Annotated in this window: 61 protein-coding genes and 1 tRNA gene (1 of these 62 cut by a window edge); 24 read left to right on the top strand and 38 right to left on the bottom strand. The window is 60.6% G+C overall.

The genetic code is table 11. From position 1 onward, the window contains the following. Positions 1-286 precede the first annotated feature (286 nt). Positions 287-562 (bottom strand): hypothetical protein, encoded by a 276-nt coding sequence (locus C5750_RS10650; RefSeq protein ID WP_105733901.1) that lies wholly within the window; start codon positions 560-562, stop codon positions 287-289. Between the two features lie 79 nt (positions 563-641). On the opposite strand from C5750_RS10650, the gene C5750_RS10655 reads away from it, so the two are divergent. Continuing rightward, complete coding sequence (locus C5750_RS10655; protein ID WP_105733902.1) at positions 642-974, top strand: helix-turn-helix domain-containing protein; 333 nt, start codon at positions 642-644, stop codon at positions 972-974. Between the two features lie 29 nt (positions 975-1,003). Here the strand turns inward: C5750_RS10655 and C5750_RS26545 are convergent, their stop codons facing one another. Next, positions 1,004-1,168: a hypothetical protein gene (locus C5750_RS26545; protein WP_165401749.1), complete on the bottom strand. Its 165-nt coding sequence runs from the start codon at positions 1,166-1,168 to the stop codon at positions 1,004-1,006. A gap of 115 nt (positions 1,169-1,283) precedes the next feature. On the opposite strand from C5750_RS26545, the gene C5750_RS10660 reads away from it, so the two are divergent. Further along, complete coding sequence (locus tag C5750_RS10660) at positions 1,284-1,682, top strand: DUF1801 domain-containing protein (RefSeq protein WP_105733903.1); 399 nt, start codon at positions 1,284-1,286, stop codon at positions 1,680-1,682. An 8-nt stretch (positions 1,683-1,690) separates the two neighbouring features. Here C5750_RS10660 and C5750_RS10665 read toward each other — a convergent pair whose 3' ends face one another. Continuing rightward, on the bottom strand, positions 1,691-1,882 hold the full coding sequence (locus C5750_RS10665) for a hypothetical protein (RefSeq protein WP_105733904.1): 192 nt from the start codon (positions 1,880-1,882) through the stop codon (positions 1,691-1,693). Between the two features lie 6 nt (positions 1,883-1,888). Beyond that, positions 1,889-3,697 (bottom strand): translation elongation factor 4, encoded by a 1,809-nt coding sequence (gene lepA / locus C5750_RS10670; RefSeq protein WP_105733905.1) that lies wholly within the window; start codon positions 3,695-3,697, stop codon positions 1,889-1,891. 126 nt (positions 3,698-3,823) lie between these two features. On the opposite strand from lepA, the gene C5750_RS10675 reads away from it, so the two are divergent. Further along, positions 3,824-5,587, top strand: coding sequence for a phospholipase D-like domain-containing protein (locus tag C5750_RS10675; RefSeq protein ID WP_105734577.1), 1,764 nt, complete (start codon positions 3,824-3,826; stop codon positions 5,585-5,587). On the opposite strand, the gene C5750_RS10680 is transcribed toward C5750_RS10675, so the two are convergent. From C5750_RS10680 to C5750_RS10695, 3 genes are all read right to left on the bottom strand, one after another. After that, positions 5,578-6,582, bottom strand: a complete 1,005-nt coding sequence (locus C5750_RS10680; protein WP_105733906.1) for a cytochrome d ubiquinol oxidase subunit II — start codon at positions 6,580-6,582, stop codon at positions 5,578-5,580. The two genes, C5750_RS10675 and C5750_RS10680, sit on opposite strands and share 10 nt — an antisense overlap. A gap of 216 nt (positions 6,583-6,798) precedes the next feature. Then, the gene (locus tag C5750_RS10690) at positions 6,799-8,163 is read right to left on the bottom strand and encodes a cytochrome ubiquinol oxidase subunit I (RefSeq protein ID WP_105733907.1); all 1,365 of its coding nucleotides are present in this window, start codon (positions 8,161-8,163) and stop codon (positions 6,799-6,801) included. A 116-nt stretch (positions 8,164-8,279) separates the two neighbouring features. Further along, on the bottom strand, positions 8,280-9,266 hold the full coding sequence (locus tag C5750_RS10695; RefSeq protein WP_162800229.1) for a threonine ammonia-lyase: 987 nt from the start codon (positions 9,264-9,266) through the stop codon (positions 8,280-8,282). A gap of 151 nt (positions 9,267-9,417) precedes the next feature. On the opposite strand from C5750_RS10695, the gene mbfA reads away from it, so the two are divergent. Both mbfA and C5750_RS26920 read left to right on the top strand, forming a co-directional pair. Further along, positions 9,418-10,401, top strand: a complete 984-nt coding sequence (gene mbfA / locus C5750_RS10700) for an iron exporter MbfA (protein WP_105733908.1) — start codon at positions 9,418-9,420, stop codon at positions 10,399-10,401. A 249-nt stretch (positions 10,402-10,650) separates the two neighbouring features. Beyond that, positions 10,651-10,785: a hypothetical protein gene (locus C5750_RS26920; RefSeq protein ID WP_280952406.1), complete on the top strand. Its 135-nt coding sequence runs from the start codon at positions 10,651-10,653 to the stop codon at positions 10,783-10,785. On the opposite strand, the gene C5750_RS10705 is transcribed toward C5750_RS26920, so the two are convergent. The 9 genes from C5750_RS10705 to dut all read right to left on the bottom strand — a co-directional run bounded on the left by C5750_RS10705 (position 10,776) and on the right by dut (position 16,812). After that, the gene (locus C5750_RS10705; protein WP_105733909.1) at positions 10,776-11,123 is read right to left on the bottom strand and encodes an antibiotic biosynthesis monooxygenase family protein; all 348 of its coding nucleotides are present in this window, start codon (positions 11,121-11,123) and stop codon (positions 10,776-10,778) included. The genes C5750_RS26920 and C5750_RS10705 overlap by 10 nt on opposite strands. Further along, a complete protein-coding gene (locus tag C5750_RS10710; RefSeq protein ID WP_105734579.1) occupies positions 11,120-11,449 on the bottom strand; it encodes an NIPSNAP family protein in 330 nt (109 codons plus the stop codon). The genes C5750_RS10705 and C5750_RS10710 overlap by 4 nt, the downstream gene beginning before the upstream one ends. Before the next feature lie 151 nt (positions 11,450-11,600). Next, the gene (gene cysK / locus C5750_RS10715; protein WP_105733910.1) at positions 11,601-12,575 is read right to left on the bottom strand and encodes a cysteine synthase A; all 975 of its coding nucleotides are present in this window, start codon (positions 12,573-12,575) and stop codon (positions 11,601-11,603) included. 137 nt (positions 12,576-12,712) lie between these two features. Further along, entirely contained in the window at positions 12,713-13,333 is a 621-nt protein-coding gene (locus C5750_RS10720) for a LysE family translocator (protein WP_105733911.1), read from the bottom strand. Between the two features lie 94 nt (positions 13,334-13,427). Beyond that, the gene (locus tag C5750_RS10725) at positions 13,428-13,817 is read right to left on the bottom strand and encodes a TonB C-terminal domain-containing protein (RefSeq protein ID WP_105733912.1); all 390 of its coding nucleotides are present in this window, start codon (positions 13,815-13,817) and stop codon (positions 13,428-13,430) included. 12 nt (positions 13,818-13,829) lie between these two features. Further along, complete coding sequence (locus C5750_RS10730; protein WP_105733913.1) at positions 13,830-14,834, bottom strand: proline racemase family protein; 1,005 nt, start codon at positions 14,832-14,834, stop codon at positions 13,830-13,832. Then, positions 14,834-15,490 (bottom strand): HAD family hydrolase, encoded by a 657-nt coding sequence (locus tag C5750_RS10735; protein ID WP_105733914.1) that lies wholly within the window; start codon positions 15,488-15,490, stop codon positions 14,834-14,836. The genes C5750_RS10730 and C5750_RS10735 overlap by 1 nt, the downstream gene beginning before the upstream one ends. 2 nt (positions 15,491-15,492) lie before the next feature. Next, complete coding sequence (locus tag C5750_RS10740; protein WP_105733915.1) at positions 15,493-16,311, bottom strand: isocitrate lyase/PEP mutase family protein; 819 nt, start codon at positions 16,309-16,311, stop codon at positions 15,493-15,495. 15 nt (positions 16,312-16,326) lie between these two features. Then, on the bottom strand, positions 16,327-16,812 hold the full coding sequence (gene dut, locus C5750_RS10745) for a dUTP diphosphatase (RefSeq protein ID WP_105733916.1): 486 nt from the start codon (positions 16,810-16,812) through the stop codon (positions 16,327-16,329). Between the two features lie 162 nt (positions 16,813-16,974). On the opposite strand from dut, the gene C5750_RS10750 reads away from it, so the two are divergent. The 7 genes from C5750_RS10750 (at position 16,975) to C5750_RS10780 (ending at position 24,653) form a co-directional block, all read left to right on the top strand. Beyond that, the gene (locus C5750_RS10750) at positions 16,975-17,784 is read left to right on the top strand and encodes a class II glutamine amidotransferase (RefSeq protein ID WP_105733917.1); all 810 of its coding nucleotides are present in this window, start codon (positions 16,975-16,977) and stop codon (positions 17,782-17,784) included. Positions 17,785-17,873: 89 nt separating this feature from the next. Then, the gene (locus tag C5750_RS10755) at positions 17,874-19,064 is read left to right on the top strand and encodes an FkbM family methyltransferase (RefSeq protein ID WP_105733918.1); all 1,191 of its coding nucleotides are present in this window, start codon (positions 17,874-17,876) and stop codon (positions 19,062-19,064) included. 15 nt (positions 19,065-19,079) lie between these two features. Next, positions 19,080-21,509, top strand: coding sequence for a glycosyltransferase (locus tag C5750_RS10760; RefSeq protein ID WP_105733919.1), 2,430 nt, complete (start codon positions 19,080-19,082; stop codon positions 21,507-21,509). A 40-nt stretch (positions 21,510-21,549) separates the two neighbouring features. Beyond that, complete coding sequence (locus C5750_RS10765; protein ID WP_105733920.1) at positions 21,550-23,139, top strand: peptide chain release factor 3; 1,590 nt, start codon at positions 21,550-21,552, stop codon at positions 23,137-23,139. A gap of 146 nt (positions 23,140-23,285) precedes the next feature. Further along, positions 23,286-23,684 (top strand): ArsR/SmtB family transcription factor, encoded by a 399-nt coding sequence (locus C5750_RS10770; protein ID WP_105733921.1) that lies wholly within the window; start codon positions 23,286-23,288, stop codon positions 23,682-23,684. A gap of 4 nt (positions 23,685-23,688) precedes the next feature. Beyond that, the gene (locus C5750_RS10775) at positions 23,689-24,234 is read left to right on the top strand and encodes an SRPBCC family protein (protein WP_105733922.1); all 546 of its coding nucleotides are present in this window, start codon (positions 23,689-23,691) and stop codon (positions 24,232-24,234) included. A 53-nt stretch (positions 24,235-24,287) separates the two neighbouring features. Continuing rightward, positions 24,288-24,653, top strand: coding sequence for a hypothetical protein (locus C5750_RS10780; RefSeq protein ID WP_105733923.1), 366 nt, complete (start codon positions 24,288-24,290; stop codon positions 24,651-24,653). 19 nt (positions 24,654-24,672) lie between these two features. Here C5750_RS10780 and C5750_RS10785 read toward each other — a convergent pair whose 3' ends face one another. The 4 genes from C5750_RS10785 to ubiE all read right to left on the bottom strand — a co-directional run bounded on the left by C5750_RS10785 (position 24,673) and on the right by ubiE (position 29,134). Beyond that, positions 24,673-25,203 carry a GNAT family N-acetyltransferase gene (locus C5750_RS10785; protein ID WP_105733924.1) on the bottom strand — a complete coding sequence of 177 codons (531 nt, stop codon included), beginning with the start codon at positions 25,201-25,203 and terminating at the stop codon, positions 24,673-24,675. 105 nt (positions 25,204-25,308) lie between these two features. Beyond that, entirely contained in the window at positions 25,309-26,703 is a 1,395-nt protein-coding gene (gene coaBC, locus C5750_RS10790) for a bifunctional phosphopantothenoylcysteine decarboxylase/phosphopantothenate--cysteine ligase CoaBC (protein WP_245421082.1), read from the bottom strand. 68 nt (positions 26,704-26,771) lie between these two features. Beyond that, positions 26,772-28,349 carry a 2-polyprenylphenol 6-hydroxylase gene (ubiB, locus tag C5750_RS10795; protein ID WP_105733925.1) on the bottom strand — a complete coding sequence of 526 codons (1,578 nt, stop codon included), beginning with the start codon at positions 28,347-28,349 and terminating at the stop codon, positions 26,772-26,774. An 8-nt stretch (positions 28,350-28,357) separates the two neighbouring features. Continuing rightward, entirely contained in the window at positions 28,358-29,134 is a 777-nt protein-coding gene (gene ubiE / locus C5750_RS10800) for a bifunctional demethylmenaquinone methyltransferase/2-methoxy-6-polyprenyl-1,4-benzoquinol methylase UbiE (RefSeq protein ID WP_105733926.1), read from the bottom strand. 116 nt (positions 29,135-29,250) lie between these two features. On the opposite strand from ubiE, the gene C5750_RS10805 reads away from it, so the two are divergent. Next, the gene (locus C5750_RS10805) at positions 29,251-30,270 is read left to right on the top strand and encodes an adenosine deaminase (RefSeq protein ID WP_105733927.1); all 1,020 of its coding nucleotides are present in this window, start codon (positions 29,251-29,253) and stop codon (positions 30,268-30,270) included. A 30-nt stretch (positions 30,271-30,300) separates the two neighbouring features. Next, entirely contained in the window at positions 30,301-30,927 is a 627-nt protein-coding gene (gene upp / locus C5750_RS10810; RefSeq protein ID WP_105733928.1) for a uracil phosphoribosyltransferase, read from the top strand. Between the two features lie 3 nt (positions 30,928-30,930). On the opposite strand, the gene deoA is transcribed toward upp, so the two are convergent. The 7 genes from deoA to C5750_RS10845 are packed head-to-tail and all read right to left on the bottom strand — an operon-like array spanning position 30,931 to position 37,653. Beyond that, positions 30,931-32,244: a thymidine phosphorylase gene (gene deoA / locus C5750_RS10815; protein WP_105734581.1), complete on the bottom strand. Its 1,314-nt coding sequence runs from the start codon at positions 32,242-32,244 to the stop codon at positions 30,931-30,933. Between the two features lie 6 nt (positions 32,245-32,250). After that, positions 32,251-33,051 carry a purine-nucleoside phosphorylase gene (locus tag C5750_RS10820; RefSeq protein WP_105733929.1) on the bottom strand — a complete coding sequence of 267 codons (801 nt, stop codon included), beginning with the start codon at positions 33,049-33,051 and terminating at the stop codon, positions 32,251-32,253. Then, entirely contained in the window at positions 33,048-33,455 is a 408-nt protein-coding gene (locus C5750_RS10825; protein ID WP_105733930.1) for a cytidine deaminase, read from the bottom strand. Before C5750_RS10825 ends, C5750_RS10820 begins: the two co-directional genes overlap by 4 nt. A gap of 1 nt (position 33,456) precedes the next feature. After that, positions 33,457-34,428, bottom strand: coding sequence for an ABC transporter permease (locus C5750_RS10830; protein WP_105733931.1), 972 nt, complete (start codon positions 34,426-34,428; stop codon positions 33,457-33,459). Then, the gene (locus C5750_RS10835) at positions 34,428-35,573 is read right to left on the bottom strand and encodes an ABC transporter permease (protein ID WP_105733932.1); all 1,146 of its coding nucleotides are present in this window, start codon (positions 35,571-35,573) and stop codon (positions 34,428-34,430) included. Before C5750_RS10835 ends, C5750_RS10830 begins: the two co-directional genes overlap by 1 nt. Beyond that, a complete protein-coding gene (locus tag C5750_RS10840; RefSeq protein ID WP_105733933.1) occupies positions 35,570-36,124 on the bottom strand; it encodes a cysteine hydrolase family protein in 555 nt (184 codons plus the stop codon). Before C5750_RS10840 ends, C5750_RS10835 begins: the two co-directional genes overlap by 4 nt. Beyond that, positions 36,121-37,653 carry an ABC transporter ATP-binding protein gene (locus C5750_RS10845; RefSeq protein ID WP_105733934.1) on the bottom strand — a complete coding sequence of 511 codons (1,533 nt, stop codon included), beginning with the start codon at positions 37,651-37,653 and terminating at the stop codon, positions 36,121-36,123. The genes C5750_RS10840 and C5750_RS10845 overlap by 4 nt, the downstream gene beginning before the upstream one ends. A 209-nt stretch (positions 37,654-37,862) precedes the next feature. Between C5750_RS10845 and C5750_RS10850 the strand changes: the two genes are divergently transcribed. The 3 genes from C5750_RS10850 to C5750_RS10860 are packed head-to-tail and all read left to right on the top strand — an operon-like array spanning position 37,863 to position 39,716. Then, complete coding sequence (locus C5750_RS10850) at positions 37,863-39,035, top strand: iron-containing alcohol dehydrogenase (protein WP_105734582.1); 1,173 nt, start codon at positions 37,863-37,865, stop codon at positions 39,033-39,035. Between the two features lie 11 nt (positions 39,036-39,046). Continuing rightward, positions 39,047-39,256, top strand: coding sequence for a SlyX family protein (locus C5750_RS10855; protein ID WP_105733935.1), 210 nt, complete (start codon positions 39,047-39,049; stop codon positions 39,254-39,256). 4 nt (positions 39,257-39,260) lie between these two features. Beyond that, positions 39,261-39,716 (top strand): GNAT family N-acetyltransferase, encoded by a 456-nt coding sequence (locus tag C5750_RS10860; protein WP_105733936.1) that lies wholly within the window; start codon positions 39,261-39,263, stop codon positions 39,714-39,716. On the opposite strand, the gene C5750_RS10865 is transcribed toward C5750_RS10860, so the two are convergent. From C5750_RS10865 to C5750_RS10875, 3 genes are all read right to left on the bottom strand, one after another. Continuing rightward, the gene (locus tag C5750_RS10865) at positions 39,717-40,352 is read right to left on the bottom strand and encodes a LysE family translocator (protein WP_105733937.1); all 636 of its coding nucleotides are present in this window, start codon (positions 40,350-40,352) and stop codon (positions 39,717-39,719) included. Positions 40,353-40,484: 132 nt separating this feature from the next. Further along, a complete protein-coding gene (locus C5750_RS10870; protein WP_105733938.1) occupies positions 40,485-41,483 on the bottom strand; it encodes a BMP family lipoprotein in 999 nt (332 codons plus the stop codon). Between the two features lie 237 nt (positions 41,484-41,720). Beyond that, on the bottom strand, positions 41,721-42,044 hold the full coding sequence (locus C5750_RS10875) for a hypothetical protein (protein ID WP_105734583.1): 324 nt from the start codon (positions 42,042-42,044) through the stop codon (positions 41,721-41,723). 371 nt (positions 42,045-42,415) lie between these two features. Between C5750_RS10875 and C5750_RS10880 the strand changes: the two genes are divergently transcribed. Next, positions 42,416-42,506, top strand: a tRNA-Ser gene (locus tag C5750_RS10880). A gap of 25 nt (positions 42,507-42,531) precedes the next feature. Here the strand turns inward: C5750_RS10880 and C5750_RS10885 are convergent. Then, on the bottom strand, positions 42,532-43,299 hold the full coding sequence (locus C5750_RS10885; protein ID WP_105733939.1) for a sulfotransferase family protein: 768 nt from the start codon (positions 43,297-43,299) through the stop codon (positions 42,532-42,534). Between the two features lie 274 nt (positions 43,300-43,573). On the opposite strand from C5750_RS10885, the gene C5750_RS10890 reads away from it, so the two are divergent. From C5750_RS10890 to C5750_RS10905, 4 genes are all read left to right on the top strand, one after another. Beyond that, a complete protein-coding gene (locus C5750_RS10890; RefSeq protein ID WP_105733940.1) occupies positions 43,574-44,029 on the top strand; it encodes a hypothetical protein in 456 nt (151 codons plus the stop codon). Next, positions 44,007-44,939 carry a sterol desaturase family protein gene (locus C5750_RS10895; protein ID WP_105733941.1) on the top strand — a complete coding sequence of 311 codons (933 nt, stop codon included), beginning with the start codon at positions 44,007-44,009 and terminating at the stop codon, positions 44,937-44,939. Before C5750_RS10890 ends, C5750_RS10895 begins: the two co-directional genes overlap by 23 nt. Positions 44,940-44,967: 28 nt before the next feature. Further along, complete coding sequence (locus C5750_RS10900; RefSeq protein ID WP_105733942.1) at positions 44,968-45,645, top strand: lysoplasmalogenase; 678 nt, start codon at positions 44,968-44,970, stop codon at positions 45,643-45,645. Between the two features lie 203 nt (positions 45,646-45,848). Further along, the gene (locus tag C5750_RS10905; protein WP_105733943.1) at positions 45,849-47,120 is read left to right on the top strand and encodes a multidrug efflux MFS transporter; all 1,272 of its coding nucleotides are present in this window, start codon (positions 45,849-45,851) and stop codon (positions 47,118-47,120) included. An 11-nt stretch (positions 47,121-47,131) separates the two neighbouring features. On the opposite strand, the gene C5750_RS10910 is transcribed toward C5750_RS10905, so the two are convergent. The 5 genes from C5750_RS10910 to argH form a co-directional block, all read right to left on the bottom strand. Then, positions 47,132-47,608, bottom strand: coding sequence for a GNAT family N-acetyltransferase (locus tag C5750_RS10910; protein WP_342588461.1), 477 nt, complete (start codon positions 47,606-47,608; stop codon positions 47,132-47,134). A gap of 77 nt (positions 47,609-47,685) precedes the next feature. After that, positions 47,686-48,507, bottom strand: a complete 822-nt coding sequence (locus C5750_RS10915; RefSeq protein WP_199537985.1) for an ABC transporter substrate-binding protein — start codon at positions 48,505-48,507, stop codon at positions 47,686-47,688. A gap of 59 nt (positions 48,508-48,566) precedes the next feature. Then, positions 48,567-49,331, bottom strand: a complete 765-nt coding sequence (locus tag C5750_RS10920; RefSeq protein ID WP_105733945.1) for an amino acid ABC transporter ATP-binding protein — start codon at positions 49,329-49,331, stop codon at positions 48,567-48,569. A gap of 2 nt (positions 49,332-49,333) precedes the next feature. Beyond that, positions 49,334-50,242 (bottom strand): amino acid ABC transporter permease, encoded by a 909-nt coding sequence (locus C5750_RS10925; protein ID WP_425350445.1) that lies wholly within the window; start codon positions 50,240-50,242, stop codon positions 49,334-49,336. Continuing rightward, on the bottom strand, positions 50,239-51,678 hold the full coding sequence (argH, locus tag C5750_RS10930) for an argininosuccinate lyase (RefSeq protein ID WP_105734586.1): 1,440 nt from the start codon (positions 51,676-51,678) through the stop codon (positions 50,239-50,241). Before argH ends, C5750_RS10925 begins: the two co-directional genes overlap by 4 nt. 104 nt (positions 51,679-51,782) lie before the next feature. Here argH and C5750_RS10935 point away from each other — a divergent pair, with 104 nt between their 5' ends. Together C5750_RS10935 and C5750_RS10940 are read left to right on the top strand one after the other, a co-directional pair. Then, a complete protein-coding gene (locus tag C5750_RS10935; RefSeq protein ID WP_245421083.1) occupies positions 51,783-52,718 on the top strand; it encodes a LysR substrate-binding domain-containing protein in 936 nt (311 codons plus the stop codon). A 158-nt stretch (positions 52,719-52,876) separates the two neighbouring features. Then, positions 52,877-53,134, top strand: a complete 258-nt coding sequence (locus C5750_RS10940) for a DUF982 domain-containing protein (RefSeq protein ID WP_105733947.1) — start codon at positions 52,877-52,879, stop codon at positions 53,132-53,134. 55 nt (positions 53,135-53,189) lie between these two features. Here C5750_RS10940 and C5750_RS10945 read toward each other — a convergent pair whose 3' ends face one another. Then, positions 53,190-54,869, bottom strand: coding sequence for a GMC family oxidoreductase (locus C5750_RS10945; RefSeq protein ID WP_105733948.1), 1,680 nt, complete (start codon positions 54,867-54,869; stop codon positions 53,190-53,192). A gap of 191 nt (positions 54,870-55,060) precedes the next feature. After that, positions 55,061-55,807 carry the 3' portion of a 3-ketoacyl-ACP reductase gene (locus tag C5750_RS10955; protein WP_105733950.1) on the bottom strand. The gene runs 30 nt beyond the window's last position, so 747 of the gene's 777 nt are visible here — the last part of the coding sequence; its start codon lies beyond the right edge, outside the window; it ends in the stop codon at positions 55,061-55,063.

Here is a 55,807-nt window from a genome sequence, read left to right on the forward strand (position 1 = left end):
CAGCACACCCCATGCTGGGAACAGGCATTTTCCCGCGATGGCGGCGAAACCTGGGAAACCAACTGGATGATGCGGTTCACCCGGACGTGATGCTGCCATGCTGAGATTGGATCGTGTTCTCACCCCCCTCTGCCCTGCCGGGCATCTCCCCCACAAGGGGGGAGATCACATCGGCATCAACGCCATTGCATTATTTTCAATGTTGAAGATTGGCTGAAACAGCAATGACAGCTGATCTCCCCCCTTGTGGGGGAGATGTCCGGCAGGACAGAGGGGGGTGAAATCGTCACCCCCGCCGCCGCAATTCCCGCCGCACACGGCGCCAGACGCCCTGGCGCACCATGTCGCCGCGCCGCCAGGCATAGTCCTCCTCGATCCAGGCCTGATATCTGGCAAACGCGCCATGCCTGGCAACAAGTGCGTCGGCCATGTCAGTGATTTGATCCCTCGGAACCAGCCGCGGCTTGATCGATGCTTCCCATGCATGGAAAAGCAGCGTGCCCCAGATCGGGGAAAGGCAGACGATGAAAATGAACCATTCAAAACAATTGGAAAAATACATGGCAGTGCCCACATATAGACGATATTAAATCGTCACATTGTAGATCGACCTGTGGTTTTTGCCAGAACAAATTGTTCTCATGGAATCATTTGCATCGAATCTGCGCCTGCGAACCAAAGAGCTTGGCATTCATCAGGCGGATGTGGCGCGGCGCGCTGGCTTGAGTGAGAAGCGCTACAGCAATTATGTCACTGGCAGGCGGGAACCTGATCTGGCGACCGTCGTGCGTATTGCCAAAGTGCTGCAGACGACGCCGGATCGATTGCTGTCGTTCGGCGAGGAGACTGATGCCGAGCCGATTGCGCAGCAGCGCATCCGCGCGGCCATCGGGGTGCTGTCGCCGGATGACCTCGAAACCGTGGCGATCATGGTCGAGGCATTGGCGAGCAAGCGCCATGCGGGCGGGGGCTGAGGCCGGCGCCCTCCCCGCCGCAAGCAAATTCAGCGGCGGGTCATTTCCCGGGCGATGCGGGTGAAATCCGCCTGCTTGATGCCGATATCGGCGCGGTCGGCCGGGCTCATGGCGTTGAGGAGGGCCATGGCGTTGCGGAAATCCTGGTCCTTGCGGCGGCGTCCGCGCGCGGTGAAATCAAAGATGAAGCTCATTGGTGTGTAACCCGTGTCGATGTAATGTTACCCCAAGGATAAATCGACATGCCCGGATTGTGCAGTGCAATATGCGCATGGGTGGTATGCCGGCATAAAGGGAAACGCCAAGACGATGGACAAAACAGCAGCAACCAAGACTGAAAACCCCTCAGCGCTGATCGATGCGCGGATCAGCGCGCTCGGCGACTGGCGCGGCCCGATGCTGGCGCATGTGCGCGCCCTCATCAAACAGGCCGACCCCGAAGTGGTGGAAGAGGTGAAGTGGCGCGGCGTGCCGGTCTGGGAGCATGCCGGCATCATCTGCACCGGCGAGACCTATAAGAGCGCGGTGAAGCTGACCTTTCTCAAGGGCGCGGCGCTCGCCGATCCGGCAAAGCTGTTCAACTCCAGCCTGGAGGGCAATGCCCGGCGCGCCATCGATCTGCACGAGGGCGATATCATCGATGAGGAAGCTTTCACGGCGCTCATCCGCGCCGCCGTCGCGCTGAACACCGCCAAATCGCGCACATAATCAGGCGGTCAGCGCCCGACCTGTTCGGCCTGTTCGACCGTCAGCGGCTTGATTTCCGGCGGCAGCGGTTCCGGCCTGTCCGCCTGCAGGACAGGCGCCGGTGGCGCGGGCGGCCGCACCGTGGTGCAGGCGGCCGCGCAGGCCAGAATGCCAAAAAGGGCGAGCATCCGCGCCAGGGCGCGGGGAAAACCGGCTTGCATCAAGCCTCAGTTATCGCTCATCTTCAACGCCTGGATGAAGGCTTCCTGCGGGATTTCGACCTTGCCGAACTGCCGCATGCGCTTCTTGCCTTCCTTCTGCTTTTCCAGAAGCTTGCGCTTGCGCGAGACGTCGCCGCCATAGCACTTTGCCGTCACGTCCTTGCGCAGGGCCGAGATGGTTTCGCGCGCGATCACCGTGCCGCCGATGGCCGCCTGGATCGGGATCTTGAACATGTGCTTGGGGATCAGGTCCTTCAGCTTTTCGCAGAGGTCGCGCCCGCGCTTTTCCGCGGCGGCGCGGTGCACCATCATCGACAGCGCATCGACCGGCTCGCCGTTGACCAGCACCGACATCTTGACCAGATTGCCCTCGCGGTAATCCGAGAGGTGATAGTCGAAGGAAGCATAGCCCTGGCTGATCGACTTCAGCCGGTCGTAGAAATCGAACACGACTTCGTTGAGCGGCAGGTCATAGGTGACCATGGCGCGCTTGCCGACATAGTTGAGATCGATCTGGATGCCGCGGCGGTCCTGGCAGAGTTTCAGGATGGAGCCGAGATAATCATCAGGGGTGAGGATGGTCGCGCGGATCCACGGTTCCTCGATGGTGGCGATCTTCATCACCTCGGGCATGTCAGCGGGGTTGTGCAACTCCTTCTGCGTGCCGTCGGTCATGTTGAGCTTGTAGACGACGCTCGGCGCGGTGGCGATGAGATCGAGGTTGAACTCGCGCTCCAGCCGCTCCTGAATGATTTCGAGATGCAGGAGCCCAAGGAAGCCGCAGCGGAAACCAAAGCCCAGCGCCGCCGAGCTTTCCATTTCGAAGGAGAACGAGGCATCGTTGAGGCGCAGGCGGCCCATGGCGGCGCGCAGATCCTCGAAATCGGCGGCATCGACCGGGAAGAGACCGCAGAAGACCACCGGCTGCGCCGGCTTGAAGCCCGGCAGGATGGAATCGGTCGGGCGCTTGTCCTCGGTGATGGTATCGCCGACGCGGGTGTCGGCGACTTCCTTGATCGAGGCGGTGATGAAGCCGAATTCGCCCGGTCCAAGCTCGTCCACGGCCAGCATCTTCGGCGTGAACACGCCGGTGCGCTCGACCGGATATTTGGCGCCGGTGCCCATCATGCGGATGGTCTGGCCCTTTTTCAAAACGCCGTCGATGATGCGCACGAGAACGATAACGCCGAGATAGCTGTCGTACCAGCTGTCGACCAGCATGGCCTTGAGCGGCTTGGTGCGGTCGCCTTCGCGCGGCGGCGGCAGCTGGTTGACGATGGCTTCGAGCACGTCGGGAATGCCGAGGCCGGTCTTGGCGGAAATCAGCACGGCCTGGCTGGCATCGATGCCGATGACTTCCTCGACCTGTTCGCGGATGCGCTCGGGTTCGGCGGCGGGCAGGTCGACCTTGTTCAGCACCACGACGATCTCGTGATTGTTGTCGATGGCCTGATAGACATTGGCAAGGGTCTGCGCCTCGACACCCTGCGAGGCGTCGACGACAAGCAGCGAGCCTTCGCAGGCCGACAGCGACCGCGACACCTCATAGGCGAAGTCGACGTGGCCGGGCGTGTCGATCAGGTTGAGGATATACTCCTCGCCATTGTTCGCCTTGTACTTCAGCCGGACGGTCTGCGCCTTGATGGTGATGCCGCGCTCACGCTCGATATCCATCGAGTCGAGCACCTGCTCCTTCATGTCGCGCAGCTCAAGCCCGCCCGTCTGCTGGATCAGGCGGTCGGCAAGGGTGGATTTGCCATGGTCGATATGGGCGACGATGGAAAAATTACGGATGTGGTCAAGTGGAGTGCTCATGCGCGCGATTTAGCAGTGAACAGGCAAAACGCAAAGCGGGAAATGCACGGCCGGGACCGGGACCGTCACAAGATTGCATCGTCTGTGCTATATTTTGCCCCTGCGCCACGCACCGGGGATGTGATGATGGACGAATTCTTTAGTTTCAAGGAGACCGACGGCTTCCGGGTCAAACTGTGGCGGGGCGAATATATGTGCCTGCTCGGCTTCGACGTGGATGCGCCGGAGGATGATTTTGTCGGTTTCGCGGTGGAATACAAGGAGCCGAAGGGCAGCACATTTTTGAACCTGCGCAACCGCATCGCCTTCGATTACGGCGAACCGGTCAAAAAGGCGGTGACCGGCGGGGTCAAGTTCCCCACCACCGAAGCGCCGCTGCAGATGTTCCGCTGGGTGCATTTCCCCTATGAGCCGCAGGACGGCATCTACACCTACCGCATCACCAAGATGCACATGCCGCAGGACGGCAAGCTGGTGCGCGGCACCATGATCGAGCTGCCGATCCGCTATGACAGCGTCACCTATGACGGCTTTCTCGACATCGGTTTTACCCGCAACTTTGCCTCCTCGCAGGCCTTTGAGGACAAGAAAAAACGGCTGCACCTGACCAATGACATCATCCCCAGCAACGCCGATGACGGCCTCGCCTTTGCGGCCAAGAAAGCCGAAATCGCCAAGACCGGCATTTACGACTGGCTGGGTTTCGAGGCGCACCGGCTGCTGTTCGGTTTCCTCGACTGGGCGGTGAAGGACCCGACCATCGAGGTGGATGCGCTGGCCTACGACCTGAACGAGCCGGATTTTCTGGCGCAGCTGGAAAAGCTCGGCAGCCGCCTGCGGGTGATCATCGACGATTCCGGCGTGGCGGACAAGAAGAGCGGTGGCATGAAAAGCGGGCATGGCGCGCCGGACAGCGCCGAAAGCCAGGCGGCGGCGCGGCTTGTTGCCAGCGCCGGAGCGGATCATGTCAGGCGCGGGCATTTTCGCGGACTGCAGCACAACAAGGTGCTGATCGCCAAGCGCAACGGCGTGCCGGTGCGGGTGCTGGGCGGCTCGATGAATTTTTCGTTCCGCGGCTTCTACATCCAGGCCAACAACCTGTTCATTTTTGACGACGAGGCGGTGGCCGGGCTGTTCGCACAGATGTTCACGCTCGCCTTCACCGACATGGCCAATTTCCAGAAAGACCCGTTTTCGAAAGTCTGGCATTCGGTGAAACGCGACGGCCGCCCGGCGGTGCATGTCTGTTTCTCCCCGCACAAGACGTCGGACCTGTCGCTGCGGCCGGTGGGCGGCGCCATCGACCAGGCGACGTCCTCGGTGTTCTATTCCTTCGCCTTCATGAACCAGACAAAATCCGGCCCGGTGCGCGAGGCGCTGGACCGGCTGATCAAGAAGCCGCTGTTCAGCTATGGCGTTGTCGACAAGAAGAGCGGCATGGAAATTCACAAGCCAAGCGGCGAGAACGGCCTTGTCGATTTCGCCTATCTGGCCAAGAACGCGCCGGAACCGTTCAAGAGCGAATGGTCCGGCGGCAGCGGCATCAATATCCACCACAAGTTCGCCGTGGTGGATTTCGACAAGCCGACGGCCAAGGTGTTCACCGGATCGAGCAATTTCTCGCCCTCCGGCGAGACCGGCAATGGCGATCATCTCGTGATCATCGAGGATCAGCGGGTGGCGACGGCCTTTGCCATCGAGGCGCTGCGCATGTTCGACCACCTGAACTTCCGCAACCGCATGCAGGTGGAAATCGCCGCGCTGCCCAAACAGATCACCCTGAAGAAACCCAAGGCCATATCGGGTGAAAGCACCGCGTGGTTCGACAAGTTCTACGTGGCGGGAAGCCAGCGCGAGCGCGACCGGCTGACCTTTTCGCGTCAGTCATAGCGCAGGTCGTGCGCCTTGCCGCCAAACACCCGGTAGGCGAAGATGGAATAGCCGATAATGGCGGGCAGCACGACAATGACGCCGACAAGGATGATGCCAAGACTTTCCGGCGCGCTGGCGGCGGCGAAAATCGTCAGCCTCTCCGGCACCACATAGGGATAGAAGGCATAGGCAAGCCCGGCAAAGCCGAGGGTGAAAATGCCCGCCATCAGCATGAATGGCAGGGCCGAATAGCGGTCATTGGCGGCAGGCAGCCGGGCAAGCACCGCCCAGAGCGCGGCAAAGAGCGCTGCAGTAACCAGCGGCAGCAGCGTCAGCAGGATCATCTCCGGCAGCGCAAACCATCTGGCGAAAATGCGCGGGCTGGCCAAGGGCGCCGCCAGCGCAATCGCAACCATGCCAAGCGCTGTGAAAACCAGCGCCCGGCGCATCAGGAGGACGGCCTTGCGCTGCAGGGCGCCCCCGGTCTTGTAGATAATCCATGCGGCGCCGATGGCAGCGTAAGACGCGGTGAGGCAAAGACCGACCAGCAGGCCGAACAGGATACCCGCCGCCGACTGGTCGAGCCCCAGCGCATAGACGCCGAGCATATAGCCCTGCGCCAGGGAAGCGGTGATCGAACCCAGGCAGAATGCAAAATTCCAGCGCGGCTTCACAGGCAGGCCGACCTTGGCGCGAAAATCGAAGGCGACACCGCGCAGGATCAGGCTGATCAGCATGACGGTGACGGGGATATACAGCGCCGGCAGGACGATGCCATGCGCGGCGGGAAAGGCCACCAGCAGCAGGCCGCTGGCGAGGACCAGCCAGGTTTCATTGGCGTCCCAGAACGGACCGATGGCGGCGACCATGATGTCGCGCTCCGTATCGTCCGCTGCGGCAAAAAGAATGCCGACGCCGAGATCAAAGCCATCGAGGATGACATAGGCCAGGATCGACAGGCCCATCAGCCCGGCAAAAATCAAGGGAAGGATGATGGCGGGATCAAAGCTCATGAATGATGCCGTATCTGATTTTGGCTATGGCTTCAGAACACCCCCCTCTGTCCTGCCGGACATCTCCCCCACAAGGGGGGAGATCAGCTGTCACAGCTGTATCGAACAGTTCTGAGACGTTGCAAAATCGGCAAGAATGTTGATGCCGATGTGATCTCCCCCCTTGTGGGGGAGATGGGCGGCAGCCCAGAGGGGGGTGAGTTGTGAAAGAATGCGTCATCCACTCCCCCGCACCGGCTGGCCCAGCGGCTGGTTCTCGACACCCGGCTCCGGCTGCCTGTCACCCTCCCGGGCGGCTCTGACCGCCAGCCGCAGGATCACGCCGGTATAGGCCAGGAGCAGCACCGCGTAGACGATGAGATAGGCCGCAAGCGATGTGGCGACCGCTCCCGCGGGCACCGGTCCGAGCGCATCCGCCGCTTTGAGCACGCCGCTGACCAGCCAGGGCTGGCGGCCGATCTCCGCCGTGTACCAGCCGGCCAGCGTTGCCACCCAGCCGGACGCCGCCATCGGCACCAGCACGAGCGCGAGCGGCCGCGTGAGCGTGCCGCGCCGCCACAGCATCCACGCGGCTGTCCAGCCGACCAGCAGCATCAGCATGCCGGTACCGGCCATGATGCGGAAGGCAAAGAACAGCGGCAGAACCGGCGGATGATTGCCCGCGAACTGGTCGAGGCCCGGCACGGCACCGGCGGCGCTGTGCCGCAGGACCAGGCTGGCACCGTCCGGCACCGCGACCTCGACACGGTTTTCGTGTCTCGCTTCGTCGGGCAGGGCGAACAGCAGCAGCGGCACATGGGAGCGGGTTTGCCAGTTGGCTTCGATGGCGGCGATCTTCTGCGGCTGATATGCCAGCGTGTTCAGCCCATGCTGGACACCCGCGGCGATCTGCACCGGGATGAGCACCGCCGCGAGATAAACGCCGGTGCGCAGGGCTTTGCCCATGGCATCGCTGCGGTCGCCCAGCAGCCAGCGCAGGGCGGACAGGCCTGAGATCAGAAAGGATACGGTCAGCCCCGATGCCAGCAGCATATGCACGAGCCGGTAGGGCATGGACGGGTTGAAGATGATGGCGGCCCAATCGGTGGCAAAGGCCTTGCCGCCGCGCATCTCGAAACCATCGGGCGTCTGCATCCAGGAATTCAAAACGATGATCCAGAAGGCAGATACCGTCGTGCCGAAGGCGACAAGCAGGGTGGCTAGCGTGTGGACGCGGTTGGACACGCGGCGAAAACCAAACAGCATGATGCCGAGAAAGGCGGCTTCGAGAAAGAAGGCGGTGAGAATTTCATAGGCCAGCAGCGGACCGGCGATGTTGCCCACCGTTTGCATATAGCCAGGCCAGTTGGTGCCGAACTGAAAGCTCATGGTCACGCCCGACACCACGCCGAAGGCGAAGGACAGGGCGAAAATCTTGACCCAGAAATGGTAGGCCTTCATCCAGCCTTCGTCGCTGGAGCGGCGGTAGCGCAGCTTGAAATACAACAGCACCCAGCCGAGCGCGATGGTGATCGTCGGGAACAGGATATGGAACGAGATATTCGCAGCGAATTGTATTCTCGACAGAATGAACGGATCCATGACGGCGTCCTTTCGCTGCGGACATATGTCACCCGAACGGACTGCGTGAGAAGTAGACATGCTGTCGCGTGCGTGGTTCGACACGCACGATAGCCATGCAAATCGGGCCTTTGCCCTTAAGCCGCGGCGATCAGCCCGCCATAGATATCGAGGTCGACATTGCCGCCGGACAGGACCACGGCAACCGTCTTGCCTCGCAGCTCGTCCGCCCGCGCCGCCACGCCGGCAAGCCCGACGCAGCCGCCGGGCTCGACAATCACCTTGAGGTAGGTCGCCGCATCGCGCATGGCAGCAGCAACCGCTTTATCGGAAACCGCGACGCCGCCCGCCAGGTTCTGCTGGTTGATCGGAAAGGTCAGATCGCCCGGCTGCTGGGTCAGGATCGCATCGCAGATCGAGCGGTAGCCCGGCTCGTTGGCGACCTGCCTGCCAGCCGCCAGCGACCGGCGCAGATCATCGAAATGATCGGGCTCGACACCCCAGATGCGCGTGTGCGGCGAGCGCGCCTTGACGGCAACGGAAATGCCGCTGATCAGCCCGCCGCCGCCGCTCGGCACGAACAGGTCGTCGAAGACGATGCCGCGTTCCTCCGCCTCGTCGATCAGTTCGATGCCGATGGTACCCTGCCCGGCCATGATCGCGGGATCGTCATAGGGCGGGACCAGGATCATGCCGCGTCCGTTGATATACTCGGCCGCGATCTCCTCCCGGCTCTGCTTGTAACGGTCATAGAGCACCACGTCAGCGCCATAGGACCGTGTATTGGCAATTTTCAGCTGCGGTGCATCGGATGGCATGATGATGACAGCCTTGATGCCGAAAAGCTGGGCGGAACTCGCCACGCCCTGCGCATGATTGCCGGAGGAAAAGGCGACGATGCCGCGCTTGCGCTCGTCCGCCGTCATCTGGCTGATGCGGTTGTAGGCGCCGCGGAACTTGAACGAGCCGGTCCGCTGCAGGCATTCCGGCTTGAACAGGATGCGCGCGCCATACTTGTTGTTAAGCGCTTCCGACTCGATCAGCCGGGTGGCGACGAGCTGGCCTTTGAGCCGGATGGCGGCATCGACGATATCGGTATTGGCAATGGCGAACGCGTTCATCATGTCCTCGGCGGTTCAATGGGCGGGTCTGGCCATTCATAGCACCAGCGCAGCGTTTCAGCATCCAAATCATTGTCATCATTGTCGCGGGCGCCCTCTTGAAAAGCGCGGCTGCTTTCTATAGTTTAGAATTATTCTAAATTAGGACAGTGCCATGCTCAGCCGCTTCTTCGGTCCCCGCCGCCACGAACTCAACGAATTGTCGGAACAGCAGCTCCTCGCGCTCGCCATTTCATCGGAAGAAGACGATGCGCGGATCTACCTTGCCTATGCCGACGGGCTGCGGGACGATTTCCCGCAAAGCGCCAAAGTCTTCGAGGACATGGCGGAGGAGGAAAACCTGCACCGGCAGGCGCTCATCGACATGCACCGCGAGCGCTTCGGCGACCGCATTCCACTGATCCGGCGCGAACATGTGCGCGGCTATCTCGAACGCAAACCGGACTGGCTGGTACGGCCGCTCGGCATCGACAAAGTGCGCGAGATGGCGGAAAAAATGGAGGAACAGGCCTATCGCTTCTACACGGAAGCGGTGAAGCTGGTCAGCGACGCCTCGACGCGCAAACTGCTCGGGGATCTTGCCATTGCCGAGAAAACCCATGAATCGCTGGCGCACCGGCTGGGCGAGCAGCACACGCCGGATGCGGTGCAGCAGGACGAGAAGCTGACGGAAAAGCGGCAGTTCCTTCTGACCTATGTCCAGCCGGGGCTGGCGGGGCTGATGGATGGCTCCGTCTCGACACTTGCGCCGATTTTTGCAGCGGCCTTTGCAACCCAGGACACCTGGCAGACATTTCTCGTCGGCCTCTCCGCCTCGCTCGGCGCCGGCATCTCGATGGGTTTCACCGAAGCCGCCCATGATGACGGCAAACTGTCCGGGCGCGGATCGCCGTTGAAGCGCGGTCTTGCCAACGGCCTGATGACGGCGATCGGCGGCCTGGGCCATGCCCTGCCCTATCTGATCCCGGATTTCTGGACGGCCACGACGATCGCCGCACTGGTGGTTTTTGTCGAGCTTTGGGCGATTGCCTATATCCAGCACAAATATATGGAAACGCCGTTCTTCCGGGCAGCGATACAGGTGGTGCTGGGCGGCAGCCTCGTCCTGGCCACGGGCATTCTCATCGGCAATGCGTGATGGCCGGTGGCTGCGAATTTGCCCTGGCGGCGAATCAGAATTCACAAAACCCGGTGGTTAACACCGGGTTTCTTTTTGGCTTTTCAACCGGAAAATGATGCCCTGCCTCAGGTGTTAAAGCTAATTTTCCATGAATTCACCGGGCCTTAACCATCGGTATTCAGCAAGCGTTCATATTTATCGGTTAAATTTTAGCTAAATGATCGCCAACCGATTTTTTCGGGCGATCGAGATTCAGGAAATGAAGATATGACTATGCTTGTTCAGCTGCGCGATACGCTTCGCGTCGTCCGTGAATTCATTGTACCGTCCTACCGGCCGGAACGCCATTACATGCGCGGCCCCGGCCCCGCCTGTGCACAGCGCAACCACGGTCAGGCATGATGGTAAACGCGCGCGTCAGACGGAGCCTCATCACGGGCTCGCAAGCCATAGTCACGCATAACAGCCGCAATCCGCAGCCGGTAACCGGCAAAGATTTCGGCGCGGCCTGCGCTCTGGGCAGCGCGATGTTCCTCGGTCTGGCGCCAAGCCGCAACTGAGGCTTCGTCACGCCAGAACGACAGGGAGAGATAACGGTTCTCGTTGGCAAGACTGCGGAACCGTTCGACGGAAATGAAGCCGTCCATCTTTTCCAGAAGCGGGCGCAGATTCGCCGCCCGCTCGAAATAATCGCCCTCGTGGCCTTCCCTCGGCTCCACTTCGAAAATCACAGCAATCATCGGATCAGCCCTCCATTGTTTCCAGTAACCCGGCGCAGGAACGTGCGGTCCTCGCGGCGGATGAATTTCCGTTCGCGTGAAAATTCGTAATTGGCGCGGCCCAGCGGATCGTCCGTCAGTTTTGCGCGGTAGGCCTCATAGGCCGCCAGATTCTCGATGGTGTAAATCCCGTAGGCCAATGTGGCCGAGCCCTCATGCGGAGCGAAATAGCCGATCAGATCGGCACCGCAGCGCGGGATCGCCTCGTTCCAGCTGCGTGCATAGTGTTCGAATGCATCCTTCTGGTAGGGGTCGATCTCATATTGGATAATGCAGGTGATGCTCATGACGGCCGCTCCTTTGCGTGGACTGGCCTGTTTTAGAGCCGCCGGATCACCCGATGCTTCGATGACGGCCGAACTGTCATGACTGAAAACAATCAGCCCCGCCGCGCATTTGGCGCGCGGCGGGGCTGATTGCAAAACAGTATCTGTTCTATCAGGCGTCGAGGCCGTCGAAAAGTGCCGTCGACAGATAGCGTTCGGCAAAGGACGGAATGATCACGACGATATTCTTGCCCTTGTTCTCCGGACGCTTGCCGAGTTCGATGGCCGCCGTCAGCGCGGCACCGGAGGAAATGCCGACCGGCACGCCTTCGAGCTTGGCGACCAGACGGGCATAGGTAAAGGCATCCTCATTGGAAACCTGAATGACCTCGTCATAGATGTGCGTGTCGAGCACCTGCGGCGCAAAACCGGCGCCGATGCCCTGGATCTTGTGCGGGCCGGGATTGCCGCCTGATAGAACCGGCGAATCCTTCGGCTCGACCGCCACGATGCGCACATCCGGCTTGCGCTGCTTCAGGACCTGGCCGACACCGGTGATGGTGCCGCCGGTGCCGATGCCCGACACAAAGACATCGACCTTGCCGTCGGTATCGTTCCAGATTTCCTCGGCCGTCGTCTTGCGGTGAATCTCGGGATTGGCCGGATTGTCGAACTGGCCGGGAATGATGGCGTCCGGCGTGGTTTCCACCAGTTCATTGGCCTTGGCGATGGCGCCCTTCATGCCCTTGGCGCCCTCGGTCAGCACCAGTTCGGCGCCGAGCAGCTTGAGCATCTTGCGGCGCTCGACCGACATGGTTTCCGGCATGGTGAGGATGAGGCGGTAGCCCTTGGCGGCGGCGGCAAACGCCAGCGCGATACCGGTATTGCCCGAGGTCGGCTCGACGAATGTCGTCTTGCCCGGCGTCGCCTTGCCCTGGGCTTCCAGCGACTCGATCAGCGCGACACCAATGCGGTCCTTGACGCTGGCGATCGGATTGAAGAATTCGAGCTTGGCCAACAGATTGGCTTCGACGCCCTGGTCCTTTGCCAGCTTATCAAGACGGATAATCGGCGTATCGCCGATGGTATCGACAATGGAATTGTAGATACGGCCGCGGCCGGGTTTGCGCGCATCACTCGTGCTCATGGAAATGCTCCCTCAATTGCTGTGGCAGCCATCTTATGGCGCAAGCTTGAAAATTCATAGTCGATCCCATGCATAAACAGCCCGATCACGGGAATTTCATGCCAATATGCATATCGTATTAGAATAAAATTCTACGATCAGGATGCCCGGCCGGCGATGGCCAGGGCGGCGCCCGCCATGCATGCGGCGGCGGTGCGGTTCAGCCGTTTCAGCGCGCGCGGCGATTGCAGGAACCAGCGCGCCTTGGACGCAAGCGCGAGATAGGGCACCAGCACCACAAGCAGCGTCACAATCGTCACGCAGGCGAGCAGGGCATAATCGGCCGGGGTAATGGCGTGCAGATCGATCAGCGTCGGCGTCAGGGCGATGTAGAAGATCATGGTTTTGGGGTTGCCAAGGGTGACGGCAAGCCCGGAAAGCACGCTGGCAAGGGCCCCGCCGCTGCCGCGCCTGGCTTCAATCTTTTCGGCGGAGATTCCCGCGGTCCAGAAACTCCAGGCGAGATAGGTGAGATAGGCCACACCCGCCCATTTGATCAGCAGAAACAGTGTTCCGAAGGTCTGCGCCACCATGGAAAGACCGAGCACCACGGCCGTCAGATAGGTCAGATCGCCAAGGACGAGACCAAGCGACATGAACAGGGCCGAGCGAAAACCGGAGCCGAGCGCCCGCGCGATGAGGGCGGTGAGACCAGGCCCGGGAATGGCGGCGGCAATGGCAAGGGCGCCCGAATAGGCGATGAAACCGGCAAGTGTCATGATCACTCTCTGCGTGAAGTGTGTGCGGCGGGACAATACGCCGATTTTCCGCGCAGGCAATCGGGTTTGAATGTTTGTGCTTTGAAGGCCGAATTCAGTGGGCCGGATTGTAAAAACTCATGTAAATCACCTTCAAATACTCGTAGAAGTCAGGGTTTTTTACAACGGCAGAATACGGCGCACAGCGCGTAACCGCACGAACCGCACTTTCGGCTAACAGGCCAAAAGCCTTATCCTTTGATCGGCTCTGAATTTCCGGCTTGCCAATGATGGTGCCATCTTTTGCCAACCGAATTATCACTGTGACGACGGACGTATCGTCCTTGTTCATATCGGGTTTGTTCCAGCAAGCTTGCACACTGGCCCTCAGTTCTTTGACAACCGCGGCAAAACGCGAATCAACCAGCTTCCTATCCTCCGCACGAACCGGCACGGTTGCCATCAAAAGTGAAAAACACGCTGCACCTGCAATCCGTCCGACCATGGTCACTTCCCTCTAGAGAACCAGAAACCCCTGTCCGAGCGGATCATCGTCTTCCACGATGAACTCCGCCTTGCCGCTGTAATAGGCGTGGCCGGAGACGCGCGCCGTAATGGCGTCGAACGGTCCCGCCCTGGTGAGCGAGGCGACAGCCCCGGCAAAGCGCGAGCCGACAATGCTTTCGAAAATCCGCGCTTCGGTGGCATGAATCTGGCCCTTGGCGTGCATGGCAGCCAGCCGCGCGGTCACACCCGACCCCGTCGGCGAGCGGTCGAGCTGCGCATCGGCGAAAATGCAGACATTTTTTGTCGGCGCCTCCGACCAGTTGTCGAGACCGTCGGTGAGGATGGAACCATAGAGGAAGGCAAGGTCGCTGTGATCCGGGTGCGTCAGCGGCACGGCATCTTTCACCGCTTCGGTGAGCAATGTCGCCGCCTCGATGAATTTGCGGGCGGGATCGCGGCCGAATTCAAGGCCGAACTGGCCGCAATGGGCGAGCGCGTAATAGGCGCCGCCATAGGCCACGTCGAACGTCACGTCGCCATAGGGCGGCAGATGGATGGTCCGGTCCCCGGCAAACAGAAAGGCCGGGACGCTTTCGAAGGACACGCTGGCGGATTTGCCGTCCTTCACCTCGACGGAAGCGACCACCATGCCGCAGGGGCATTCGATGCGGACCGTGGTGACCGGCTCGACCTTCTCCACGAGGCCATAGTCGACGGCATAGCGGCCAAGCGCGATGATGGCGTGGCCGCACATGGTCGAATAGCCCTCATTGTGCATGAACAGCACGGCAAGATCGGCGCCCGGCAGGTTCGGCTCGACCAGCAGCGCGCCATACATGTCGAAATGACCGCGCGGCTCGAACATCAGGATTTTGCGCAAGGCGTCGAGATTGTCCCTGACATAGGCGCGCTTTTCCAGGATCGTGCCCTTCGGCAGCGCGGGATAGCCGCCGGTGATGATGCGCAGGGGCTCGCCGCCCGTATGCATGTCGATGACGCTGAGCGGCGCGGCCATCAGGCAATGCCCAGAAGCGCGGGCAGCTTGCGCATGTCGTCAAAGAGGATGCCGCCCGCCGCGGCAAGCCCTTCGTGATCGGCGTGCTCGTCGCCGCAATAGGAAAACACCCGCATGCCGGCGGCCGTTCCCGCCGTTGTTCCCGCCACGCTGTCCTCGATCACCACGGAGCGGGACGGCTCGAAACCCATCTGCTGCGCAGCGTGCAGGAACAGATCGGGAAAAGGCTTACCGCGCGCCACCATGGATGCACTGTAGAGCACATCGTGGAAATGGCCGATCAGGCCGGTTTTCCCGAGGGTCAGGTGCATTTTTTCCACATTGGCGGAAGAGGCCACGCAGTAGGAGAGTTGCGCGTCCTTCACGGCATCGATGACCGTTTCGATATGCGGGATGGCATCGACGCCGTTTTCGAAAATGACGGGAATGGCCTGATACCAGCGCTCGACAAAATCGTCGCCAAGCCTATAGCCTTGCGCCTCGACCTTCTCCTTCACCGCGCGCATCGGCATGCCGCAGAGGGTCTTGCGCGCCTCATCGAAGGTGATGGGATAGCCCGCGGCATTGAGCATCTTGATCAGGTGCCGATTGGCAAGGGCTTCGGTATCGACCAGGACCCCGTCACAGTCGAAAATCACCAGGTCGGGGCGTGTCATGATTAAATGTCCTTGTCTGCGTCCTGTGCGTAAAGCTTCTGCAGCTCCCCGAACGTCACGCCGGTTTTTGAAAATTCGAAGGTGCCCTTGTCAAGCACTTCGCGGGCCGCATCGCGGATGGCGGTGAAGGCGGCGGTGGTCAGCCGCGGCCCGAGCGAAACGCGGCGCACGCCGGCGGATTTCAGCGCGCTGACACTCAATGACGCCGGTGCCAGAACACTGACAGGCTTCGACACGGCGGCACAGATGGTGCGGATGCTCTCGAGATCCGAAATGCCAGGCGCAAAAAGCACGTCGGCACCGGCCCGCTCGAACGCCTGCAGCCGCTTGATCGTGTCATCGAGATCGGCGCGGCCATGCAGGAAATTCTCGGCACGCGCCGTGAAGACAAAATCGCTCTTCAGCGCCCGCGCGGCTTCGGCCGCCGCATAGACGCGCTCGACCGCATGGTCGAAATCATAGATCGGCTTGTCCGGATCGCCGGAAAAATCCTCGATGGAGCAACCGGCAAGACCGGCGGCCTCGGCGGCGAAGATGGTCTCGCCGGCGCTGTCGGCGCTGTCGCCCTTGCCCTTTTCCAGATCACCGGAGATGGGCAGGTCCGTTGCCGCCACGAGATCGCGGCAATGCTGCATCATGACATCGAAGGTGACGCCGCCATCGGGCAGCGCGCGCGAAAAGGCAAAACCGGCGCTGCTGGTGGCCAGCGCCTTGAAGCCAAGCGAAGCCAGGAACCGGGTCGTGCCGGGATCCCATGGATTGGGCATCAGCAGAATTTCCGGCCCCTGATGCAGCTGACGGAAAAGCTTGCCCCTGTCCATGTTGTCCTCCTGCGACTACGACGTACCCGTTGACCCGAACCCTCCGGCACCGCGTGCCGTTTCGCTGGCATGCTGCCGTTCTTCAACCTCGAGCTGAACGACCGGCGCCAGCACGACCTGCGCGATGCGCATGCCGCGCTCGACGTAGAAGTCGTCATCTCCAAGATTGATCAGGATTACTTTTACCTCACCCCGGTAGTCGGAATCAATGGTCCCCGGCGTGTTGAGGCAGGTAATTCCGTGCTTGAGGGCAAGGCCGGACCGCGGCCTCACCTGCGCTTCATAGCCCTGCGGGATCTCGAAGACGAGGCCGGTCGGCACCAGGGCCCTGCGGCCGGGCAAAAGCAGCAGCGGACGGTCCGCGGGCACGGCGGCGCGCAGGTCCATTCCGGCCGAGCCGGTGGTTTCATAGGCGGGCAAGTCAAGGTCCTGCCCATGCGGCAACCGGACAAGACCGAGAGCGGGATGCACGTGACGTGCGGAATCGGATGATTGAGACATGAGACCACCTTTTTCACCAGTCCGCCGGATTGGTCAACTCACAAGATTTGTCCCGATCATTGTTTACACACAATCTCTTTCTAGCAGTGGCGGAGCCTGACGATTCCCAAGCGCGGCGCGACGCGCTATTGTCAGTCGCATCAAGAGTGAATCGGGTGAATCATGTGTCGATGGGCAGCCTATCTCGGACCTCAGCTTTATCTCGAAGATGTCATCGCCTCCCCATGCCATTCGCTGATCGCCCAGAGCCATGATGCGCATGAGGCCAAGACCCGCACCAATGGCGACGGTTTCGGCGTTGCCTGGTATGGCGAGCGGCCGGAACCCGGCCTTTACCGCGATATCCTGCCCGCCTGGTCCGACCAGAATCTGAAGAGCCTGTCGCGGCAGATCCGGTCGCACCTGTTTCTCGCCCATGTGCGCGCCTCCACCGGCGGCGCGACCAGCCGGACCAATTGCCATCCGTTCGTCTCGGGTCAGTGGAGTTTCATGCATAACGGGCAGATCGGCCATTTCGACCGGCTGCGGCGCGGGCTGGAAGCCAAGCTCGACGATGCGCTCTATGTGCAGAAGCTGGGATCGACGGATTCGGAGCTGATTTTCCTGCTGATGCTGCAATACGGCCTCGACAAGGACCCGGCACAATCGCTGGTGGAGACGGTCAACGTCATCACCGCCGAGGCGGAGCGCGCCGGCGTGCCGCCCTTCATCCGGCTGACGGCGGCGTTTTCCGACGGGTCACAGCTCTACGCGGTGCGCTACGCCACCGACCGCTTTGCCCCGACGCTCTATACGGCAACACTTTCGCCGAGCGCGGGCCTGTGCGTCGTCTCGGAGCCGCTGGACGGCGAGGCGGAAAACTGGATGCCGGTGCCGCCGAACAGTTTCGTCACGGTCAAGAACAGCAAACGCATCGCCATCGAGCCGTTCATGGCACAGGAAAAGTCCGGCCCGGTGCTGGAGAAAGCATAGCTCCGCGACCGCAGCGTTCGACTAAAGACTAATTGCGCGCAACATGCCTTCGTCGGCATAGTTCATCCATCCTAGTGACCGGAAGAATTATGCTCGATCTGACATCACCTGACGCAAACATTATGCAGCATACGCGTGCTGTTCACACACGGCATGGCGAAATGTGTGTCCTGACACAGGATGACCCGATCGGCAGATCATTGGTTCAGTACGGCGAATGGGCAGAAGCCGAAATTGAATTCCTGCTGCATTTCATTGCGCCGGGAAATGTGGTCATTGACGCGGGAGCCAACATCGGGACCCACACAATACCGTTTGCCAAAGCGGCCGGTCCTGCAGGACATGTGATAGCGATCGAACCGCAGAACGCGATCGTAACCATACTCGACCACAATCTGCAGATTTCTGGATGTACAAATGTTACGACGCATCGTGCAGGGGCCGGTGAACATGCAGGCGAGATGTTCATTCCCCGTCTGAATTATCAGGGAAGGGCAAATTTTGGCGGCATAAGCCTGCAGCTTCAGAAAAATCAGGCCAATGTCAGCGTCCCGCTGATTGCAATCGATGACCTATCTCTACCGGAGCTTAGCTTTGCAAAAATTGATGCTGAAGGCATGGATGCCGATGTACTTATTGGCATGCGTAACACCGTCCAACGCTTGCGCCCTGTGATCTATGTCGAATGTAATTCCGTCGATGATGGGGCCGGAATTAAATCGGCACTCGGTCAGAATGGTTACAAGTTTTTCCTCGCAAGAACAGCAGCTTACAACGCCAGGAACTTTGCAGAGTGTTCCGACAATATTTTTGGAGTGGCGTGTGAGACCGGGCTTTTGCTTTTGCCAGATGAATGCCTGAAACTTCTTCCCCCATCGACAGACAGGGTGGAAATCATTGAAGTCCAAGACCTGCAAACATTGGCAGAGGCCCTTTTGGCTACCCCACGCTACGGTGACCTGACACCCGCGGATCGAAATTGGAGAAAGCTTTTACCGGAACTCAGAAACCAGCAACAGATTGTGCAACAACAGAGTTGGGATATCAAGCGGCTGAAGTTCCGCGAAACAAGCGTCACCGAGCAACTTGAACGCGCCAGGCGGGAAGCAACTTTGCAAAGTGCTCCCGACTGGATCAGTGAAATGGCCATGTTGAGGGAAGAGATTCGAATGAAAGAAGCCGCGTTGTCTGCAGTTTACAATTCAATGTCGTGGCGGGCGTCACATCCCCTACGCGTTTTCAAGCGCTTGCTGAGCAAGCGATCTTTTCGCGCAGAATAATGCTGGGGGATATTTGTGAAATTCCTCCGAACAGATGACGGCGCTTTGGATCGTGACCTCGTTGCATCCAGCGGGCTCTTTGACGAACTTTTTTATGCTCTTCAGCTGCCCGATGCGGGTGACTGTGGCACGGACCTTGTCGAGCATTATCTCAAGGCGGGCTGGAAACAGGGTATTGATCCGTCCCCTCATTTCAGCACGATATATTATCTCGACACCAACCACGACGTAAGCGCGCTGGGGATGAACCCGCTTCTACACTACATTCTGTATGGAAAGAAGGAAGGGCGCTTACCGCGACAAATCAGGATTCCACCTGCCGGGGAAACTACCCCCCTCGCGGTCGCACCTACCCCAGACGAATGGGAAGACCTGCTCGCTTCCCTCACGGTAGACCAAGAGCCCGAGATCGATGTGATCATCCCCGTTTACCGCGGATATGACGAGACATCGCGTTGTCTCTACAGTGTCCTGTCAGCCAGACAGGCCACGGAATACCGCCTCGTTGTGGTCAATGACTGCAGCCCAGAGCAACGCATTTCCGAGCTGCTTCGGTATCTCGCAGAGAGAAATGCCATCGAATTACATGTGAATGGTAAGAACAAAGGTTTTGTGAAGACCTGCAATTATGCAATGGGCTTGCACCCCGAGTGCGATATCGTGCTGTTGAACTCCGACACAGAAGTCTTCTCCAACTGGCTTGACCGGCTGAAAGACGCGGCATTGTCCGATTCCGCCATTGGTACGGTCACACCCTTCTCCAACAACGCGGAAATCTGCAGCTATCCCAAATTCATCGCCGACAACTGGAACAAACTTGAAATTGGCGATGCTGAGCTTGATCAGCTCGCTGCGCGGGTAAACGGGGGCCAATATATCGACATCCCCACCGGTATCGGCTTTTGCATGTACGTCCGCAGAATTTGTGTTGAAACGGTAGGCCTGCTTAACGAGGAGAAATTTGACAAGGGCTATGGCGAGGAAAACGACCTCTGCCGCAGAATCACCGCAGCGGGCTGGCGCAATATAATAGCGCCTAACATTTTTGTTCGCCATTATGGCGCGACGTCCTTTGGCGCCAGCAAAGCCGCGTTGATCGCAAACGCGACAAAAACAATGGAATTGCTGCATCCCGGTTATTCGCACACGATTGCCGAATTCATTGCTACCGACCCCATACGTCCCTTTCGAGAAGCGCTGGATATTGCACGGCTGAACCAGCGCTCAGACCGAGGTACCGTTCTGTTTGTGATGCATCGCTGGGGCGGCGGCACCGAACGCCATCTGCATGAACTCGCTTCAAACCTGGAGCGGGATGGCATTCCAGTGATTTTCTGTCGAATGCATTCGTCCGACCCCAACAGAATCTGCCTTGAATATCAGTTGGCAGAGCTCATGCCCAATCTGTCGGAATTTGATGTCCGTCGCGATATGGAGTCGTTCATCCGGTATCTTCAAACACTTCAGATTGTGCATGTTCACATCCACCATCTTGCTGGCTTTCCGCGCTCTGGTCCGGACTTTTTCCGCTTGGTATGCGACGGAGCAAGACTGTCGTACGACTTTACCGTGCACGACTATATGTCTGTCTGTCCACGCATCAATTTGATTGACCATAGTGACATCTATTGCGCGGAGCCCGACGCGAAAACATGCGAAACGTGCATTCTTCGCAATGGGTCACCCTTTGGCCATCCCGTCGTTTGGGAATGGAGAGACGCCTATTTCAGATTACTGCGCGGAGCCAGGCGGATATTTGTGCCGGATATCGATGTTGCACAACGCATGAGCCGCTTCTTTCCTTCGCTAGAGTACACGCTCCGGCCCCATGAAATGGTTCGGGTGAACAACGAGCTCCCGTCTATCAACCCCATCAAAAAGCGACAAAACGCCAGAGTAGCGATATTGGGGGCTATCGGACCGCACAAAGGGTCATTGCTTCTGGAAGCGGTCGCAAAAGCATGCGTAAAACTTGGACTGTCTCTCGAGTTTGCAGTGATTGGCTACACTGATCGCGACCTCAAACTTGCCTCAATCGACAACGTCACATGCACCGGCCCTTACGAGGAGAAGGATGCCGAACTAAAACTACTGGAGGCAAATGCAGATATCATCTGGTTTCCTTCCGTATGTCCAGAGACATACTCTTACACACTTTCGACCGCCTTTCTTGCCGGAGTCTACCCGGTTGGGTTTGATTTTGGAGCGGTAGGCAGCAGGATCCGCGATCAGAACTGGGGCGAAGTCATTCCGATTGAACTGATGCTGTTTCCAGACGATCTCGCAAAAATCCTGTTGCGTATCGCACGGTCTGACAAGCCGTTGAAACCGAAAATATTCTCGGAGGTTACCTACACTAACACCATGGCAACCTATTACGGCCTTGAGCCCATCCAAACCAAGGAGAACAAGGAAGCGGTTCCCTTTGTCAGTTCTTTGCTCTAGAAGACGCGCAACCCTACGATTACGAAATTTGAGCCGCTTCATGTCTTCTGCCGACCATCCCGTTTCCAAACGCCGTACCTTTGCGATCATCGCGCACCCGGACGCCGGTAAAACCACGCTGACTGAAAAGCTGCTGCTGTTCGGCGGAGCCATCCAGCTCGCCGGCGAGGTCAAGGCCAAGAAGGACCGCATCCAGACCCGCTCCGACTGGATGAACATCGAACGGGACCGCGGCATCTCGGTCGTCACCTCGGTGATGACCTTCGAGTACAAGGACTGCATCTTCAACCTTCTGGATACGCCCGGCCACGAAGACTTCGCCGACGACACCTACCGCACGCTCACCGCCGTCGACAGCGCCGTCATGGTCATCGACGCCGCCAAGGGTATCGAGGCGCGGACGCTGAAGCTCTTCGAAGTCTGCCGCATGCGCGATATCCCGATCGTCACCTTCGTCAACAAGATGGACCGGGAAAGCCGCGACCCCTACGAAATCCTCGACGAGATCGAACAGAAGCTGGCGCTCGACACCGCGCCGATCACCTGGCCGATCGGCCGCGGCAAGAGCTTTGCCGGCACCTACAACCTTAAGGACAATACCGTGCGGCGGCGCGACGAAGAGGAAACACCGACCCCGGTCAACGGACCGGACGCGTCCGGTGCCTCCGGCCTGCTGCCCGAAAACGAACGGCAGGCATGGATCGACGAGGTAACGCTGGCGCGCGATGCCTGCAATCCCTTCGATCTGCAATCATTCCGCGAAGGCCACATGACGCCGGTGTATTTCGGCTCGGCGCTGCGCAATTATGGCGTGCGCGACCTGATCGAAGCCTTCTGCGATTTCGGACCGAGCCCGCGCGCGCAGGATGCCGATATCCGCCGCGTGGAAGCGACCGAAGACAAAATGACCGGGTTTGTCTTCAAGATCCAGGCCAATATGGACCCCAACCACCGCGACCGCATCGCCTTCCTGCGCGTCTGTTCCGGCAAGCTGTCGCGCGGCATGAAAGCCAAGCTGGTGCGCACCGGCAAGCCGATGAGCCTGTCGGCGCCGCAATTCTTCTTCGCCCGCAGCCGCCAGATCGCCGACGAGGCCTGGGCCGGCGATGTGGTGGGCATTCCCAACCATGGCACCTTGCGCATCGGCGACACGCTGACGGAAGGCGAAGACATCCTGTTCCGCGGCGTGCCGAACTTTGCCCCGGAAATCCTGCGCCGCGTACGGCTCGACGATGCGATGAAGGCGAAAAAACTGCGCGAGGCGCTGCAGCAGATGGCGGAGGAAGGCGTGGTCCAGCTGTTCCTGCCCGATGACGGTTCGCCCGCCATCGTCGGCGTGGTCGGCGCCCTGCAGATCGACGTCCTGACCGAACGCCTGAAGGTCGAGTACACCTTGCCGGTCGGCTTCGAGCCCGCGCGCTTCACCATCGCACGCTGGATCTCGGCCGATGATCCGGCGGAGCTGCAGCGCTTCATCAATGCGCACCGGGCCGATATCGCCCACGATCTCGACAATGATCCGGTGTTCCTGGCGCAGAATTCCTTCTCGCTGTCCTATGAGGCCGAGCGCTGGAAGGCCATCCGCTTTGCCGCGATCAAGGATTATCAGGTGCGCGAAAAAGCCGCCTGAACCAGATTTTTCTTTAGCCGGACTGACCGCCGTCCACGTCCCTGCAGACTGCCTGCGGGGATTGGACCGGCTTTACCCTGATCGGCCTTGTAAATTTATTTAACCAAATGGTTGACAATTGAAATTGCGCGTCTATATTAAACCTTATGGTTGAATATGATACCCCCACACTCGACGCCGTTTTCCATGCCCTCTCCGACCCGACACGGAGAGCCATGCTGCACCGCCTGTCGACCCACGAACGCACCGTCAGCGAGCTGGCGACGCCGTTCAACATGTCGCTGGCCGGCGCATCCAAGCACATCAAGGTGCTCGAGGCGGCGGGGCTGGTGCGGCGTCACGTGCAGGGCCGGACCCACATCTGTGCCCTGCAGGCAGTGCGCCTCGCCGAAGCGCAGGAATGGCTGCGCTATTACGAGCAGTTCTGGGACGAGCGGCTCGACGATCTGGAAGACATTCTGCGTGCGGAGGACCGCGCGCTTGCCGACACGGCAAAACACGGGCCCCGCAAGGTGCCCAAATCCAAACCGGATACCAAGGAGTAGAACAATGAGCCTGCATCAGGGAAACGACCAGCTTGGCATTGCCACCGCACCGCGCACCGTTCGCATCGAACGGCTGCTCCCCGGCCCGGTGGAGCGCGTATGGGCCTATCTCACCGACTCGGAAAAGCGCGGCAAATGGCTCGCCAAAGGGCCGATGGCGGGCCACGCCGGCGGGCCGGTGGAACTGACCTTCCGCCATTCCGAACTGTCCACCGCGCCCACCCCGGAAAAATACCGGAAATATGAAGGCCACCGGAATGTCGGGAAAGTCATACGGTGCGAGCCGCCGGCATACCTGTCCTTCACCTGGGAAGAGGGCAATGGCGCGGCATCGGAAGTGAGCTTCGAGTTGCAGGCGGCCGGCGGTGACACGCTGCTGACCCTCACCCACAGCCGCCTTGCCGATCACGGCGCCATGGTCAGCGTCGCCAGCGGCTGGCACACGCATCTGAGCGTGCTGATCAACGTGCTCAACGGGGCTGAAACCGCGGATTTCTGGTCAAAGCTGGAGCACCTCGAGGCAGAATATGACAGGGCGCTGCCCGCATGACATTTTTACTGCGTCAACGCGAACGCACCGCATTCACGGAAGGATGACCTCGCATGAAACCGCGCTATGAAGGCAACCATAACATCGCCATGAAAGTTCCGCCCCACCAGTATGAGGCAACGGTTGCCTTCTACCGCGACGTGATCGGCCTGAAGCCCCTCGACAATCACCCTCCGCATATCGGGTTCCATTTCGGCTCGAACCAGTTGTGGATCGACCGGGTGCCCGGCATGAGCCAGGCCGAGCTGTGGCTGGAGATTGCCGCCGACGATGCCGGTGCGGCGGCAGTTCACCTGAACGCTGCCGACGTCGTCCGCTGCGATGAGATCGAGCCGCTGCCGGAAGGCCACCGGGATTTCTGGATCACCAGTCCCTGCCAGATCGTCCATCACATATCGCAGAAGGGCGAGGGGTGGTAGGCAGCTGGTTAGTGCCCGGTCAGCGCTTGAACCTGCGCTCGAGCAGCAGGACCGTTTCCCCGGTGTAGTCAACCTCGCCAATCCGGGCAAACCCGGTCTTTTCCGCCACCCGGACGGAAGCGGCATTCTCCGGCGAGATGATGCACAGGGCCCGCTCCTGTCTGAAAAAACCGTCGCCCCATGCCGCGGCTGCCGCAAGCGCTTCACTGGCATAGCCCTTGCCGTGGATTTCCGGCGCGAGAACCCAGCCCATTTCAGGCGTGTCGCCGAAGGGCGGCTCGATGTCACGCAGGAAATTGGCAAAGCCGATATCGCCGACATAGCGGCCGGTGGCCTTGTCTTCGACCGCCCAGAACCCATAACCGTTCAGGGCCCAGAGACCGGCATATTTGAGCAGCCGGCCCCAGGACGCCTCGCGGGTCGACGGCTTGCCCGAAATGAATTCATAAACCGCCGGTTGCGTCCACAGGCTGTGCAGGGCTTCAAAATCCTCCAGCCCGTGCGCGCGCAGAATGAGGCGTTCGGTTTCAACGATAGGCGTAGCAGTCATGGGGATTCCATCTTGAACAATGACATGGCTTTTCTGAAGATTATCGCGCATCAAGTCAAACGGCTTTTAACGTAAGCATATACTTACGCTTTGGGTGGCGCCGCGTCAGACCTCGATCGTCTGCAGCGCCGCGGCGATCCGGGCTGCCAACCGCTCCGCCACCTCCTCTTTGCTCATGTCGGGCCATTCTTCGACGCCGGAACGCGTGACGATGCGCACGGCATTGCGGTCGCCGCCCATCACGCCGGTGGTGTGGCTGACATCATTGGCAACGATCCAGTCGGCGCCTTTCTTGTCGAGCTTCTTGCGCGCATTGGCGAGCAGGTCCTGGGTTTCCGCCGCGAAGCCCACAACAAGACGCGGCCGCTGTTTGCTGTGCCCGACCCCGGCAAGAATATCGGGATTTTCCACCATCTGCAGGGCTGGCGCCGCCGCGCCCGGCTGCTTCTTGATCTTCTCGCCCGCCTCATTTGCCGTACGCCAGTCGGCGACCGCCGCAACCATGACCGCCGCATCGGCGGGCAGCAGCCGCTCCACGGCATCGCGCATGTCGCGGGCGGATTCCACATGGGTGACCGACACGCCCTCGGGGTCGGCAATGGTCACCGGCCCGGAGACCAGATGCACGGTTGCACCCAGCCGCGCCAGCGCAGCGGCGATGGCATGGCCCTGTTTGCCGGAAGAACGGTTGGCGATATAGCGCACGGGATCGATGGGCTCATGCGTCGGGCCGGAGGTCATGACAATGGTCTTGCCGGCAAGCGGTTTTGGTCTCGAATCCAGCAGCGTTTCAATTGCGGCGACGATCTCCAGCGGTTCGGCCATGCGCCCGGCACCCGCCTCGCCGCTTTCGGCCATCTCGCCGCTGTTCGGCCCGACAAAGCGGATGCCGTCATTGGCAAGGGTCGTGCGGTTGCGCCGGGTTGCCGGATGCGCCCACATTTTCGGATTCATGGCCGGGGCGATCAGCACGGGCTTGTCGGTGGCCAGCAGCACCGCCGAGGCGAGATCATTGGCCAGACCGCCCGCCATTTTTGCCATCAGATCCGCCGTTGCCGGGGCAACGACAATGAGATCCGCTTCGCGGGACAGGCGGATATGCCCGACATCGTGCTCGTCCTCACGGGAGAACAGGCCGGTGAAAACCTTGTCTGCGGCCAATGCACCGACGGACAGCGGCGTGACAAACTCCTCCGCTGCCTTGGTCAGCACCGGGCGCACATGCGCGCCGCGCTCGCGCAGGCGGCGGATGAGGTCGAGACATTTATAGGCGGCAATGCCGCCGCCGATGATGAGAAGAATATGCCGTCCGCCGAGCGATCCGGCTGCCAGTCCTGATGAGGGCGCCGGGACCTGGGTGATGGAAGGGCTGGCATGCAGATCCAGCGCTGCAAGGAGAAGGCGCACTTCCTCCTCCATCGACCGGCCATGGGCAGCGGCGCGCAGCCGCAGCTTTTCCTTGGTTGCGTCATCGAGATTGCGGATGGTGATGCTGGCCATATGATTGCACTCCGAGAACAAAGACTGCATAAAATGCAATCATTGCAATCATATTAGCGCAGAAAATCTCAAAAAAGAAGCTTATAAGTGATGGCGACCAGACAAACTGCAATCACCCCGAGAGCAATACGGCCAGAGCGTGTATGCCGCGCCTCCGCCTTGCCGATGGCCTTTGCCGTCTCGTCGTCGAAGCGGAAGCCCTGCTCCGCCATCCGGTCCATCTCCTTCGACAGGCGGTCAGCGCGCGCCACCAGTTCGGGCGCCTGACGGGCGAGGTGCAGCAGGGCACCCACACCCTCGCGCGCATCGCCAAGAATTCCCTGCGGGCCGAGATTGCGGCGGATCCAGTCGCCGACGACAGGTTCGGACGCTTTCCACATGTTGAAATGCGGATCGAGCGTGCGGGAGACGCCTTCCACCACCACCATGGTCTTTTGCAGCATGACCAGTTCCGGCCGGGTCTCCATGTCGAAAAGCTCGGTGACCTCGAACAACAGGGTCAGCAGCTTGGCCATGGAAATGGTTTCGGCGGGCTGGCCATGGATGGGCTCGCCAATGGCGCGGATGGCCTGGGCAAAACTCGCCACGTCATGGTGATGCGGCACATAGCCCGCCTCGAAATGCACCTCAGCGACACGGACATAGTCGCGCGTGATGAAGCCGTAGAGGATTTCGGCGAGGAAACGCCGCTCCTTCTTGCCGAGCCGCCCGGTGATGCCGAAATCCACGGCAACAATATGCCCGCGATCATCGACGAACATGTTGCCGGGGTGCATGTCGGCATGAAAGAACCCATCCCGCAATGTGTGACGCAGGAAGGACTGGATCAGTGTTTCGGCAAGGCCGACAAGATTGTGGCCAGCGGCGCGCAGGCCATCGATATCCGACATCTTGATGCCGTCGATCCATTCGAGCGTGAGCACATCGCGCCCGGTGCGCTCCCAGTCGACAGTCGGCACGCGGAACCCCGGATCGTCCTTGGTATTCTCGCCGATTTCCGAAAGCGCGGCGGCTTCCAGCCGCAGATCCATCTCGATGCGCGTCGTCTGCGCCAGAGTGCGCGTCACTTCGATCGGACGCAGGCGGCGCGTGGCAGGCACGTAGCGCTCCTGCCACTTTGCCACGAGGAAGAAGCTTTCCAGATCATTGTTGAAGCGCTGGCGCACACCCGGACGGACAACCTTGACGGCAACCTTGCGGTCCTCGCCGCCCGTCCTGACATAGGCTGGATGGACCTGGGCGATGGATGCCGCAGCAATGGGTTCGCCGAGATTGACATAGAGATCGCCGACGGGACGGCCGAGCGATCCCTCGATGGCCTTGACCGACGCTTCCATCGGGAAGAAATCCAGCTGATCCTGCAACAGCGCCAGATCGTCGGCCACTTCAGTGCCGACGACATCGGGCCGCGTTGCCAGGAACTGGCCCAGCTTGACATAGGATGGCCCGAGCTTGTTGATGGCGCGCGACATGCGCTCGGAGCGGCGGGCCGTGCGGGCGCGCCGCCTTGCCAGTAGCCCGGCGATGCGGTGGCCGAATGCGGGAAGGCCGCTCAGGCCTTCGGCGGGCAGTGCGGAAATAACGCCTTCGCGCGTCATGATCCATCCAGCCCGGATCAGGCGAAATGTTGCGGTAAACTTACTCATTCAGAACGTCACAATTTCCAGCCGGAATGCAGGGCAGCGATACCGCCGGTAAAGTTGCGCCAGCTCACCCGCTCGAAACCTGCCGTGCGGATCATCTCGGCGAAATCCGCCTGGCGGGGGAATTTGCGGATGGATTCCACCAGATACTGGTAGGAATCCGCATCCCCCGTGACCGCCTTGCCGATTTTCGGAATCGCATTGAATGACCAGGCGTCGTAAATCTTGTCGAGAACCGGCAATTCCACCTCGGAAAATTCCAGGCAGAGGAAGCGTCCGCCCGGCTTCAGCACGCGATAGGCTTCCGCCAGGGCGCGGTCGATATGCGGTACATTGCGGATGCCGAAGGCGATGGTATAGGCGTCGAAGCTGGCATTCTCGAATGGCAGTTCCTCGGCATTGGCTTCGACAAACTCGGTATTGTCGGCAAGGCCCTTTTTCGCCGCGCGGTCGCGGCCGACACCCAGCATCGAGCCGTTGATGTCGAGCACGGTGGCATGGGCATTGCGATTGGAGGCCTCGACGATGCGGAAGGCGATATCGCCCGTACCGCCGGCGACATCGAGTGTCTTCCAGTTCGACGTCTTGGACGGCGCAAGCCAGGCAATCATCGAATCTTTCCAGACGCGGTGCAGGCCGCCGGACATCAGATCGTTCATCACATCGTAGCGCTTGGCGACGCGATGAAACACGTCGTTGACGCGTGTCTGCTTTTCTCCGTCGCCGACATCCTGAAAACCGAAGGATGTTTCCATGCCGCCATGGGCACCGGTGCGTTGCTGGCTCATTGTGCTACCTGCTGATCTCTTTTGCGGGCGGAGCATAGAAGATTGAAACGCAGAAGGCTATTGTCTGTTGCGCGATGAAGCGACGCGCTGCACATTTTGTCGAATGGAGACCGCCCATGGTGTTGAAGGCCGAACTGCATTGCCACGTCGAAGGTGCCGCCTCTCCCGCCCTCGTTGCGCGAAAAGCCGCCAAGTATGGCGCCGATGTTTCCGCCTTTATCGTTGACGGCAGATTTGTCTGGCACGATTTCACCTCCTTCCTGCGCGCCTATGATCAGGCCTCGGCGCTGTTCCGCACGCAGGAGGATTATGCTGACCTGACCGAGGATTACCTGTTGGCGCTCAGCGCGCAGGACGCGATCTATTCGGAAGTGTTCATCTCCACCGACCATGCCATCAGCGCGGGACTTTCGCCGCGCGCCTACATAGAAGGGCTGGCGGAAGGCATGCGGCGCGCCAAGGCGGCCACCGGCATCGAATCACGCATGATCGCCACGGGCCTGCGCCACAAGGGGCCGGATGCGGTCATGGAAGCGGCACGATACATCGCCGAAAACCCGCATCCGCTGGTGACCGGGTTCGGCATGGCCGGTGATGAACGCATGCACCACCCCAGGGATTTTGCCCGGGCTTTCGATGTGGCCCGCGACGCCGGCCTCGGCATCACGGTGCATGCGGGCGAACTTTCCGGCTGGGAAAGCGTGGCCAATGCGCTCGACACGATCAGGCCGTCCCGCATCGGCCATGGGGTGCGCGCCATCGAGAATCCCGATCTGGTGCGGCGGCTGGCGGAAGAGCAAATCCTTCTGGAATGCTGCCCCGGCTCCAATATTTCGCTGCAGGTCTACGCCGATTTCCCGTCCCATCCTTTTCCGGCACTGGCCAGGGCCGGGGTGCCGGTCACGCTCAATTCCGACGACCCGCCCTATTTCCACACGGACCTTGCGCGGGAGTACGATATCGCCGCCGCGTTTTTCGGCTGTGACGACGGCGCCCTGGCAGAGATCACGCGGACAGCCCTCAAGGCAGCTTATGTGGATGAAACCACCCGAAACACCCTGATTGAGCGCCTCGACGCCGACAAAACTGTGCGTGCAGGGGATGCGGACTTTGCGGGATCGGTTGCGAGCAGCTAAGGTCGGGGAAAATTCGAGTAGGAGTTCTCCATGGGCGTTACGATCGTTTCCCATCCGCTTGTCCAGCACAAGCTCACCATCATGCGCGACAAGGATACATCCACGGCGGGATTCCGGCGGCTGCTCAAGGAAATATCGCTGCTGCTGTGCTACGAGGTCACGCGCGATCTCGAACTGACCACCATCCGCATCCAGACGCCGATGATGGAAATGGATGCGCCGGTGCTCGAAGGCAAGAAGCTGGTCTTCGCCTCGATCCTGCGCGCGGGCAATGGCCTGCTTGAAGGCATGCTCGATCTGGTACCCGCTGCGCGTGTGGCGCATATCGGCCTGTACCGCGACCACGACACGCTGCAGCCGGTGGAATATTACTTCAAGGCACCCGAAGATATCGTCAACCGGCTGATCATCGTTGTCGACCCGATGCTGGCGACCGCCAATTCGGCCATCGCGGCAATCCAGAAGCTGAAGGATCGCGGCGCAACCAATATCCGCTTCCTCTGCCTGCTTGCGGCACCGGAGGGCATCGAGCGCTTCACCAAGGCCCATCCGGATGTGCCGGTGTTCACGGCGGCCATCGACAGCCACCTGAATGAAAAAGGCTATATCATGCCGGGTCTCGGCGATGCCGGTGACCGGATGTACGGCACGAAATAGGGTTCATCCGCCGATGCGGCGCAGCACGGGATTGACCGTGCGCGGCTTGCGGCCGGAAAAGCCATAGGCGGCAAGAATGGCGCGGGCAGCCGCCTCGGCATCGCCCTGGCTGCGCGCATGCACAAGGGCAATCGGATCACCCGTTTCCATCAGCGCACCGACCGGCTGCAGCGCCGTGATGCCCACCGCGTGGTCAACCGGGTCCTGCGGGCGGATGCGCCCGCCGCCCAGCGTGACAACGGCGACACCAACCGCCCGTGTGTCCACCGACGCGACATAGCCTGCCTGCGGCGTTTTCACTTCCAGCGTCACCGGGGCAACCGGCAGATAATGGCGGGCGCGGGAGACGAAATCCGCAGGGCCGCCAAGCCCGGCCACCATGCGGCCAAAGACCTCCGCGGCCTTGCCGGAATTCAGGGCTTCCCGCGCCATATCGGCGGCGGCCTTGGGACTGGCAGCAAGTTTTGCCGAAACCAGCATTTCGGCAACCAAAGCCAGCGTCACCGCTTCAAGGCGGGCATCCCGGAGATCGCCAGTCAGGAAATCCACGGCATTCAGCACCTCCACGGCGTTGCCTGCGGCAAGCGCCAGCGGCTCGTTCATGTCGGTCAGCAAAGCGGTGGTGGCCAGCCCCGCGCCGCTTGCCACCGCGACAATGCTTTCGGCCAGGGCCACGGCATCGCGGCTGCGCGCCATGAATGCGCCATTGCCCGATTTCACATCGAGCACCAGCGCGTTGAGCCCGGCCGACAGTTTTTTCGACAAGATGGACGCGGTGATCAGCGGGATCGATTCGACCGTGGCTGTGACATCGCGGATCGAATAGAAGCGCTTGTCGGCCGGTGCGAGATTGGCGGTCTGGCCGATGATGGCGCAACCGACCTCATGCACGACCTTGCGGAACAGCGCATTGTCCGGCTGGCTGCGGTAGCCGGGGATCGAATCCATCTTGTCGAGCGTGCCGCCGGTATGGCCAAGGCCGCGCCCGGAAATCATCGGCACATAGGCCCCGCACGCGGCGGCAATGGGCGCCAGCATCAACGAGACATTGTCACCGACACCGCCGGTCGAATGCTTGTCGACAGCCGGGCCCGGCAGATCGGACCAATCGAGAATATCGCCGGAATCGCGCATGGCGAGCGTCAGGGCGACCGCTTCATCGCGCTTCATGCCGTTGAAGAACACCGCCATGGCAAAGGCGGCAACCTGCCCTTCGGTGATGGCGCCCGAGCTCATGGCATTGACGAAGGCGGTGATATCCGCCGCATCCAGCGCATGTCCATCGCGTTTGCGGCGGATGATTTCCTGCGGCAGCAGCATGATCTAGCCTATCTCCCGGACCAGCGCCCGGATGATTGTCTGCAGGCGCGCACCGCCCTTCGGCGCGACATCCTTGGTTTCCTCATGCGAGAGTTCCGCTCCCGTCATGCCTGCCCCGTAATTGGTGATGACCGAACAGGCGGCAACGCGCAGGCCGAAGAAGCGGGCGAGAATGACTTCGGGCACCGTCGACATGCCAACCGCATCGGCGCCGAGCGTGCGTGCCATGCGGATCTCCGCCGGTGTTTCGAACGAGGGGCCGGAGAACCACATATAGACGCCCATCGGCAGCTTCTCGCCCACCTCGGCGGCAGCAATGACAAAGGCGTCCTTGAGCTTTCTGTCATAGGCGGCTGTCATGCCGACAAAGCGCTGATCAGAGGCTTCGCCGATCAGGGGATTGAGCCCGGAATAGTTGATGTGATCATCAATCAGCATGACACTGCCCGGCGCAAGATCGTGGCGCACCGAGCCCGCCGCATTGGTCAGGATCAGCATTTCGATGCCAAGGTCGGCCAGCGCCGCCATGACCGGGCGCATGACCGCGGCATCGCCCTTTTCATAGTAATGGGCGCGGCCCGCCAGCATCAGCACCGGCTTGCCGGAGAGATAGCCGGCGACCACTTCCCCGGCATGGCCGGAGACGCCGCTGTGCGGAAAACCCGGCAGATCGGCATAGGGAATGCGGATGGCATTGTCGACCGCATCCACGAGGGAACCCAGACCCGACCCGAGGACAAGCGCAACGCGCGGCGCCAGACCCTGCAACTTGTGGATGAGCGCTCCGGTGGCAGGCGCAATCATGCGGCACTTCCTTTTCCCAGAACTTCCGCTTCAAAGCCGTAGGGGAAAATCTCTTTCATCGTCAGCGTTTCGACAATGCCATCATTGTCGCACAGGTGCAGGCGCGTTTCAGGACCGGCGAACTCCGCCAGCCGCTGGCGGCAGCCGCCGCAGGGCGTGCATTTCGCCTTCTTTTCTGCAACCACTAGAATATCCGTGATTGTGCCACCGCCACCCATGACGAAGTGCGACAGGGTGGTGGTTTCGGCGCACCATCCCTCCGGATAGGAAATGACTTCGATGTTGCAGCCGGCATAAATCCGCCCGTCACTGGTGCGCACGGCAGCGCCCACGGGGAACTGCGAATAGGGTGCATGGGCTTTCTGCATGGCGGCAAAGGCGGCATCGAACAGGTCTGTATTCATTCTATCGCTCTTTCACATAGGCCACACCACCCGCCTTGGGCGGAATTGCCTTGCCGATGAAACCGGCCAGCAGCACGATGGTGAGAATATAGGGCAAGGCCTGCATCAGTTGCACGGGAACCTCGCCGATGAGTGGCACGGGATGCCCCTGCATGCGGATGGCAATGGCATCGAGGAAACCGAACAGCAGGCAGGCAAACATGGCATGGACCGGCCGCCACTTGGCGAAGATCAGGGCGGCGAGCGCGATATAGCCCTTGCCCGCCGTCATGTCCTTGACGAAACCCGCCCCTTGCGCGGTTGCAAGATAGGCACCGGCGATGCCGCAGAGCAAGCCGCAGCAGATCACCGCGCGGTAGCGCAGCCACGGCACGGAAATACCTGCTGTGTCGACCGCCGCCGGGTTTTCGCCGACGGCGCGCAGGCGCAGGCCGAAGCGCGTCCGGTACAGCACCCACCAGGTGAACGGCACCAGCAGGAAGGCGAGATAGACCAGCACGGAATGGCCGGAAACCAGCTCGGAATAGATCGCGCCGATGACGGGGATGCCGCTCAGTGTTTCCACGCCCGGCAGATCGATCGGGTTGAAGCGCGCGGCGTTGGGCAGCGATGGTGTGCGCCCGCCCTGCTGGAACCAGGCCTGGCCGAGAATGACGGTGGTCCCGGCGGCAATGAAGTTGATGGCGACGCCCGAAACGATCTGGTTGCCGCGATGGGTGATGGAGGCAAAGCCATGCACCAGCCCCAGCGCAACGGACACCGCGATGGCCGCAAGAAGTCCGGCATAGGCCGAGCCGGAATAGGTGGCCGCGGCGCCCGCCGCAAAGGCCCCCGCCAGCATTTTGCCCTCCAGACCGATATCGAAGATACCCGCACGCTCGGAATAGAGCCCGGCAAGACAGGCCAGCAGCAGCGGCACGGAGAGGCGGATCGTCGAATCGAGAACCTGCAGGACGACGGTGAACATATCCATTATTGGCCTCCCTCGGCGGCGACGGCCGGTGTGGACTGGCGCTTCGTGCGGGCGAGCCGCTGCAGGACGCGCAACAGGGTCGGACGGAACATGTGCTCCAGTGCGCCGGCAAACAGGATCACCAGCCCCTGGATGATGACGATCATGTCGCGGGAAATATTGGGCATGTCGAAGGCGATTTCCGCGCCGCCCTGATAGAGCATGCCGAACAGGATGGCGGCGAGAACGATGCCCGCCGGGTGCGAGCGCCCCATCAGCGCCACGGCAATGCCGACGAAACCGGCACCGGCGACAAAATCAAGCTGCACGCGGTGCTGCGCCCCCATGATCGGGTTCAGTGCCATCATGCCGGCCAGCGCACCCGATATCATCATGGTGATGACGATGATCCTGACCTCGCCGATACCGGCGTAGCGGGCGGCCTTGGGGCTGTAGCCCATGGTGCGGATTTCATAGCCGAGCTTGGTGCGCCAGATGAGCACCCAGACAAGGAAGGCGGCAACCAGCGCCAGGAGGAAGCTGATGTTGAGCGGCGCGGAGCGCATGTTCAGCCCGATCAGGCTGAGCATCCAGCCGAGGCCCGGCAATTGCCCGCCATCGCCGAAGACACGGGTTTCCGGCGCCTGCGTGCCCGACGCCTTGAGATAGCCCACCAGCAGATAGACCATGATGCTGGCGGCAATGAAGTTGAACATGATCGTGGTGATGACCACGTGCGAACCGCGCTTGGCCTGCAGCCATGCCGGAATGAGCGCCCAGAGCGCACCGACCAGACCCGAGGCAATGATGGCCAGCGGAAAGGTGATCCACCAGGGCAGGATATTGCCGAGGCCAAGGCCGATCACCGCGACGCCGAGACCGCCAATATAGGCCTGCCCCTCACCGCCGATGTTGAACAGGCCGCAATGGAACGCCACGGCGACACACAGGCCGGTGAAAATGAAGTTCGTCGCATAATACAGCGTATAGCCGACACCATCGCCGGAGCCGAAGGCGCCCTTGACCATCAGGACGGCGGCGTCGATCGGGCTTTCGCCGACAAGCAGAACGACGAGGCCCGCAACAAAAAAGGCCACGATCAGATTGATCAGCGGCAGCAGGCCATAATCAGCCCAGGCAGGCAGTTTGGCAAAGGGCTGGCTCATGGCAGGGCCTCAATGATGGCGTCGGAGGTGGAGATTTTGGCATATTCGCCATCAAGAATGGACAGCGCCAGCGCGTGAACATCTTCCGCGCTCCAGCTCTTGCCGCGATGATCGGTGCGATCGATGCTGGCGACGGCATCTTCAGGCACAATCACCTCAAAGCCGAGATTGGCCGCCATGCGGACAGTGGCATCGACGGAGTTTTCAAGAAGCACGCCCGTCACCACAAGACTGTGCACCTGCAATTCGTCCAGCACGTCCATCAGGTCCGTGCCGATGAAGGCATTGTTGGTGCGCTTGTCGACCACGGGCTCGCCGATCTGCGGCGCCACCTCGGGCTTGAAATCATTGCCCGTGGTGCCGGGGCGGTAGGGCGATGCCGGATCGGTCGAATCGTGCTTGATATGGACGACCGGCAGACGGCGCTCCCGCCATGCGCCGAGCAGGCGGGCAATCTGCGCCTCGGCCTTCGGCTGGCCGCGTCGGCCCCATTTGGCATCGTCAATGGCATTCTGCACATCGATGACGAGAAGTGCCTGGGTGGTGGTCATTCCGCCGCCTCCTGATTTTCAACACCGGCCATCAGAAGACCCAGTTCGCCTTCGCTCGCATCCGCGTCGCGCTCACCGACGATCCGTCCGGCGAACATCACCAGAATGCGGTCGGACAGGGAGCGGATTTCATCCAGCTCAACCGAAACGAGGAGCACGGCCTTGCCGGCATCGCGCATCTCGATGATCCGCTTGTGGATGAATTCAATCGCGCCGACATCGACGCCGCGCGTTGGCTGACCGATGATCAGCACGCCCGGATCACGCTCGATTTCGCGGGCCAGAACGATCTTCTGCTGGTTGCCGCCGGAAAAATTCGCCGTCTTCAGCCGCGGATCGCTCGGGCGGATATCGTATTTCTCGATCTTCTTGCGCGCATCGGCCTTGATGGCGTCGATATCGAGGAATGGCCCGTTCAGATAGAGCGGATCGTCGTGGTAGCCGAGAATGGAATTCTCATATTCCTCGAAGGCCAGGACCAGCCCCATGTGATGCCGGTCTTCGGGCACGTGGGCAAGGCCGCGATCGCGCAATTCGCCCGGATCGGCCGCACCCGTGATATCGATGACCTGTCCGTCCAGGAGCACGCGGCCGGACACCGCCGTGCGAATGCCGGCGACCGTCTCGATCAGCTGCGACTGGCCATTGCCCGCCACCCCGGCAATGCCGACGATTTCGCCGGCACGGACGGTGAAGGATGCATTATCGACCATGACCACGCCGCGGCTGTCGCGCACCGTGAGATTTTCCACCGAGAGCTTGACCTCCCCCGGCTTGGCTTCGCCTTTCTGCACGCGCAGGAGCACACGGCGTCCGACCATCAGTTCAGCCAGTTCCTCGACCGTCGTCTCCGCTGTCTTGCGCGTTGCCACGACCGCGCCCTGGCGCATGACCGAAACATTGTCGGTGACAGCCATGATCTCGCGCAGTTTGTGGGTGATGAGGACGATGGTTTTGCCCTGCGCCTTGAGCTGCTCCAGAATACGGAACAGATGGTCGGCTTCGGCGGGTGTCAGAACGCCGGTGGGCTCGTCAAGCACGAGAATATCAGCGCCGCGATACAGGGCTTTGAGAATTTCAACGCGCTGCTGCAGACCGACCGGCAGTTCCTCGATCAGTGCATCGGGATCGACATCCAGCTGGTATTCCTGTTCCAGCCGCTTCAGCTCGGCGCGGGCCTTGGCAATGCCGCGCTTCAGCAGCGGCGCGCCCTCGACGCCAAGCATGACATTTTCAAGCACGGTGAAATTTTCAACCAGCATGAAATGCTGATGCACCATGCCGATGCCCAGCCCGATGGCGGCATTGGGATCGCTGATCCTGACCGGCGCGCCATTGATGCGGATTTCGCCATTATCGGCCTGATAAAACCCGTAGAGAATGGACATGAGCGTGGACTTGCCAGCGCCATTTTCCCCGATAATGCCGTGAATAGTGCCTTTTTCGACGCGCAAATGAATGTCACGGTTGGCGTGAACTGCACCAAACCGCTTATCAATTCCAACAAGTTCAATCGCCGGTTCTGCCATGTCCCCATCCGCTGTTGATCAGCTTTTTATCGTTCCGAACTTTTGACCCTAGAGCAAAGAAAAATCAAATGGAACCGGTTCCGTTCGGTCCCCGATTGCTCTTTCACCGGATTTTTTACTTTTTAGTCAAGAATTGCATGTTTCCCGCTCCAGCGCAGGCCTCGACAAGCCCGCCCCTGCTCTGGCAATCTCCCGGCATGACCGACATCATCGCTCCCTTTGCCTTTCACACCACCCCGCGCATCGTCTTTGCGGCGGGCGCCAGCGGCGATATCGCCGCGCACCTGCGCATAACCCCCAAGGACCGCCTGCTCATCGTCACGGATGCAACCATTCTGGCCCTCGGACTGGCGCAACCGGCCATTGCGAGCCTGCAGGCCGCCGGAGCCGATATCACGGTGTTCGGCGAGGTGGAAGCCGATCCGTCGCTCGATACACTGCTCAATGCGGTGGAAGCAGCCCGGGAGAACAGTGTGAACCATGTTCTCGGCTTTGGCGGCGGCTCTTCGCTGGATGTGGCCAAGCTTGCCGCCTTGCTTGCAGGCTCGCATGAAAATCTCGACGATGCCTGGGGGGTGGGAAATGCCAGGGGGCCGCGCCTGAAATTGACGCTCGTTCCCACCACCGCGGGAACCGGCTCCGAGGTGACCCCGGTCTCCATCATCACTGTCGGCAACAATGAAAAACGCGGCGTCTCGTCCCCGCTCATCCTGCCCGATGTGGCGCTGCTTGACCCGGATCTCACCCTCGGCCTTCCGCCGCACGTGACGGCGGCGACAGGCATCGACGCCATGGTGCATGCCATCGAGGCCTATGCCTCGAAGAACGCCAACAACAATCCGCTCTCCCGGGCGCTGGCTGTCGAGGCCTTGCGGCTGCTTGGGGCCAACATCGAAACGGCGGTTTTCCAGGGCCGGGACAAGGCGGCGCGTTCGGCCATGCTGCTCGGTTCCATGCTGGCCGGACAGGCCTTTGCCAACTCCCCCGTTGCCGCCGTCCATGCCCTTGCCTACCCCATCGGCGGAACCTTCCATGTGCCGCACGGCCTGTCCAATGCCTTGGTTTTGCCCCATGTGCTGCGGTACAACGCGGCCGATTCGATGAATGGAGCCGCAACACACTATGCTGCATTGGCGCCCCATGCATTCGCCGGTATCGATGTGTCGGGAGGCGTAGAGCTTGTCTGCGGCAGGTTTATCGACCGCCTGGCCGGCCTCTCGGCCAAGCTGGGGCTGCAGACGCGGCTGCGCGATGTCGGCATTGGCGAGGGCGACCTGCCTGTGATGGCAGCCGATGCCATGAAACAGGGGCGGCTTCTCGTCAACAACCCGCGGGATGTGACCGAGGCCGATGCCCTGGCGATCTACAGAACGGCCTGGTAACGGAGAGAGAAATGACCGCTGATACGGACCGTGTCACCAGCCTTGAAATCCTGGTGACGGAACAGGAAAAAACCATTGAAGAGCTTTCCGCCCAGATCGCCGAACAATGGACGGTGATTGAAGCCATGCGCCGCAAGCTTGATGCCTTGACCGACCGTTTCCTTGTTCTGGAAGAACAAACAACACCGGACATTCCGGTGACCAAACCGCCCCACTGGTAAGCTGATGATTACTGTCGAACCCCTGGAGAATCGCCCAGAACTGGTCCCGGTCTGCGCCCGCTGGAATTTTCACGAATGGGGACAGGAAGCCGGACGGACAATGCAGGAGACCGTGGACGCGTTCATGGCGTTCCTTGCCCCGGACAGCCGGCAAAAAGCATTCGTCGCCCTGCATGCCGGTATTCCGTCCGGCCTCGTGCTGCTGATCGACAATGATCTTGAGAGCCATGCGCATCTGGCACCCTGGCTCGCCAGCCTGTATGTCGCTCCGCCTTTCCGCAGCAAAGGCATCGGCAAGCAGTTGATTGCGGCAGCGGAAAATGCCGCCCGCAACCAGGGCCATCCGGAGCTTTATCTCTACACGGACAAGCCGGACTATTATCGTGCCGCAGGCTGGGAACACCACGAGGCGCTGGCCGGCGAGAACGCGGGAATGGCGATCCTCAATCGCGTCCTCTGATCAAATCCTGTGCGTCTTGAACGCCTCGACGATCAGCTTCATGCCCAGCGCCCCCATGACGGCCCCGGCGCCGCGGTCGATCCATGCCTTGAACCCGGCATAGGTCGCGCGGGCGCGCGCCGTCGAGAACATGGTGGCGACGAATGTGTACCAGCCCGTTTCAATGATGAAGACCATGGGCGGCAGCGCCAGCAGCAGCCAGAGCGGGGCATTGGCGGGCAGCAGCGCGGCAAAAAGACTGGCATAGACGATGGCCGTCTTGGGATTGCTCAGCTGGGTCATCAGTGCAAAGGAAAACGACCGGGCCAGCGACATGTGCCCGCCGGTTCCCGGCAGGGCCAGGGGTTCGGCCGCACTGTTCCAGATGCGGATGGCGACGTAGACCAGATAGGCGCCGCCGGCGACTTTCAGGATCAGGTAAAGCCACTCGACCTGCATCAGCAGGGCCGTCAGCCCCAGAACCGCAAGGCAGCTGAAGATCGTCCCGCCGATGCCCATGCCAAGGGCGGCCGCAAGCCCGTGCAGGCGCGGCGAGGTGATGGCAATGCGGGAAACCAGGACGAAGCTCGGACCGGGGCTCATCGCGCCCAGCAGCAGAACCCCTAGAATAGAGAAGAAAACGGCGATCGCAGACATGGGAAAATCTCCAGCGCGCGTCAGTGACGCGGAGTGGCATATTCTCATGTTTCATGGATAAAACAAGCAGCCCCGGCACCCAAGACAAAGCCGCCGGTCTTGCAACCGGCGGCTCGTCAGACCGGAGAAAAATCAGCCCTTGTAGGGGCAGGCATTGTCCGTGTTGTAGTTGTGAACCTTGACCTTGCCCGAAATGATATCGGCCTTTGCCGCCTCGACAGCCTTCTTGACATCGTCGGTCAGCAACTTGGCGTTGTTTTCGTCGGCGGCATAGTCGACGCCGCCTTCCTTGACGCCGAGAACATTGACGCCGGCGGTGAACTTGCCGTCCGCGCCGTCCTTGAACGCGTTGTAGGTGGCCACATCGACGCGCTTCATCATCGAGGTCAGAACCTTGCCCGGATGCAGGCCGTTCTGGTTGGAATCGACGCCGATACCGAGCTTGTTCGCATCGGCAGCCGCCTGCAGCACACCGATACCGGTGCCGCCAGCCGCCGCGAAGATCACATCAGACCCCTGGTCCATCTGCGATTTGGCGATTTCACCACCCTTTGCAGGGTCGTTCCAGGCGGCAGGCGTGTCGCCTGTCATGTTCTGGATGACCTTGGCAGCCGGATTTGTCGCCTTCACACCGCCGACATAGCCGCAGGCGAAGTTGCGGATCAGGGGAACATCCATGCCGCCGACAAAGCTCACCGTGCCGCTCTTGGAGGCCTTGGCGGCGATAACGCCAACGAGATAGGAACCTTCATTGTCGTTGAAGACAACCGACCGCACGTTTGGCTTGTCGACCACCGCATCGATGATGACGAATTTCGTATCCGGAAACTCCGTCGAGACCTTTTCAATGGCCGCAGCGGCGGAGAAACCGGCGATCACGATCGGCGAGTTGCCATCGGTGGCAAACTTGCGCAGAGCCTGTTCGCGCTGGGCTTCATTCTGGATTTCGAACTCGCGGAATTTTACACCGGATTCCTTGGTGTATTTTTCTGCGCCATGAAACGCCGCCTCGTTGAAGGATTTGTCGAATTTGCCGCCGAGATCGAAAATCAAGGCAGGTTTATTGTCCGCGGCATAGGCCGAAACGGACATGGCTGTAGCAGCCAGCAGACCAAGAACAATACGCTTCATTTGATACCAACCCTCTGGATTTTGTTGAGCAGGACCGGCATTCTGCCGGTTCCGGCCGGTTCCGGACTGTGTTGCGGCCCATCCCGTCACAGCCGCCCCGAAAGCAATCTTGCACGGCTCACGGCAAAATTCACGCGGAATTTTGCCTCCCGGTCAAATATCGCAAAATAACCTATTTCTATCAGTATCTTATGCAGGCTTCGCCTATGGAACGGCGCATTTCCGCAGGACCAGGCCTCACCGCGCGGCAAAACGCCCGGCGCGATTCTGGCGCCGGTAGCCGAGCGTGTAGAGAAGCAGGGCCAGGACGGCGAAAACGATAAAGGTGGGCGTTGCAAGAACCCACAGCGTCAGCGGGTCCCACAGGGCGGCATAGAGATGGGCCTTGAAATAGGTCTCGACGGCGCCAAGGGACGGGGCGGAGAGGGATTGCCAGCTTTCCTGCAAGGGAGTGGTGACCAGATGTGAGGCACCCACGGACCGCGCCGCATCAAGAACCGCAGCGATGATTGCCATGGCAAGCGCAATATAGGCGAAAAGCCTCAATACAGGTCGGATCACGTCTCTCTCCAAAGTCATCGGCCGGGGCCATCCGGCGCCGGGAAAACGGTATTCTAGCGTGGAACGCTTACCGGTTGAATGCAAACTTGCCGGCATTTTGAGCCCGAACGATGAAGTTTCCCTGAAAATTCCCAGCAATTTCAGTGACAAGGGAATGAAATTATGCCAAAGCGCATTTATGTTGAAATAGGTGTTGAACAAGAGCCTGTTCTGACTATAGTGCGCGCCGCACGGGGTCGTTGTTGGCTAACCATCTTCAAGTGACTCGCGCAAACTCCAAAGACTGAGTGACCGATGGTTGACGGTGCTCCTGAGCCGGGTTTTCCGGCTGAGAATGACCAACCCGACCGGCCCCATGCCGGACGAATTGCGGAGAGGTGGCCGAGTGGTTGAAGGCGCACGCCTGGAAAGTGTGTTTACGTCAAAAGCGTAACGCGGGTTCGAATCCCGCTCTCTCCGCCAGTTCCCTTCCTTTCACACCGGCCCATCAGACATAACCGAGGGATGCCAGCAGCTGCCTTGCCGCCGGCGGGACATCGTCATCGGAAAACAGAGCGGTGTAAGCCCCCATATGCGCAAACCGGTTTTCCCCGACATAGTCGTCCTTCGACACACCGTCAGCACCGAGAACAACATGCCGCGCATGATCGGCACTCGCCAGCCGTATGCCGCAATACCGCGCGATATAGGCGCCGACTTCCGCGGGGTAGTGAAGCAAATCCTCCTGCTTTACGGCGATGTGATCGACCTCATTTTCCCAGGACCGCCACGCCTCGATGGCGCTGATCCACTGTTCGAAGCCATGGTTGACGTCATCGGCCATGCTCTTGCGCAGCATGCTCGCCACGACATCGCGGCCGTCCCTGTAGATATAGATCACCTTGGCATTGGGGAAATGCTCTTTGATTTCCCGCATGTGAAACACGTAATCGGGCCATTTGTCGCCCCATTTCCAGCGCGGCTTGCTGCCATAAACCGCGTGAAGCGCGGCGGGAAAGCCGCGCTCAGCCTCATCGCCCGAAAGCTTCATTCGATAATTCCAGTGCTGAAGCCATTCCGTGTTTTCAACTTCCAGATGCTTGTTATACAGCCAATCGGAAAGTGAAAATTCATGCTGCCATGCGCTCCAGGCGAATAGAGCCCATTCATTGGAAATAGTAATACCGTTCTCGTTCAATATTCGAACAAGCGCTGTAGTACCACTTCTCTTGCACCCACAGATTATCACTGGACTAAATTTTGAATCGTCCCCCATATACCCCTGCTTCACCACCCCAATATCATTTATAGTCTTGTATATTACTATTTCCGTCAAGAGACGGCATGCGGTGCATCGCAGGAAATACGCGATATGGCCTGTTATCACTTACTTTTGAACAGTATATCCATGGAGAATTCCAACCGGAGGATGCCGCAAACGCCGTGATTGGGTGCATGATTGTGCATTGATCTGCACTGTGGAAAGGTGCGTGCGGGAGAACAGACGGCCGTGCGATTCGACACGGGGCGGCATTGCGGGGAGGCGTGCATTGCTTGGTTTGCCAGCACTGATCGGCATGATCGTTGTCGGTATTTCAGTCGGCGTTCTCGCCGTGCACCTGGCTGGCGGCAGTGAGCGGCCGCAGCTTGCCGATGACGGCGAGACCCGATCAATCTTCCTTGTCGATTTCCCCGAGAGCCGCATCGGGCCGATTGTCTATACGCACGACCGGCGGACGGCCTTTTTCGAACTCGCCATGCACCGGACCGGCATCGTGCACGGTATCGGCAACAAGTTCCTGACCCGCTGTATTTCCGCATCCGATGTTGCAAGCGCAGAGCCGGCCGGCGATCGCGCGCTCAAAGTGCGGTGGCATGACATCACCTGGCCGCGCCAGACATTTTCATTTGCCAGCGAAACGGACCGGAGTATCGTTCGGGCCTGGCTTCAGGCTTCTGCGAATTCTGCCGAAGGGATCACCCATGAACGCGCCCATGTTCTTTGACGTCACGAAACTGGCCGTCCCGTTCTATATCATTGCCATCCTTATTGAACTTGCGGCCATTCGCTACTGGCACCGCAAGGGCGACTTCGAGACGCGCGATACATTGACCAGCCTGCTGATGGGTACGGGCAATGTCGCCGCCGGACTGCTTCTGGGTTTCGTTTCGGTGACAGCCCTGATGTGGGTCTGGCAGTTCCGCTTCTTCGATCTCGGCCTGCACTGGTGGGTGTTCATTGCGGCGTTCGTCTTCGACGACCTGCGCTATTACTGTTATCATCGCATTGCCCACCGCGTGCGCTGGGTCTGGGCGGAGCATGTCAACCATCACTCCAGCCAGCATTACAATCTTTCCACGGCCCTGCGCCAATCCTGGACCGGCCAGATAACCGGCATGTTCATCCTGCAGGTGCCGATGGTGCTGCTCGGATTCCACCCCGCCGTGATCGCCTTCGTCTACGGGTTCAATCTCGTCTACCAGTTCTGGATCCATACCGAAGCCATCGGCAAGATGTGGCGGCCGTTCGAATTCATCTTCAACACCCCGTCGCATCATCGCGTGCATCACGCCACCAACCCGCGCTATCTCGATGCCAACTTTGCCGGTACCCTGATCATCTGGGACCGCATGTTCGGGACATTCGTCGAAGAGCTGGATGAAGATGTCCCGCATTATGGAATCGTCAGGAATATCGGCACGTTCAACCCGGTGCGCGTGGCTTTCCACGAATGGGCCGGCATGCTCAAGGACGTTTTCTCGCCGGACCTGACCTTGCGCGAGCGGCTGCTCTATATGGCGGCACCGCCGGGCTGGAGCCATGACGGCAGCCGCAGAACTTCGGAAGACCTGAAAGCGGACTATGTCAGGCGGCATCCCGGGGAAGCAGGCAAGGCCGGGCTGCCCAAACTGTGACAAACCACTGAAACCTTGCGGGGATGCAATGACACCCAAAACACAACCGGCCATCCGGACAGCGCTGCACAGACTGTTCGCGATTGCGGCCGTGGCAGCCATCGCCAGCGCGCTGCTTGGCGCGGACGGGCGCTGGCTGCACTATGTCAGCAAGCCACTGGCGACGGCGCTGCTGCTCATCATCGTCGTGCAAACGGCCAACCCGGTTTCGAAGCGCTATCAATGGGCGATTGCGGCGGGTCTGGTCCTTTCGCTGTGCGGCGATATTTTCCTGATGCTGCCGCAGGACCTGTTCGTCGCCGGGCTGATCTGTTTTCTTATCACGCACTGCGCCTATATCATCGCACTGACGGGCGATGTCCGCCTTGGCGCCGTGCCCCTCACCTTTGCTGCCTGCGCCCTTGTGGCGCTGGCCATCGTCTGGGGGCTGTGGACAAGCCTGCCGTCCGAACTGACGCTTCCCGTCACGGTCTATGCGGCGGTTCTGGCCGTGATGGGCGCCCAGGCCATCAGCCGGGCACAATATCTTGCAACAGCCCCGGCCCGGCTGGCGGGGATGGGCGGCGTGCTGTTTCTGGCCAGTGACACGCTGCTGGCCTATGGGAAATTCCGCTTCGCCATTCCGCTGGGACCGCTCTGGGTGCTGGGAACCTATTATGCCGCACAATGGTTCATTGCCCGGTCGGTCTCATCATCTGAAGCGTGAGCCGCGGCCATTTCGCCCAATGCCGCGCCGGGCGCGGCGATCAACGGGAATAGGCGGCGCCCTGCGAAGCATTGCGACTTGTTGCCACTTCGAACCGGTTGAGCGATTGCTATTGACCGCCTCCAGTGAAACAGTGCGACGGAATTCGGCACTCGCACGCGTTGAGAGGCACGGCAGTCCCCCTGCCGCGATAACATGTTTCCATGAATACAATTGATCAACAGCATGGCACCGACGGCACAACCGTGACCGCTGCGCCCGCTCCGGCCATTACAGATGAAGCCGGGACCGAATCGCGCTACTGGCGCCAGAACCTTGTCGTCTGCCTCATCGGATCGTTCACGACGATCGTGGCCATGACACTGCTCCTGCCCTTCCTGCCGCTCTATGTCGAACAGCTGGGCGTGAAGGAGCACGCGGCAATCGTGCAATGGTCCGGCGTGGCCTATGGCGCCACCTTTTTCACCGCAGCCCTCGTCGCGCCGCTCTGGGGCCGGCTGGCCGATCTCTATGGCCGCAAGCTGATGCTCATTCGCGCAAGCCTCGGCATGGCCGTCGCCATGTCGCTGATCGGCATGGCGACGGATGTGTGGCAGCTCGTGGCCCTGCGCCTTGCTGCCGGGCTGCTCGGCGGCTATGCCTCCGGCTCCACCGTGCTGGTGGCGACCCAGACGCCAAAGGCGCGCACCGGCTGGGCGCTCGGCACGCTGTCATCGGGCATCATGGCGGGCAATCTGGTGGGTCCGCTGATTGGCGGCGGCCTGCCGCCCCTGATCGGCATCCGCCAGACTTTCTGGCTGGCGGGCGGCGTGATTTTCCTGACCTTTATCGCCACCAGTCTTTTCATCAAGGAGGAGCGGCGCCCGGCAAAAAGCAAGGGCGCCAAGGTGACGGGCGGCTGGTCCGCCATTCCCGACAAGCGGCCGGTCATCGCCATGCTGGCGACCGGTCTGCTGCTGATGTTGGCCAACATGTCGATCGAACCGATCATCACGGTCTATGTGGCCCAGCTGGTCAGCGACACCAGCAAGGTGACCATCGTCTCCGGCATCGTCATGTCGGCTGCAGCGCTCGGCAGCATCCTGTCGGCGTCGCGGCTGGGCAAGCTGGCTGACCGGATCGGCCATTGGAACGTCATCATCGCGGCCCTCGCCGTGTCGGCGCTGCTGCTGATACCGCAGGCCTTCGTGACCGAGGGCTGGCAGCTGATCGGACTGCGCTTTCTGATGGGGCTGGCGCTTGGCGGCCTCCTGCCCTGCATCACCAGCGTCATCCGGCACAATGTCCCGGACCGCGTCGCTGGCGGCATCCTGGGCTATTCGACCTCATCGCAATATGCGGGACAGGTGGTCGGCCCCCTGGCGGGCGGTTTTATCGGCGGGCATTTCGGCATGCGCGCCGTGTTTCTGGCGACCTGCGTGCTGCTGGCCCTTGGTTCGGCCTATTGCTGGCTGGTGCGGCCACGGCAGCCTTAGTAAATCAACGCTTACACATTACCGGCTTTTGCCGCCGCGGCGGCGAGCGCATCGCCGTCCATCCGGTAGAAAAGCTTGTCCTGCAGCGCAGACGCGTTGAAACCATTGTAAAAGGCCAGGACTTTCGGATTGTTGCGATCGGCGGTCCAGTCGACGCGCTTGTAGCCCCGTTCGAGGGCCAGCTTGGCCAGCGCCTGCATCAGCGATGTTCCGGCGCCGCTGCTGCGGTGCGCCTTCGAAACAAACAGCTCCTTGAGAAACAGGCCGGATTGCAGACCCGGTCCCGGATAGATCGACGAAAACGCGGCAAAGCCAACGAGCTCATCCGTGCCGGCAACCAGGATTTCCGTCCCGTCAGGCATGTCGCGCAATCCGCGCAGTATTTCCGCGCGCGGCGGACAGGGCACGTTGTAATGCGCCTGCATTTCCTCAAACAGGGCCGCAAGCTGCAGGTGATCCGACGGATTGGACAAACTGACTTTGATCAATCCCGCATTCCTTTCCATGCAAAGGCGGCCCTGACCGGTACCAGAACCGCCTCCTTTCGTCTCTCCAGCCTTACGCTTTATTCGCCCGCGTTGATGGTAACGGGCGTCAGCTTGTTGGCCTTCAGACCATACTTATCCAAAAGTGCATCATAGGTACCATTCGCCTGCAGTTTTTCAAGCGCCACTTTCACCGCATCGCGCAATTGCGTCTCGCTTTTCAGGACCGGAATACCAGCCAGAGACTGGCTGAATGCTTCGCCAAGCGTAACATAAGTGTCAGGTTCCAGTTTCTGGTTGTAGGGCAGGGTTTCGTTGCCCTGGGCCGCTGCCTGGAGACGCTGGCTCTTGATCTGCGTGCGGGCATCGGCTGATCCTTCCGTGCCCATGACATTGATTGCGGGCTTGCCCTTGGCAACGCAGTTGGTTTCACTCCAGGCCGTGATCTGCGCGGGCCAATCCGTCGAACGGCTGGCACCCACCGACTTGCCGCAAAGATCGTCCACGGACTTGATTTCGCCGGCCAGGGCCTTGGAGGTGTAGAACTGCGCGCCGGATTTCATGTAGTCGACGAAGTCCGCCGTTTCCTGGCGGGCCTTCTTGTCGCTCATGCCGGCCATCGCCAGATCGACGCGGCCTGTCTGCAGCGATGGCAGCATCTGGGCAAAGGCGATTTCCTGCCATTCCACTTTCACGCCAAGTTCCTTGCCGATGGCTTCGCCAAGCTCGATGTCAAAGCCCTGCAGCACATTGGTCGCCGGGTCCTTGTAGGTGATCGGCGGATAGTTCGGCATGGTCGCGATAACCAGTTTGCCGGCAGCCTTGATGCGGGCCGGAAGTTCCTGTGCCCCGGCGGAAAAGCTGAATGCCAGCGCTCCGCCAAGAATTGCAAGCCGTGTCATGGTTTTCATGTCTGGTTCCTCTCTGGCCGGTTTTTCCGGCCTCTTCATTTCAATCCGGTTCAGGACAACACCGCAGCGATGAAGTCCTGTGTGCGTTTTTGCTTCGGGCTGCTCAATATGTCGTGCGGCGTTCCGGTCTCGACAATCCGGCCGTGGTCCATGAACACCACGCGGTGTGCAACCTCACGGGCAAAGCCAAGCTCATGCGTGACGACGATCATCGTCATGCCGCTGGTGGCGAGATCACGCATGACGCTGAGGACCTCGCTGACCAGTTCCGGGTCAAGCGCCGATGTCGGCTCGTCGAACAGCATCAGTTTGGGCTGCATGGCGAGGGCGCGGGCAATGGCGATGCGCTGCTGCTGCCCGCCGGAAAGTTCGCTCGGATAGGCATCTTTCTTGTCGGCAAGACCAACCCGCTCGAGCAATGCCATCGCTTCCGGGATGACACTGGCTTTGGCGCGCTTCTGAACGATAACCGGCCCTTCGATGATGTTCTCCAGCACCGTCATATGGGCAAAAAGGTTGAACCTCTGGAACACCATGCCGCTGGCCAGGCGCTGGCGCGCAATCTGCGCATCGGTGAGTTCATAGAGCTTGTTGCCATCCTGGCGAAAACCGACCAGCTCATCATCGATCCAGATGGCGCCGGCATCGATCCGCTCCAGCTGGTTGATGCAGCGCAGGAGCGTGCTTTTGCCAGAGCCTGAAGGTCCGATGATGCACAGGACTTCGCCATGCTTGATTTCAAGCGACACGTTCTGCAACGCATGAAACGGCCCGAAATATTTGTTGACGTCTACCGCTACGACCATGGCTGACATGTTCAGGCTCCTTGCGCTGCGGCAGGTTCGGTGCGCTTGCCGGTCCGGCGCCCCAGGCTTTTCGAGTAATGTTTCTCGAGGAGATGCTGGCCGATGGAAAGAATGGTCACAACAGCCAGATACCAGATGGCCGAAACGATCAGCAATTCCATGACGCGGTTGTTGGCATAGTACACCGCCTGCGCGTTGCGCAGGATTTCCGCATACTGAATGACGCTGGCAACCGAGGTCAGCTTGACCATGCTGATGACTTCATTGCCGACAGGCGGGATGATCACGCGCATGGCCTGCGGCAGCACGATACGGCGCAGCATGGTCAGCCGTGTCATGCCGATGACTTTCGCGGCTTCGATCTGGCCGTTGTCGACGGAGAGGATGCCGCCACGCACGACTTCGGCGGTATAGGCCCCCTGATTGATGCCAAGGCCAAGCAGCGTTGCCATGAACGGCGTCATGAAATCGACGGTGCGCATTTCGAACAGGCCGGGAATGCCAAGCGTCGGAAAGATCAGCGCCAGATTGAACCAGAGCAGCAGCTGCAGCAGCAGCGGCGTTCCCCGGAAAAACCAGATGTAGAACACTGCCACATATTTCAGCACCGGATTGGGCGACATGATCATGATGGCAAAGACGACACCGAGCACCAGCCCGAGGGCCATGGCGCAGATCGTCATCAGGATGGTGTTCCACAGACCCGCGAGAATGGCCGGGGCGGTGAAGAACTGGCCGACCACCGGCCAGGCAATCTGCCCCTGGGCAAAAGCCTTGACGATCATGGCCAGCGCCAGAATGATCAGGGCGGCGGCCAGCCAGCGGCCATAGTGGCGCCGTGGCTGGTGCTTCAGGTGGGCAATGGAATATATGGCAGGCGGGACGGAAGCCGTATGTTCACTGTTGGCCATCGTTTTCATCCTTTCAGAGCCGCTATCGGGCTTGCATGGGAGGATAGCCACTCCCGTTGCGATTCCAACACGGTTTTAAGCCTGATGATCTGCTCGAGCACCCGGTCCGGGGCTGTTCCGCCATAGCCCTTGCGCGCGGCGATCGCCGCCTGCGGCGACAGGCTCGACCGGATCGATGGCAACAGCCTGACATCGACGGCGGCGAGATCATCGTCGCTCACGTCCTCAAGGCCGATGTTCCTGTCTTCGCAGTAGCGCACCAGTGCGCCGGTGATTTCATGCGCCTCGGAGAACGGCACGCCGGTCCTGGCCAGCCAGTCGGCAACCTCCGTTGCCAATGTGAAGCCATCGACCGACTGTTTGCCCATGATGTCGGTGTTGACGCGCATGGTCCGGATCAGACCGGCCATGGCAGGCACAACCAGCGTCAAGGCGTCGATCGTATCGAAGGCGGCGTGCTTGTCCTCGGCAAGGTCACGGTTGTAGGCGAAGGGCAGCCCCTTGAGGGCGACGAGCATCGTCGTCAGGCTGCCAATCAGCCGGGAAGCGCGGCCGCGCGTCAGCTCGGCGATATCGCAGTTCTTCTTCTGCGGCATGATCGACGAGCCCGTGGCATAGCCGTCATCCATCTCGATCCAGCGGAACTGGCGCGAGGACCACAGGAAAAGCTCCTCGGCAAGGCGCGACAGGTGCACGCCGAACATGGCGGTGACAAAGAGGAATTCCGCCACATGGTCGCGGCTGCCCACCGCATCGATGGAGTTTTCGCACGGCGCGTCATAGCCAAGCTCGCGCGCCGATAGCTCCGGCTGCACGGCAATGCTTGAACCAGCCATTGCAGCGGCTCCGAGCGGCGAGCGTGCCGCGCGCCTGTCCCAATCGCGCAGCCGGTCGAGATCGCGGGCAAAGGTCTGGGCGTGGGCAAGCAGCTGATGGGCAAAGCTGATGGGCTGGGCCGGTTGCAAATGGGTGAAACCGGCAGCGAGCGTCGTCACATGGGCTTCCGCCTGGCTGGTGAGCGCCTGCTGCAGGACAAGAATATCCGCGCCGAGCCCGCGCGCCACGTCGCGCAGATAAAGCTTCAGGTCGTTGGCGGCCTGGTCATTGCGCGAACGGCCCGCCCGCAGCTTGCCGCCGAGCGCGCCGATGCGTTCGCCCAGAACCCGCTCCAGAAATGTATGAATATCTTCATCAGCAGCGGATGGCTCGATCGCGCCGGCCGCGTAATCGGCACCGATGCCCTTGATCGCCGCGAAAACCGTTTCCGCTTCAGCTTCGGTCAAAATCCCGGCGCGCACCAGTTCCCGCGCATGGGACAATGACGATACCAGATCATACGGGACAAGCCGGAAATAGCTGCTTTCCGAACGGGAAAGCGCTGTCAGCTCAGGTGATGGACTCGTCCTGAAACGAGCCCCCCACAAACGGACGGACTGCTCGGTCATGGCATTCATTCCCCTTTTTCTCGTTGTTGGAAGCTTATGGCCGTGCTTTTGACACGACAAACGAAATGAATTCGCATATCCATTCCAAAAAGGAATACCCTCTATTGCGAAGAACCAGCGAGGCAAAGGCGATGGTATCCGGCCGGATATATCCATCCACACGGGCATTGCAGGTCATTGCGGCGATTGCCGAACATGGCAGCACGACGGCCTGCGCCAAGGCACTGAACATGACGCAGAGCGCTGTCAGCAAGCAATTGCTGGCGCTGGAAGCCCTGGCCGGCGTTCCGCTGTTTGTCCGCACCCCCTACGGCCTCTCGACCACGGAAGCCGGCAGGATTTACGTGGCCGAAGCCCGCATCGCGCTCGGCGCCATGGAGAATGCGGCCCTGCGGATTGCCGCATTGGGATCGTCGCCCAATGCCATCAAGCTGCATATCCTGCCGATCATGGGCGACCGCTGGCTGATCCCGCGCTTTGCCGGTTTCGCCGAAGCGCATCCGGATATCGATGTCGAACTGTCGACCTTCGCCAACAATGACCTGATCAATCAGGCGGATGCAGCGTTTCGTTTCGGCGAAGGCGATTGGCCTGGTCAGGACAACCATTATCTTTTCGGCCGCGAGGTGGCGCTCGTCGGCGCGCCACACTTCATCGCCCGGCTTGGCGGCATCCGGGATCCCGGCGATATCGGCAGGTTTCCGCTGCTCGACCACAAATACACGCCCTTGCGCTGGGAAGAATTTGCCGACGCGCAGCACATCACCGATTTTGCTCCGGACCGCATCACGCATTTCGGCTTCTATGCGCTGGTCATCCGTGCGGCGATTGCCGGACAGGGCCTTGCACTGGTGCCGCGCGGCCTGATCGCCGATGAGGTTGCCACCGGCAAGCTCGTCAATCCGCAAGGCTTTGGCTTCGTCAGCCGCCACGCCTATTGGCTGACATGTCCGCAAGACCGTCCGCAACGGCCGGCCATGCGCATATTCCTTGACTGGCTGCTCCGCGAAGTCAGCTCCATGCCCGCGGACATGCGGTGACGCGGCCGGTCAAATCCGCGTGTTTTCAGGACCTGTCCCGTTCAAAAATATTTAATCAACTTGTCATGGAACCGGACGGACTCCCGACGCATTTCCTCGTCTAGTCTGGCATTGCCAAACAGCATGCCATGCTCATCAGGATATTCAGGGAGGAAGTGATGAACGACAAGCGTTTCCCCATACCGGTCATGGTCAAACTGGGTGCCACAGGCCAGAGGGCCATCACCAGCGTCTGGGAAGCGATGGAGTGCCTGCAGCGCTACTGGCCGTCAAAGACCGGCGCGAGCTATCGCCGCGCATTGCAGGCCTGTCTCGATGCCCTGGACGGGTGGAAACCCGCCCACAAGGCGCGCCATGCCTTTATCAGCGCCGCGCGCGATGCCGGTGTGTTTCTCGACACGAGACTGCGTCAGTAATCCGGGCGGGCGGCGCCGAAACGAGCACAGTCCCGGCGCCGCTCATTCTTCGATATCAGCGAATATCCGCCCGCGCCCGCGGGCGTTTTTCATTCATCTCATGGCTGAAGACAGCGGGCGGCAGCGGCGCTAGCTTGCGGATGATATCAGCCCCCTTTTCACCCATCATGATGGTCGGCGCATTGGTGTTGCACGAGGGAACCCGCGGCATGACCGAACTGTCGCAGACGCGCAGTCCGTCCAGCCCATGCACCTTCAGGTCGAGGCCGACAACAGCCATGGAATCGGTGCCCATCTTGCAGGTGCCGACCGGGTGATGATCGGTCTTGGCATTGGCGCAACCGTAATCGAACAATTCCTCGTCGGAATTGTATTTCGGTCCCGGCAGGCGTTCCGCCATGACGAAGGGTTTCAGTGCCGCCTGGTTCATGATTTCGCGCGCAAGTTTCAATCCTTCGATCGACATTTTGCGGTCGTGCGGATCGCTCCAGTAGTTGGGATCGATCAGCGGCGCGGCCATTGGATCGGCCGATTGCAGCCGCACCGTGCCGCGCGACCGCGGATGCAGATAGGCTGAATTGAGGGTGACACCCGCATTCTTCAGCCGCTCGACACCCGCCTCGATGCCCGACCCCAGCCCGAGATGGAACTGGATATCAGGCGAGCGGGCGTCGGGATCGGCGTACCAGAAACCGCCTGTTTCAAACAGGCTGGATGCGACGGGCCCGGAGCGGAACAGCACATATTGCAGCCCGGCCCACAGGGTGCGGTGCAGTTTGGCGACGCCGTCATAGGTGTGATCGCCGGTGCATTCGGAAATCACGAACAGATCCAGATGATCCTGCATGTTCTCGCCGACACCGGGCAGGTTGTGCACGACGGGAACACCAACTTTACGCAGGTGATCTGCCGCGCCGATGCCCGATTGCAGCAGCAGTTTCGGCGAGCCGATGGCGCCGGAACTGACCAGCACTTCCCGCTCGGCGCGGATGATCTCGCGGGCATTGCCCCTGGCAATTTCAACACCGACGGCCCGGCTGTTCTCAACCACGATTCTTGTCACCTGCGCGCCCATGCGGATCGTCAGGTTCTTGCGCGTTCTGACCGGGGCAAGATAGGCCATCGACGCCGATGAGCGGCGGCGATCGCGCTGGGTCAGCTGGTAGAAACCGACACCGGCCTGCTGCCTGCCGTTGAAATCATGGTTGTAGGGAATGCCGAGTTCCTGCCCGGCCCGGATATAGGCATCGCAGATCGGCAGGGTTGCAACCGGCATGGAAACACCCAGCGGCCCGCCATAGGAATGGTAGTCATCGGCAAAGCGCTGATTGTCTTCCGCCCGCTTGAAATAGGGCAGCACGTCGCGGTAGCTCCAACCGGCACAGCCATCTTCCGAGGACCACAGGTCGTAATCGGTTGCATTGCCGCGCGTATAAAGCTGCGCATTGATGCTGGAGCCGCCACCGATGACCTTGGCCTGCGTGTAGCGCAGCACGCGGTTCTTCATGTGCTTCTGCGGCACGGTCGACCAGCCCCAGCTGGCGACACCCTTGGTCATCTTGGCAAAGCCCGCCGGCATGTGGAACAGCGGATTCCAGTCGCCGCCGCCTGCCTCGAGCAGCAGGACCTTTACATCGGGATCCTCGCTGAGGCGATTGGCAAGCACGCACCCCGCAGGGCCGGCACCGGTGATGATGTAATCGTAGGACGTGGATTTTTGGGCGGAGTTTGCCATGACTCAGACACCCCCCTCTGGGCTGCCGCCCATCTCCCCCACAAGGGGGGAGATCACATCGGCATCAACATTATCGCTTGCTTTGTAATGCCGCAGAACGAATCGATTCAGGAATGAAAGCTGATCTCCCCCCTTGTGGGGGAGATGTCCGGCAGGACAGAGGGGGGTGAAATTCATATTTTTCCAACCTGCTAAAGTCGATTGATCGAAAGAGCGCCATCCGCATTGATGATCGAGCCGGTGGCAAAATTGAAATCCCCGCAGGCGAGCGCCGCGACGATGCGGCCGAGATCATCCGGCTCGCCCCAGCGCTTCATCGGCACGAGTCCTTCGGCGATGCGCTTGTCATATCTGGCTGCGGCAACGGCCGTCATGTCGGAGCGGATGATGCCGGGGCGCACGTCGAAAACGCTGATCCCCTCCTCCGCGAGCCGCACGGCCAGCCCTTGCGTGAACGACGCCAGCGCCGCCTTGGTCATGCAGTAATCGAGACGTTCCGGCGAGGTCATCCCCGCGGAAACCGATGTGATGTTGACGATCGTACGCGGTGCAGCTTTGTCATTGCCGCCAAGCATGGCAGGCAGTACCGCCTGGGTGAAGAATACGGTTCCCCGCACATTGATATCAAAGATCGCATCGTAGTTTGCCGGCTCAAGATCAAGGAAATCACCGCGCACCTTCGAGCCGATTCCGGCATTGTTGACGAGACAATCAATCCGGCCGAAGGCCGACATGACGGCGTTGACCGTTTGTGCGTGATTGGAAAGATCAGCCAGATCCGCTGCAATGAATTCTACCCTGGCGCCGAGTGATTCCAGCGCTGAAACAGCGGCATTACCAGCTTCATCCCGCACAAGATCGATGACCGCAAGGTCGAAGCCTTTGGCGGCAAGCGCCGTGGCAATACCAAGGCCGATGCCGCGCCGGGCGCCGGTAAC

Source organism: Phyllobacterium myrsinacearum, from assembly GCF_002980555.1.
Classification (GTDB): Bacteria; Pseudomonadota; Alphaproteobacteria; order Rhizobiales; family Rhizobiaceae; genus Phyllobacterium; species Phyllobacterium myrsinacearum.

Bases quoted from the DNA above. Each gene is read 5' to 3' on its own strand.
- C5750_RS10650 (WP_105733901.1), bottom strand. From the start codon at position 562: ATGTATTTTTCCAATTGTTTTGAATGGTTCATTTTCATCGTCTGCCTT.
- C5750_RS10655 (WP_105733902.1), top strand. From the start codon at position 642: ATGGAATCATTTGCATCGAATCTGCGCCTGCGAACCAAAGAGCTTGGC.
- C5750_RS26545 (WP_165401749.1), bottom strand. From the start codon at position 1,168: ATGAGCTTCATCTTTGATTTCACCGCGCGCGGACGCCGCCGCAAGGAC.
- C5750_RS10660 (WP_105733903.1), top strand. From the start codon at position 1,284: ATGGACAAAACAGCAGCAACCAAGACTGAAAACCCCTCAGCGCTGATC.
- C5750_RS10665 (WP_105733904.1), bottom strand. From the start codon at position 1,882: ATGCAAGCCGGTTTTCCCCGCGCCCTGGCGCGGATGCTCGCCCTTTTT.
- lepA (WP_105733905.1), bottom strand. From the start codon at position 3,697: ATGAGCACTCCACTTGACCACATCCGTAATTTTTCCATCGTCGCCCAT.
- C5750_RS10675 (WP_105734577.1), top strand. From the start codon at position 3,824: ATGGACGAATTCTTTAGTTTCAAGGAGACCGACGGCTTCCGGGTCAAA.
- C5750_RS10680 (WP_105733906.1), bottom strand. From the start codon at position 6,582: ATGAGCTTTGATCCCGCCATCATCCTTCCCTTGATTTTTGCCGGGCTG.
- C5750_RS10690 (WP_105733907.1), bottom strand. From the start codon at position 8,163: ATGGATCCGTTCATTCTGTCGAGAATACAATTCGCTGCGAATATCTCG.
- C5750_RS10695 (WP_162800229.1), bottom strand. From the start codon at position 9,266: ATGATGAACGCGTTCGCCATTGCCAATACCGATATCGTCGATGCCGCC.
- mbfA (WP_105733908.1), top strand. From the start codon at position 9,418: ATGCTCAGCCGCTTCTTCGGTCCCCGCCGCCACGAACTCAACGAATTG.
- C5750_RS26920 (WP_280952406.1), top strand. From the start codon at position 10,651: ATGACTATGCTTGTTCAGCTGCGCGATACGCTTCGCGTCGTCCGTGAA.
- C5750_RS10705 (WP_105733909.1), bottom strand. From the start codon at position 11,123: ATGATTGCTGTGATTTTCGAAGTGGAGCCGAGGGAAGGCCACGAGGGC.
- C5750_RS10710 (WP_105734579.1), bottom strand. From the start codon at position 11,449: ATGAGCATCACCTGCATTATCCAATATGAGATCGACCCCTACCAGAAG.
- cysK (WP_105733910.1), bottom strand. From the start codon at position 12,575: ATGAGCACGAGTGATGCGCGCAAACCCGGCCGCGGCCGTATCTACAAT.
- C5750_RS10720 (WP_105733911.1), bottom strand. From the start codon at position 13,333: ATGACACTTGCCGGTTTCATCGCCTATTCGGGCGCCCTTGCCATTGCC.
- C5750_RS10725 (WP_105733912.1), bottom strand. From the start codon at position 13,817: ATGGTCGGACGGATTGCAGGTGCAGCGTGTTTTTCACTTTTGATGGCA.
- C5750_RS10730 (WP_105733913.1), bottom strand. From the start codon at position 14,834: ATGGCCGCGCCGCTCAGCGTCATCGACATGCATACGGGCGGCGAGCCC.
- C5750_RS10735 (WP_105733914.1), bottom strand. From the start codon at position 15,490: ATGACACGCCCCGACCTGGTGATTTTCGACTGTGACGGGGTCCTGGTC.
- C5750_RS10740 (WP_105733915.1), bottom strand. From the start codon at position 16,311: ATGGACAGGGGCAAGCTTTTCCGTCAGCTGCATCAGGGGCCGGAAATT.
- dut (WP_105733916.1), bottom strand. From the start codon at position 16,812: ATGTCTCAATCATCCGATTCCGCACGTCACGTGCATCCCGCTCTCGGT.
- C5750_RS10750 (WP_105733917.1), top strand. From the start codon at position 16,975: ATGTGTCGATGGGCAGCCTATCTCGGACCTCAGCTTTATCTCGAAGAT.
- C5750_RS10755 (WP_105733918.1), top strand. From the start codon at position 17,874: ATGCTCGATCTGACATCACCTGACGCAAACATTATGCAGCATACGCGT.
- C5750_RS10765 (WP_105733920.1), top strand. From the start codon at position 21,550: ATGTCTTCTGCCGACCATCCCGTTTCCAAACGCCGTACCTTTGCGATC.
- C5750_RS10770 (WP_105733921.1), top strand. From the start codon at position 23,286: ATGGTTGAATATGATACCCCCACACTCGACGCCGTTTTCCATGCCCTC.
- C5750_RS10775 (WP_105733922.1), top strand. From the start codon at position 23,689: ATGAGCCTGCATCAGGGAAACGACCAGCTTGGCATTGCCACCGCACCG.
- C5750_RS10780 (WP_105733923.1), top strand. From the start codon at position 24,288: ATGAAACCGCGCTATGAAGGCAACCATAACATCGCCATGAAAGTTCCG.
- C5750_RS10785 (WP_105733924.1), bottom strand. From the start codon at position 25,203: ATGACTGCTACGCCTATCGTTGAAACCGAACGCCTCATTCTGCGCGCG.
- coaBC (WP_245421082.1), bottom strand. From the start codon at position 26,703: ATGGCCAGCATCACCATCCGCAATCTCGATGACGCAACCAAGGAAAAG.
- ubiB (WP_105733925.1), bottom strand. From the start codon at position 28,349: ATGAGTAAGTTTACCGCAACATTTCGCCTGATCCGGGCTGGATGGATC.
- ubiE (WP_105733926.1), bottom strand. From the start codon at position 29,134: ATGAGCCAGCAACGCACCGGTGCCCATGGCGGCATGGAAACATCCTTC.
- C5750_RS10805 (WP_105733927.1), top strand. From the start codon at position 29,251: ATGGTGTTGAAGGCCGAACTGCATTGCCACGTCGAAGGTGCCGCCTCT.
- upp (WP_105733928.1), top strand. From the start codon at position 30,301: ATGGGCGTTACGATCGTTTCCCATCCGCTTGTCCAGCACAAGCTCACC.
- C5750_RS10820 (WP_105733929.1), bottom strand. From the start codon at position 33,051: ATGATTGCGCCTGCCACCGGAGCGCTCATCCACAAGTTGCAGGGTCTG.
- C5750_RS10825 (WP_105733930.1), bottom strand. From the start codon at position 33,455: ATGAATACAGACCTGTTCGATGCCGCCTTTGCCGCCATGCAGAAAGCC.
- C5750_RS10830 (WP_105733931.1), bottom strand. From the start codon at position 34,428: ATGGATATGTTCACCGTCGTCCTGCAGGTTCTCGATTCGACGATCCGC.
- C5750_RS10835 (WP_105733932.1), bottom strand. From the start codon at position 35,573: ATGAGCCAGCCCTTTGCCAAACTGCCTGCCTGGGCTGATTATGGCCTG.
- C5750_RS10840 (WP_105733933.1), bottom strand. From the start codon at position 36,124: ATGACCACCACCCAGGCACTTCTCGTCATCGATGTGCAGAATGCCATT.
- C5750_RS10845 (WP_105733934.1), bottom strand. From the start codon at position 37,653: ATGGCAGAACCGGCGATTGAACTTGTTGGAATTGATAAGCGGTTTGGT.
- C5750_RS10855 (WP_105733935.1), top strand. From the start codon at position 39,047: ATGACCGCTGATACGGACCGTGTCACCAGCCTTGAAATCCTGGTGACG.
- C5750_RS10860 (WP_105733936.1), top strand. From the start codon at position 39,261: ATGATTACTGTCGAACCCCTGGAGAATCGCCCAGAACTGGTCCCGGTC.
- C5750_RS10865 (WP_105733937.1), bottom strand. From the start codon at position 40,352: ATGTCTGCGATCGCCGTTTTCTTCTCTATTCTAGGGGTTCTGCTGCTG.
- C5750_RS10870 (WP_105733938.1), bottom strand. From the start codon at position 41,483: ATGAAGCGTATTGTTCTTGGTCTGCTGGCTGCTACAGCCATGTCCGTT.
- C5750_RS10885 (WP_105733939.1), bottom strand. From the start codon at position 43,299: ATGGGGGACGATTCAAAATTTAGTCCAGTGATAATCTGTGGGTGCAAG.
- C5750_RS10895 (WP_105733941.1), top strand. From the start codon at position 44,007: ATGAACGCGCCCATGTTCTTTGACGTCACGAAACTGGCCGTCCCGTTC.
- C5750_RS10900 (WP_105733942.1), top strand. From the start codon at position 44,968: ATGACACCCAAAACACAACCGGCCATCCGGACAGCGCTGCACAGACTG.
- C5750_RS10905 (WP_105733943.1), top strand. From the start codon at position 45,849: ATGAATACAATTGATCAACAGCATGGCACCGACGGCACAACCGTGACC.
- C5750_RS10915 (WP_199537985.1), bottom strand. From the start codon at position 48,507: ATGACACGGCTTGCAATTCTTGGCGGAGCGCTGGCATTCAGCTTTTCC.
- C5750_RS10920 (WP_105733945.1), bottom strand. From the start codon at position 49,331: ATGTCAGCCATGGTCGTAGCGGTAGACGTCAACAAATATTTCGGGCCG.
- C5750_RS10925 (WP_425350445.1), bottom strand. From the start codon at position 50,242: ATGAAAACGATGGCCAACAGTGAACATACGGCTTCCGTCCCGCCTGCC.
- argH (WP_105734586.1), bottom strand. From the start codon at position 51,678: ATGACCGAGCAGTCCGTCCGTTTGTGGGGGGCTCGTTTCAGGACGAGT.
- C5750_RS10940 (WP_105733947.1), top strand. From the start codon at position 52,877: ATGAACGACAAGCGTTTCCCCATACCGGTCATGGTCAAACTGGGTGCC.
- C5750_RS10945 (WP_105733948.1), bottom strand. From the start codon at position 54,869: ATGGCAAACTCCGCCCAAAAATCCACGTCCTACGATTACATCATCACC.